Raw genomic sequence first — 47,278 nt, forward strand, 5'->3', positions numbered from 1 at the left:
GGCCTTCGGTCGGGCGGAGGCTACGGGATTCGAACGCGCGAGGGGTTGCCCCGAACACGCTTTCCAATTCTCCTCGGTGCCGTCCGCCGGGGTTCCCCCCCCGCCCCGACCTGCGGCGGAGGGGGCGGCCGGGCGGCAGCTGAACCTGATTGAACGGGGATGAATGAGACCAGAGCTGAGACCACGCCGCCTGCCGCCTGGGGCCGGATCGATCCGCTCCGCTCTCGGTCAGCTGTCCGTGTCCTTGGGATGTCGGGGTGAGGCGTAGACGAGGTGGACGGTCCGGCCCGGCTCGTCGACGAGATAGCGCACGCGCCCGCCGGCGGTCACCTCGTACTCCCACTGCGGTAGTTCGTCGCCGCCGAGAACACGCGTTGAAAGACGGCCTCGGAGCCGGTGCTGCCGATCGGGGTCGCTCATGGACAGGGGGTTGGCGCGGAGGGCTTCGAAGCAGCGACGGGTGTTCCCCGGCGCTTCCGTGCAGAGGTCGCCCCATCCTTTGGCGGCCTCGCTGGTAGCGAACCGCAGCCGCCACTCGTCGCCGACCGGTGGCGGCGGGACGTCGTCTCCGCGCTTGGGGCTCATGGAGCGAGTACTTCGCCGTGGTCCTCGCCCGAGAGCGGTCCGGTGAGCTGGGTGCTCAGTTCGGGGTCCGCCAGGATCCTGGCGGTGGCACGCCACTCGGCGATCACACGGTGCAGGTTGGCGTGGACGTCCAGCTCCACCACGTCGCGAGTGGCGTCCACGAGGTCGACGACGAACTCGCGGACCTCCTCGGCCGACAGGTGCCGGGTCCAGGGGAAGACCTCGGGGAGGGCGAGGAGTACTGCGCGCGCACCCTCGTCGCTGGTGATCAGGGCCGCGAACAGGCGTGCGGTGACATCTGCGGTCTCCTCGCGCTGACGGTCGTGGCGTTCGGTGGTGAGGTACAGGTCCTCGCCGTCGCGGCGGGTGACGTGGACGCGCTGCGCCTGCTCGACGGTGTCCGCGACGCGCTTCGAGTTCTTCGACAGGTCGGAGAACGACACGGTGAGAGTGGACATACGGCCACGCTACTTCGGAATACGTTCCGAAGTCAATGTGCAGATGCACCTAACTAGGTGCAGACTTCCGCGCCGTAGTTCGAGAGCATGGCGGGAGCGCCTGGAGGGGCCTGACGTGTGGAGATCCGCAGCAGTAGTGGGTGGTGCAGTGCTCGGGTTCATGGCGTTCGCCGCCGCGCTGCTCCGATCGACGAGGACGGTCCTGCGGCTGGCGGCCGACGTGGTGCGCTCATGGCGCGATCTCCGGCATGCCCTCCTCTGAACGGTGCCGGACGGAGGTGAATGCAACCAGGACTGCAACCAGAGGTGCTCTGCTCGCTCGGGCTGGTGGTCACTGGCGGCCAGATCGCTCCCCACCAACTGGCCGCCAGCGGGGGGCGCCAGAACAGGGCCTCTTGTGCCGACCGGTCCGCGGCGGCGGCCCGCAGGTCCTCGTCACATGTTGTCGTGGAGGAAAGCGGGGATGTCATCGCGGGTCGGGTAGTTCGGCAAGGGCGCCGGCTTGTCCTGGAGGAACGCGGTGATGGTGGCGACGGCCCGTCGGTCGTTGTCGTCGAGGCCGTTCCACATGTGGTGTCCGACTCCGGGCATGTACTGCGTGCGCTGGATGGCAGGGTCGGCGGCGAGGATGGCGGTCTCCCATTGGCGCACCTGGGAGGAGCACTCGGCGATCATCAGCATCGCGGGCGTCTGGGAGCGCCCCAACTGCGGCGCGATGGAGGGTGAGTCCTTGATCGTCTGCTCGACGCGGAGGCTGGCGGCGGGGCTGAAGGAGAAGTTCTGCGTGGTGTTCTCGACCGGGATGCGGTGTGCGTCCCGCGCGCAGTAGGCGGATGCGGTGTCGCTGCCGAGATCGGCGGCAGTGAACGCGTTGTCACCCTCGGCCTGTCCCACCAGCCCGTTGTCGGGGCTGAGGAGATCGAGCCGCATGAGGCCGAACGCGACGGCGTAGCGTGGGACGTGCGTCGAGCGCGGTCCGGTCATGGCCGGTGCGATGCCGCGGGCGGACGGTCGACCCGTGTGCCCGGTGATACGCGCTGTGGGTCCGTCCATCGGGCCAGGCTCGGCGATGACCGCCCGGTGGACGTGTGCGGCGACGCCCGGGTCGGCCAGGGCCCGGGTGAGCACGACCGCGCCCGAGGAGAATCCCAGGACGTCGACGCTGCCCTTGCCCAGTCGGTCGACGAAGGCGTCGAGGTCACGGACCGACCTGGAGATCGAGTACTGGTCCATGGGAAGCAGGTCGCTCCGTCCGCCGCCTGCCTGCTCGTAGGTGTAGACGTCGTAGCCCTGCTGTGCCAGGAGTTGCAGGAACCGGTGGTCGAGTACAGAGATGCCGCGCACCGGCCCGCCGTTGAGGTACACGAGCGGAACCGGATGCCGGGTGCCGGCGTTCGCGGGCGGGTAGTGGTACACCGCGACCCGGCTGCCCGTGGCCAGGCTCCAGTGCTGCGCGGCCGCGAACGGCAGGTCCGGTGGATACCGTCGTGCCGTGGACACGGTCGGGATGCAGACCGACGCCGTCAACGCCGCCGCGACGACCACCGGCAGTAAGAGAACGAGCCGCGCCCGCCGGGTTCGACGTCGACCCCACCACAGTGCGGCGGCGGTCGCGACCCCGAGGGTTGCCGCCCACGCTGCGAGCCCCGAGCCCGCCCCGTCCGTGAGGACGATCAGCGCCAGGAAGACGACGACCAGTCCGGCGACGGCCGCCGCAGCCGTCAGCAGGCGCCCTGCGAAGCGGATGAGACGTAAGACGGACGGTCGCATGGCAGTCTCCCGAGAGTTTCAAAACACTGTTTCAAAACGATGTTATCAGGGCGGGTAGGGTGGTTCCGTGGGTAGGCCGAGAACGAATGACGTCGCCGTCAAAGAGCGGCTTGTGGCATGTGCGACCGAGATGTTCGCCACCCGTCCACGGGAGTCGGTGACGGTCCGCGCCTTGGCCGCTGCCGCCGGGACATCGACAGCGGCGGTGTACACGCTGTTCGACGGCAAGGACGCACTGGTCGGCGAGGTGCGCGACAGGGCGGTCGCCGGCCTGTTCCAGGACCTTTCGGCGGTTCCGACCTCCGATGACCCCCTTGCCGACCTCTACGCGCTGGCCGCCGCGTACCGGCGATGGGGAAGCGAACACCGCCACCTCTACACCGTGCTGTTCGGCGGCGCGCAGTCCTTCGACCCGTCGGGAGCGGTCGGCACCCGCGACCCGGTCCAGCCGCTCCTCGCGGCGATCGACCGCGCCGTAGCGGACTCCGTCCTCGCGGGCGAGGCGACGTTGATCGCCCTCTCGCTGTGGGTGACCTTGCACGGGCTCGTGACTCTTGAACTGGCCGGAGCCCTCGAAGCCGCCACGGCCGAGACCGCGTTCCGGTCGACGGTTCACGCCACGCTGCGCGGCTGGGCGCCCCCGGCGGCGTTTCGTAGCCTTCGGCACACTGACCCGACGTGACGGCGGTCGCGACCAAGGACCACCTTCTGTCGTCCTTGCCCGCCCGCCGCCTGCCCCCGATCGACCACGCGCGCCGAGCAGGCTGCAGCCGTGGTTCCGTGGCCGATGGTGGGGGGCCCGCATGGCCCAGAAGTGCGACTGGGACCAAACCTGCGACCAGGAGACGACGAAGGCCCGGACCGCTGAGCGGTCCGGGCCTTCTGCCGGCGGAGGATACGAGATTCGAACTCGTGAGGGGTTGCCCCCAACACGCTTTCCAACTGTTTGTCCGGGAGCGTTCGTCACAGCCCTGACCAGCGGCACAGCGGTCGATGCCGACCCGTGGACCGGGCTGAATGCAACCCAAGCCGCGACCCTCCGGCGGGTCAGCTGGCAAGCTTCCATCGTTTGATCATGACTGGCCTGGTGTAGGGAGCGGGCCAGATCGGGGTTGCCAGCGGGCCGAGCACTACTCCCGTGGTGCAGCCGCCCCTTCCTGTGATGGGACTCCGAGGCCCGGATCGCCCGTTCGGGTGATCAGTGAACCGAAGCGAGTCTTGGAATCGTTACCCGGGAAGGGTTGCGAATATTGCGACTACTTCGGATACTTCGATTACCAGGGGAAGGGGACCCACATGGCAACAGCAACAGAGGGCCGCAAGATCGCACCGGGCACGGTCGACGCCGAAAGCGCTCAGCGGGCCCTGCGTAGGATCCGCGACCACCTCGCCCACAACACCGACGCCACGACTGACATCACCATCCTCGGCGAACACGGCGACGACGACCCGCTCGTCCTGCCGCGCGCCACCGTCGAGATGTTCGCAGCAATGCTTGCCGCGCTTGCCAACGGCCAAGGCGTCCAGCTCATGCCTGTCAACGCCATGTTGACCACGCAGCAAGCAGCGAACATGCTGAACGTCTCCCGGCCCTACCTCATCGGACTCCTCGAGAAGCGCGAGATCCCGTTCGAGCTCGTTGGCCGACACCGACGGGTCAAGTTCAACGACGTCCTGGAGTACAAGCGCAGGGACGATCGCGAACGCAGGAACGCAGCCGACTCCCTCACCAGCCTCGACGAGGAGCTGGGGCTGCTCTGAGATGGCCTTCATCGTCCTATACGACTCGAACGTGCTCTACCCGAACACCGTCCGGGATCTGCTCATCCGACTGGCCCAGCATGGCATCGTCCAGGCCAAGTGGAGCGAGCAGATCCTGGACGAGGTGCAAGAAGCGCTGCGGCGCAACAACGTCGGCGACGGCGAAAAGCGCACAGAGCTCCGGCGCCGCATGAACGCAGCCGTACGAGACTGCCTGGTCACCGGCTATGAGTCGCTGATCGAGGGCCTCAAGCTGCCCGACCCGGACGATCGGCATGTCCTTGCTGCCGCCATCAGGGCTGGTGCACAGGTCCTCGTGACAGACAACCGCAAGCACTTCCCGCCGGATTACCTCGCCGATTGGGGCATAGAGCGGAAGACAGCTGACGACTTTGTCATGGACTTGATCGACTTGGACGACCGCGTCGTCTACGGCTGCGTGATGGAGATAGCGAACAGCCGGACGCGGACACCAGTCACGTTCGACGACATCCTGGACCAGTTGGAGAGGTCTCAGCTCATCGGGGCTGTGAGCCTGCTTCGCGCCGGCCCTAACCCGAGCGCCTGACTCAACGCACGAAGGCCCCGCCATCACTTTGCGGGGCGCCTGCTTGTTTCGCTCGGGCTTGATCAGCGGCGGCCGCCGAAGCTATCGCGCCAGAGGACCGCGCGGAAGGTCCTGGCGCGGCCCGTCGAGACAACAGGCGAGATTACGAACGCCGAAGGCCCGGAGCGCAGTTGCGGTCCGGGCCTTCGATCAGGCGGAGGATACGAGATTCGAACTCGTGAGGGGTTGCCCCCAACACGCTTTCCAATTCTTCGCACCTCGGTCCGCCGCGATTCACTCCTGTCCTGACCTGCAGTGGAGCGAACCGTTGGATGGTGTCTGGACCCGGTCGAACGGAGGTGAATGAGACCAGAACTGAGACCAGATCCCGCTCTCCGGCGTTCGTCCTGGGTCAGCTCAGGCTCTTCCGGCGGATGCGCAGGAAGTAGGTGGTGTTGTGCCCCGCTTGGGTGCCGCTGCTCCAGCCGCTGGAGGTGGCGATGTCCCAGCCCCACTGGGTCCGCATCTGGTTGGCGAAGGTCCGCAGGTCTTCGATGGCGCAGCCGCAGCCCAGTTCGAGCTCGATCTCGACGTAGCTGGCGTTGGGCTTCGTCTCGTCGGGTGAGAGCTTCCAGCGGACCAGGTGTTCGTGTTCGGCCAGTCCGGTGCGGCCCTGGTCGTGGATGATGCCGTGGGCCCGGGCGTACTCGTCCAGGTCGTCTATGACGAACAGGTGGCTGCTCCACTCGCCCGGCCAGACTGCGTACAGGGAGGACTTGCCGCTCCGCGCTCGTTCGTAGGTTCCGGAGTCGATGCCGTGGGAGACGGTGCCGTCTTCCGAAATCTCGATGTAGCAGGTGGTTCGGCTTGTGCAGGGGAAGTCCCTGCCTGCAGCAGCAGCGCTTCTTGGCTGCATCGTTGCCTTTCCTGCCGCGCCCGGTCGAAGTGATGGACTCGGCGCAGTATTCGTTGGTCTCACGGGTGCATCGGCCGTTACTTCAGGCCGCCGAGAGGAGGGTTTGCTGATCGTTCCACCGTGCCATGGGGTAGGGAAGCGCAGTTAGACCTTCATCACCACGATGTGGTTCGGCAGCAGCCTCTCCAGATCCTCCGGGTCGGAGGTGAAGACCGTCACCTGGCCCCGCTGCCGCAGCGCCACCACCGCGAGCACGGCGTCGATCGCGTACTTGTGCCCGTGCAGGCCGGCGTCCGCCAGCAGTCGACGCGCCTGGCGCGCCTCGTCCTTGCCGAGTTCGGCGACGTTCACCCGCGACAGCACCCAGTCCCAGCGCTGCTCCGTGGTGCGTGCGTCGTACGCCTCGACCAGGGTCATCGGCGAGGTGACGATCTCCGCCTCGCCGCGGGCGGCGAGATCGAGCCGGGCGATCATCATCCGATCGCCGCGGACCGCGAGCGACAGGGCCTCGCTGTCCAGCACGAAGACGCGCAGCCGCCGCACCTCCTCGGCGCGCTGCTTCACGCGGCCGCCTCGCTGCCCTTGCCGCGGGCCGCTCGGCGTCGGTCGTGCTCCGCGTCGAGGTCGTCCAGTTCTGCGTAGGCGGCAGCCCGTTCATCGCTGCCGACCGGCCCGTGCTCCTCCTCCAGCCAGACGACCAGTTCCTGCAGCCGGTCGCGGTCGCGCTTGGCCCGGAGGGCGTCGGCGACGTAGGCGGAAAGGCCGCGGTCGGCACTGTCCGCGCGGATCTCGTCCAGCAGTTCCTCGGGGAGGGTGACGGTGACCTTCTTGGATGCCATACAAGCCACCATACTCGCCGTACCCCAGGGTGGCCCGGCTTCTCGGGAAACGCCGAAGACCCGGACAGCAGGTGCGGTCCGGGCCTTCGATCAGGCGGAGGATACGAGATTCGAACTCGTGAGGGGTTGCCCCCAACACGCTTTCCAAGCGTGCGCCCTAGGCCTCTAGGCGAATCCTCCGTGGGAGAGCTTAGTACATGTCGGGGGGTGGTTGCGACCACGCTCTCGCAGGTGGGTGGCGGGGTGTGGCCTGGGGATCGGAGTCGGGGGTGGGTGGGGGGAGTGGGGCCCGGGATCCGCTACTCTTGGGGCAGCCCCTCGTGTGGCGCTATCTCGCTGAACCCCCCCAGGGCCGGAAGGCAGCAAGGGTAGGTGGGCTCTGGCGGGTGCACGAGGGGTCCTTGCGTTTCCGGGGGAGTGCGGGTGGGCGGCCGCGTTTGTCGGTTGGGCCCGATATCTTCGGGGGTGTGTCCCTAGCCCTGTACCGCCGCTACCGCCCCGAGACCTTCGCGGAGGTCATCGGGCAGGAGCACGTGACCTCCCCGCTCCAGCAGGCCCTGCGCAACAACAGGGTCAACCACGCGTACCTGTTCAGCGGGCCGCGCGGGTGCGGGAAGACGACGAGCGCCCGCATCCTGGCCCGCTGCCTGAACTGCGAGCAGGGGCCGACCCCCGATCCGTGCGGGGAGTGCCAGTCCTGCCGGGACTTGGCGACCGGCGGCCCCGGTTCGATCGACGTGATCGAGATCGACGCCGCCTCGCACGGTGGTGTGGACGACGCGCGCGAGTTGCGCGAGCGGGCGTTCTTCGCGCCGGTGCACAGCCGGTACAAGATCTTCATCCTGGACGAGGCGCACATGGTGACCTCGGCCGGCTTCAACGCGCTGCTGAAGGTGGTGGAGGAGCCGCCGGAGCACCTGAAGTTCATCTTCGCGACCACCGAGCCGGAGAAGGTGATCGGGACGATCCGCTCCCGCACGCACCACTACCCGTTCCGGCTGGTGCCGCCCGGCACGCTGCGCGACTACCTGGCGCAGGTCTGCGGCCGGGAGGGCATCCAGGTCGAGGACGCGGTGTTCCCGCTGGTGGTGCGGGCCGGTGCCGGGTCGGTGCGTGACTCGATGTCGGTGATGGACCAGCTGCTGGCGGGTGCCGGCGAGGCCGGCGTGACGTACCAGATGGCGACGGCGCTGCTGGGGTACACCGACGCGGCGCTGCTGGACGAGGTGGTGGACGCCTTCGCCGCGCAGGACGGCGCGACGGTGTTCCAGGTGGTCGACCGGGTGGTCGAGGGTGGGCACGACCCGCGCCGGTTCGTGACGGACCTGCTGGAGCGGCTGCGCGACCTGGTGATCCTGGCGACGGTGCCGGACGCGGGGGAGAAGAGCCTGATCGACGCCCCGGCCGACCGGATCGCGGTGATGCAGGCGCAGGCCGACCGCTTCGGCCCGGCCGAGCTGAGCCGCGCCGCGGACTTGGTGAACACCGGCCTGACCGAGATGCGCGGGAACGCCGCGCCCCGGCTCCAGCTGGAGCTGATCTGCGCCCGGGTGATGCTGCCGGGCGCGTACGGGGACGAGCTCTCGGTGCAGGCCCGGCTGGACAAGCTGGAGCGGCGGGCGGCGACGGGCGGGTTCGCCGCGCCGGTGGCGTTCCAGCCGGTGGCACCGCAGTCGGCACCGGCCGCCCCGTCGGCGGCCCCCGCGCCGCACGACCCCGCGCCCGTACAGCCCGCGCCCGTACAGCCCGCAGCCGTGCAGCCCGCCCCCGTGCAGCAGGCTCCCGCGCCCGCTCCGGCCGGTCCCGCCCCGGGCGCCTGGCCGATCCCGCGCAGCTTCCCGCCCGGCGGCCAGCAGCCCCCGGCCGCGGCCCCCGTCGCGGAAGCCCAGCCCCAGGCCCCGGTGCCCGCCCCGGTTCCCGTCCAGCCGGCTCCCGTGCAGTCGGCCCCCGCCCAGCCGTCCGCGGGTGCGCAGCCCTCGGCGGCGGCGCAGCAGGGCGCGGCGCAGATCCGGCAGATGTGGCCGCAGATCCTCGAAGCGGTGAAGAACCGCCGCCGATTCACCTGGATCCTGTTGAGCCAGAACGGCCAGGTGGCCGGGTTCGACGGCAGCACGCTGCAGGTGTCGTTCGTGAACGCGGGCGCCCGGGACAGCTTCGTCGGCAGCCACAGCGACGAGGTGCTGCGGCAGGCGCTCGCGGACGCGCTGGGCGTGGACTGGCGGGTGGAGTGCATCGTCGACCCCTCGGGCACGACGAGTTCGCCGTCCGCGCTGTCCTCGGCGCCGCCCGCCCCGGCGGCCGGTGGCTGGGGTGCCCCGCAGGCGCCCCGGCCCGTGCAGCAGGCGCCCGTGCAGCAGATCTCCCCGCCCGTCCCGCAGGCGGTCGCGCCGGCCCCGATGCAGGCGCCCGCCCCGGCGGCCCCGCCCGTGCAGCAGCAGCCGCAGGCGGCGCAACCGGCGCAGTCCGCGCCGCCCCCGCAGGCCCGGCCGAACCCGCGGTCGGCGCAGTCCCAGCCGGTGGTGGCACCGGAGGACGACATCCCGGAGGAGGACGACCCGGACTTGGTCGAGGACGTGTTCTCCGCCCAGGAGCTGATCGTCCGCGAGCTGGGGGCGACGGTGCTGGAGGAGATCCACCACCGCCCGGGCGGCTGACCGTCCCCGGCCCAGGCCCCTGTCCCACCCCCGGCCCGGCCCGGGGTCCGGGCCCGGGACTGACGTGGGGTTCACGGACGGCCGCGTAGGCTCGGGGGGCGAGGCGCGGGTGCGGGCGGTTCCGGCCGGGCACACCCGGTGTCGTGACGGTCGTGCGGTCGTGCAGTCGTGTGGAGTGTCGACGGATCGAGGAGAGTCCCGTGTTCCCTGGTGGCCAGCCGAACATGCAGCAGCTGTTGAAGCAGGCGCAGAAGATGCAGGAGGACCTTGCCCGTGCCCAGCAGGAGCTGGCCGAGGCGAAGGTTTCCGGTTCCGCGGGCGGCGGTCTGGTGGAGGCGACGGTGACGGGCGCGGGCGAGCTGCTCGCGCTGACCATCGCCCCGGCGGCGGTCGACCCGGAGGACACCGAGACCCTGGCCGACCTGGTGGTGGCCGCGGTGCGCGACGCCGCCGCGGCGGCGCAGAAGCTGCAGGCCGAGCGGATGGGCCCGCTGACCCAGGGCCTGGGCGGCGGCAGCGGCATCCCGGGCCTGCCGTTCTGAGCTGACCTGACCTGACCTGACCTGACCTGACCGGAAGGGTCCGGCAGCGGCGCGTCCGGGTACGTCCGGTGCGGGTGTCGTGCACGCCCGGTGCGGGGGTCGGAACCCCCGGTGACGGGTTGTGTGATTTATGGGCCAGTAGGGCGTCGGGCGGTGTGTCCGGCGCCCGATTCGTTGGATGATGGCACCGGAGCGGACTCCGGTACGGCACCGGGGCGGACTCCGGTCGAAGGAAGGCGTGGCAGGTGTACGAAGGCGTGGTGCAGGACCTGATCGACGAGCTGGGCAGGCTGCCCGGGGTCGGTCCGAAGAGCGCCCAGCGGATCGCCTTCCACATCCTGCAGGCCGATCCGGTCGACGTGCGCCGGCTGGCGCACGCCCTGCAGCAGGTGAAGGAGAAGGTCCGGTTCTGCGTGGTCTGCGGCAACGTCGCGGAGGCCGAGCAGTGCCGGGTCTGCCTGGACCCGCGCCGCGACCTCGCGGTGATCTGCGTGGTGGAGGAGCCCAAGGACGTGGTGGCGATCGAGCGGACGCGCGAGTTCCGCGGCCGCTACCACGTGCTGGGCGGGGCGATCAGCCCGATCGAGGGGGTCGGTCCGGACGACCTGCGGATCCGCGAGCTGATGACCCGGCTCGCGGACGGCACGGTCACCGAGCTGATCCTGGCCACCGACCCCAACCTGGAGGGGGAGGCGACCGCGACCTACCTGGCCCGGCTGTGCAAGCCGATGGGCCTCAAGGTCACCCGGCTGGCGAGCGGACTGCCCGTCGGCGGGGACTTGGAGTACGCCGACGAGGTCACCCTCGGCCGGGCGTTCGAAGGGAGACGACTGCTCGATGTCTGACCGAACCGACACCACCACCGAACTGCCGGGCCCGCTGGGGCGGACCGGTGCCCCGGACGACTTCGCGGTGCAGATCGCCGACTCGGTGGAGAGCTTCGTGCTCGCCGTCACCGAGGTGGCCAAGGGCGACGAGCCGGGCAGCGCGATCTCGCTGCTGCTGCTGGAGGTCTCCCAGCTGCTGCTGGCGGGCGGCCGGCTGGGCGCGATCGAGGATGTGCTGCCGGAGGACCGCTTCGAGCCGGACGCCGGGCCGGAGCCGGACGGGGTGGAGCTGCGCGAGCGGCTCGCCGAGCTGCTGGCGCCGATCGACGTCTACCACGAGGTGTTCGACCCGTACGGGCCGCCGGAGAAGCCGAGCGCGTTCCGGATCTCGGACGACCTGGCGGGCGTGGTCAGCGAGCTGAACCACGGGCTGACGCACTACCGCGAGGGCCGGGTCTCCGAGGCGCTGTGGTGGTGGCAGTTCTCGTACCTGTCCAACTGGGGTTCGACCTGTACGGCGGTGCTGCGCGCGCTGCAGTCGCTGATCGCGCACGTCCGGCTGGACTCGCCGCTGGGCGCGGTCCCGGACGGGGCGGACACCGACGACGACGGGCTGACGGACGAGCAGTTGGAGCAGCAGGCGGGCGACCTGATGGCGGCCGAACTCGGCCTGTAGGCCCTGCCCTCCCCTGTCCCGGGCCCGCTCCGGTCCCGCCCCCGGCCCTCAGCCGCGACGGCGGCCCGGGGCGACCCGGCGGCGGCCCGGAAGTGATCGGAAGCGGTCGCACATGGCCGCACGTGGCTGGAAACCGACCACGACCGGCCGAAACCGTTCGGGTGTGACGCAACAGTCACCGGCCCCCCGGAAGCGAAGATTCCGGGAGCCGGGCCGCGCTCGGGCGGCGATTCTTCGGAGCGGGCGCCCGGGGCCCGCAGACCTGCCGGTCGGCGGTGACCAGAGTTCGATATTCGCATCTCAGCATGTGAAAGGGGGCGGTCGGAGAACCCCTGCTCGTTAGACTGGCCGCGACCTACCACCCCAAGTCGAGGAGCCCCCGTGGGCCTTGTCGTGCAGAAGTACGGCGGCTCATCCGTCGCGGATGCCGAAGGCATCAAGCGCGTCGCCCGCCGCATCGTGGACACCAGGAAGGCCGGCCACGAGGTCGTCGTCGTGGTCTCCGCGATGGGTGACACCACGGACGAACTCATCGAGCTCGCGGAACAGGTGACCCCTATTCCGTCCGGCCGCGAGTTCGACATGCTGCTGACCGCCGGAGAGCGCATCTCGATGGCGCTGCTGGCCATGGCGATCCGGACGCTGGGCTTCGACGCCCAGTCGTTCACCGGCAGCCAGGCCGGTGTGATCACCGACTCGACCCACAACAAGGCGCGCATCATCGATGTGACGCCGGGCCGGATCCGCGCCGCCCTGGACGAGGGCAACATCGCGATCGTGGCCGGTTTCCAGGGCGTGTCCCAGGTCTCCAAGGACATCACCACGCTGGGCCGCGGCGGCTCGGACACCACCGCGGTGGCCCTGGCGGCCGCGCTGGGCGCCGAGGTCTGCGAGATCTACACCGACGTGGACGGCGTGTTCACCGCCGACCCGCGGGTGGTCAAGAAGGCCCGCAAGATCGACTGGATCGCCTTCGAGGACATGCTGGAGCTGGCCTCGTCCGGCTCGAAGGTGCTGCTCGACCGCTGTGTGGAGTACGCGCGGCGCTACAACATCCCGATTCACGTACGATCGTCGTTCTCCGGGCTGCCGGGGACGATCGTCAGCGGCACCAACCCGAACAAGAAGCCCGAAGGGGGCGAGATGGAGCAGGCCATCATCTCCGGAGTCGCCCACGACACGTCGGAGGCCAAGGTCACCGTCGTCGGCGTGCCCGACAAGCCGGGCGAGGCGGCCCGGATCTTCCGCGCGATCGCGGACGCCGAGGTCAACATCGACATGGTCGTGCAGAACGTGTCGGCCGCGGCCACCGGCCTGACCGACATCTCCTTCACCCTCCCCACCAACGAGGGCCAGAAGGCACTGGACGCGCTGAACCGGGTCAAGGAGGGCATCGGCTTCGAGTCGCTGCGCTTCGACGACGCGATCGGCAAGATCTCGCTGGTCGGCGCCGGCATGCGTTCCAACCCGGGCGTCACCGCGACCTTCTTCGAGGCGCTCTCCGAGGCGGGCGTGAACATCGAGCTGATCTCCACCTCGGAGATCCGCATCTCGGTGGTCACCCGTGCGGAGGACGTGCCGGAGGCGGTCCGCGCCGTGCACACCGCGTTCGGGCTGGACAGCGACACCGACGAGGCGGTCGTCTACGGCGGCACCGGCCGCTGAACGGTCTCCGGGTCCGCCCCCGGTACCCACACCGCAACGGTTGTGTGCGGGAGGGGTGAAGCGGACCCGGCCCGTCCGCCGGGTCTGCCAGAATCCCCCTTCGGAGCCAGTGCGCTCGGGAGGGGGATTCCCTCTTCCCGCGCAACAACGCCCCCGGCCGGGGCAACCAGGACAGGGGATCGTGTGTCCAACCATCGTGACGAACGTGACGGGGGCGGCGGTGGCGGTCGTCCTGCCCGGGGCGGCTCGGCGGGCCGGTAGTCGGATGGGCTTTGCTGCGGCGGCAGCGGACGCGACCGGGGCCAGCGTCGACCAGCTCACCGACGCCTACCGGGCCCACTACCGTTCCCTGCTGCGGCTCGCCGCGCTGCTGCTGGACGACCTGTCCTCCTGCGAGGACGTCGTGCAGGAAGCGTTCATCCGGGTGCACGCCGCCCGCCGCCGGGTCCGCGACCCCGAGAAGACCCTCGCCTACCTGCGGCAGACCGTGGTCAACCTGTCCCGTTCCACGCTGCGCCGCCGCCTGCTGGGCCTCCGCCTGCTGCCCAAGCCCATGCCTGACATGGCCAGTGCAGAAGAGGGGGCTTACGATGCGCTGGAGCGCGACGAACTCAAGGCCGCGCTACGGGGGTTGCAACGCCGTCAGCGGGAGGTGCTGGTGCTGCGCTACTACGCGGACCTGACAGAGGCACAGGTCGCGGAGGTGCTCGGCATTTCCATCGGCTCGGTGAAGGCGTACGGGTCGCGCGGGATCGCCGCCCTGCGGGTGCGGATGGAGCAGGGCAATGGCTGAGGGCCGACCTTCCCGACCCGGTGGGGGAGCGGCCGACGGAGAGCCGTCCGACCCGCAGCCGGGCGTACCGGCCGACCCACAGCCGGGTGTACCCGCGGGCGCATCCGCCGACGTACTCGCGGGCGCACCGGCCGACGGACCGGCGGGCGTGCTGACCGAGGAACTGCTGCGCGCCCGGCTGCACCGCGCCGTCGCCGCCCTCGAACCCGGGCCCGGCGCGCTGCCCAGGCTGCGCGCCGCCGTGCCGCGCCGCCGCGCCGTCCGCCGGCGGGCGCTGGGCGGGGCCGTGGTGCTGGCCGCCGCGATCGCCGTGCTGCCGGTGGTGAACGCCACCGGGCCGTTCGACCTGTCCGGGGACCCGACCGGCGGCCAGGCCGCGCCCGGTGCGGGCAGCAGCCCGTCGAAGGCCACCGGGAACCACCCCTGGCACCCGCACAGCTCCGCCGCGGTGCCGCCGGCCGGTACCGCGAGCCCCGGCCCGGAGGCGTCCGCCAGCCCCTCCGCGTCCGGCAGTCCGGGCGGCTCGCCCGCCGCCGCCCCGGTGTGCACCCGCACCGACCTCGGCCGGGCCGCCGCCGAGCAGGCCGCCGCCGACCCGGCCGACGGCAAGGTCTACGGCTGGTTCCGGCTGACCAACACCGGCGCGCACGCCTGCCGCCTCGCCGGCACCGGCACGTTCGCGCTGGGCACCGGGGCGGTCGGCGTCCAACTGCTCGCGCACGGCGTCGGCGACCCGGCCGCCTCGCTGCCCGACCCGGCGGGGCTGCCCGCCGAGGTGCTGCTCGGTCCGGGCGGCTCGTACCTGGTGCGGTTCGCCTGGGTGCCCGCGCGCTGCCCGGCCGCCTCCGAATCGCCCAGCGACCCGAGCGGGCCGCAGCAGCCCAGCGCGGGGACCAGCGGGGGCGCGCTGCCCGCCGCCACCCCTGCCGCCGCTGCCGCCGCGGGGCCGACCCAGGCCGTCGCGGTCGCCGACGCGTCCCCGGGCACGGACCCGAGCCCCGGCGCGACCACCGGCGGCCAGCCCGCCGCCACCTTCACGCTCGGCTACGCGCCCGACCCGGGCGCGACCGGGCTCCCGGCCGGCACCACGCTGCCGACCGGCTGCGGCGGCACCGTCTACTGGACCGGCCCGGAACCCGCCCCGGCCCCGCCCGCCCCACCGACCCCGGCCGCCACCCCCTGACGCCGTCGCCCCCCGACCCGCGTCCCACCCTCTGAAGCCGTCGTCCCCTGACCCGAGCCCACCCGGCCCCGTTCACGCCTGCCGGGTCGGCAGCACCACCAGCTGGCGCAGGTTCACGTGCCGGGGGCGGCTGACCGCGTAGGCGACCAGGTCGGCGACGTCGGTGGCGGCCAGCGGGCCGATCGCGTCGAACATGGCGCCGAGCTGGCCGTCCGGGCCGAGCGCCGGGTTGTCGATGTGGGTGCCGAGCTCGGTGTCGGTCAGGCCGGGCTCGATGTTGGTGACCCGGACGTCGCGCGGGCCGTACTCGCTGCGCAGCGCGGCCGAGAGCTGGGTCAGTGCGGCCTTGGTGGCGCCGTACACCGCGTAGTTGGGGAAGACCACGTCCGCGCCGATGGAGGAGATGTCGACCAGGTCGGCGGTGGCGCCGGCCGCCGCGGCGGCGACCAGGTCGGGGCCGAAGGCGCGGATCGTCCGCAGCGCGCCGGTCAGGTTGGTGTCGATCATGCGGGTCCACTCGTCGATCCGGCCGTCGTCGACCGGGTTGGGCAGCATCACGCCGGCCGCGTTGACCAGCAGGTCGACCCGGCCGAAGGCGTCGTGGACGAGTCGCTGCGCGGCGTCGACGGACGCCTGGTCGGTGACGTCGGCGGGCACCGCGAGGGCGTTCGGGCCGAGTTCGGCGGCCAGTTCGGCGAGCCGGCCGGCCCGGCGGGCCAGCAGCGCGACCCGGGCGCCGTCCGCGACCAGCTGCCGGGCGACGGCCTCGCCCATGCCGCTGGCGGCGCCGGTGACGACGGCGGTCCGGGTGTTCAGGGTGGGGTAGCCCATGGGAATCGCTCTCCTCGTTCGCCGCGGGTCCCGCGTCCTGCGGCCCGCTTCCTGCTGACGGGTACGACTCTGCCGGTCGGCGCCGGTGCTACCCAGTGCCGGGGTTTTCCTGGGTCCGGGAGAACCACCTTCGCGGCGGGCGCCGTATCGTCGACGGCATGAGCGAACTGGGGGAGTTCCTGCGGCAGCGCCGAGCCCGGATCCAGCCGTCCGACGTGGGCCTGCCCGAGCTGGGGCGCCGCCGCCGGGTGCCGGGGCTGCGCCGGGAGGAGGTCGCGCGGCTGGCCGGGGTGAGCGTCGACTACTACGTGCGGCTCGAACAGGGCCGGGGCACCGGCGTCTCCGCGGAGGTGCTGGACGCGGTGGCCCGGGTGCTGCGGCTGGACGCCACCGAGCGCGGCCACCTGCACACCCTGGCCCGCCCGCCGCGCGACACCTACCGGCGCACGCCGCGGCGGATCAGGCCGGGGCTGCGGCTGGTGCTGGACTCGATGGCCGCGCCGGTCTTCGTGCTCGGCCGCTGCATGGACGTGCTGGCCTGGAACGCCGCGGCCGACGCGGTGGTCGGCTTCTCCGAACTGCCGCCCCGGGAGCGGAACATGGCCCGGCACGCCTTCCTCGCCGAGCGCGGCGGCCGGCTGTACCCGGAGTTCGAGCGGGTCGCCGCCGAGACGGTCACCTACCTGCGGCTGGACGCGGCCCGGTACCCCGACGATCCCGAACTGGCCGCGCTGGTGGCCGAGTTGACGGCCGGGAGCCCGCTGTTCGCCGAGCTGTGGGCCCGGCACGGCGTCCGGGAGAAGACGTCCGGGCGCAAGCTGCTGCTGCATCCGCGGGTCGGGGAGCTGGACTTCGGCTACGAGACGCTCGTCCCGCCCGGCGAGCCCGGACTGCTGCTGGTGGTGTACACCGCCGAGCCGGGCTCGGCGACCGCCGAGCGGCTGGCGGCGCTCACCGCGGGCACCGCGGCCGCCGCGCCCGCCGCGTCCACTGCGGCTGCCGCGCCCACCGCCGTTCCGGCCTGAGGGCGGCGGCCCGCCGGGCCGTTCAGATCCCCAGGAAGTGCGCGCGGGCCCGGGCCCGTTCCAGCAGCGCGTGCACCTCGGCCTGGCGGCGGCCCGGACGGTCGTTCCACACGTCGGGGGAGGGTACCGGGCGGCCGGTGGCGTGCAGCACCTCCATCACCTGGGCGCGGGCCCGGCGCACCGTGTACGCGGTGCCGTAGCCGTGCGCCAGCACGGCGGCCTGCGCGCCCAGCAGGCAGACCCGGCCGCGGGCGTCCCACAGCGCGCCCTGCGTCCAGCCGGCCTCGGCGAGGTAGCGGGAGGTCAGCCGCAGGTGGCCGGCGACGCTGACCTCCGCCGGGCGGGCCGGGCGGCGGGCCAGCAGGTCCAGCAGCGAGCGCCGGGGCAGCGGGTGGCCGTGGTTCCAGGGCTGCCGGACGCTGCCGTACGGGTTCGCCGGCGGGTCGGCCGGTCCGGGCGGCAGGTGCGGCAGGTGCGGCAGGTGTGGCCGGGGCGCGGGAGCGGGCAGCCCGGCCAGGTACTGCTCGATCTCCTCGACCAGGCCGAGGGCCTGGGCGAGTTCGTGCGCGTCGAGCCGGTCGAACGGGGGCGCGGGAACGGCCACGGCAGAACTCCTCTGGTCGTTATGTCCGTATTTGTTACGGTACCGTTGATAGCCCGTCAGCGGCCGCACCGCACCAGCTCCGTGTCCGCACCGATCCCGCAGCGGCCCCGCAGCGGCCCCGCGGCGGCCCCGCGCCGATCCCGCGGCGGCCCCGCGCTCCCGTCCGGCCCGTTCCGATCACCCCCCGCCATCGGGTTGGATGAGCGCATGAACGAGCAGACGAACGCCGTCCCGGCGTGGGAGCAGCGGTTCCGGGCGGCACGGGTCTCCCTGCCGGACTGGGCGGACGAGGCACCCGACCGGGCGCTGTACGTGTCCAACGCGACCGGCACCTACGAGGTGTACGCGTGGGACCGCTCCACCGACCGGCACCGCCGGGTCACCGACCGCCCCAACGGCACCACGGACGCCGAACTGTCCCCCGACGGGCAGTGGATCTGGTGGTTCGACGACACCGACGGCGACGAGTTCGGGGTCTGGCGCCGCCAGCCCTTCGACGGCGGCCCGGACGAGGAGGCCGTCCCGGGCGTGCCCGCCGCCTACTCGGCGGGCCTGGCGCTCGGCCGCGACGGCACCGTGGTGGTCGGCACCTCCACCGACGACGAGGGCACCACCCTGTACCTGCGCCGCCCGGGCGCCGCCGGGCCCGAGGTGGTCTACCGGCACGCCGAGTACGGCGGCGTCGGCGACCTCTCGTACGACGCCGCCCTGCTGGCCGTCGACCACACCGAGCACGGCGACGCCATGCACTCGGCGATCCGGGTGCTGCGCCTGGCCGACGGCGCCACCGTCGCCGAGCTCGACGAGGTCACCGGCCGCGACGAGCCGCGCGGCGTCGCCTGCCTGGGCTTCGCGCCCGCCGACGGCGACACCCGGCTGCTGGTCGCCCACCAGCGCAGCGGCCGCTGGGAGCCGATGCTGTGGGACGTCGCGGCCGGCACCGAGACCGAACTCGTCCTGCGCGACGAACAGGGCCGCCCGTTCCCCGGCGACCTGTCCGCCCAGTGGCGCCCGGACGCCCGCTCGCTGCTGATCGAGCACGAGTACGAGGCTCGCTCCGAGCTGTTCTCCTACGACCTGGACGCCGGCGAGCTGACCAGGCTGGACACCCCGCGCGGCACCGTCGCCGGAGCCACCGCCCGCCCCGACGGCACGGTGGAGTTCCTGTGGTCCTCGGCCGCCGAGCCGTCCGCGGTGCGCTCCACCTCCGGCGCGGTGGTGCTGCGCGCCCCCGGCCCGGTGCCGCCCGGTTCGGTGCCGGTCGAGGACGTCTGGGTGGACGGCCCCGGCGGCCGGGTGCACGCCCTGGTGCAGCGCCCGGCGGGCGACGGCCCGCACCCCACGGTGTTCGAGGTGCACGGCGGCCCGACCCACCACGACAGCGACTCCTTCGCGGCCGGGCCCGCCGCCTGGCTCGACCACGGCTTCGCCGTCGTCCGGGTCAACTACCGCGGCTCCACCGGCTACGGGCGGGCCTGGACCGACGCCCTGACCGAACGGGTCGGCCTGATCGAGCTGGAGGACATCGGCGCCGTCCGCGACTGGGCGGTGGCCTCCGGCCTGGCCGACCCGGACCGGCTGGTGCTCTCCGGCGGCTCCTGGGGCGGCTACCTCACCCTGCTCGGCCTCGGCACCCAGCCCGACCACTGGACGCTCGGCCTGGCCGCCGTCCCGGTCGGCGACTACCTGGCCGCGTACGAGGACGAGATGGAGGCGCTCAAGTCGCTGGACCGCACGCTGTTCGGCGGCACCCCCGAGGAGGTCCCGGAGCGCTGGCGGGCCTCCTCGCCGCTGACGTACGTCGAGCAGGTCAAGGCGCCGGTGTACGTCAGCGCGGGCGTCAACGACCCGCGCTGCCCGATCCGGCAGGTCGACAACTACGTCCGGCGGCTGGAGGAGCTCGGCAAGGTCCACGAGGTCTACCGCTACGATGCCGGGCACGGTTCGCTGGTCGTCGACGAGCGGATCAAGCAGCTCCGACTGGAGATCGACTTCGTCCGGCGCCACCTGGCGCCCGGCACCGTCCGCTGAGCTGCGCGGGACCGGCCGAAGAGGGGGAGAACCGATGGGTGGACGCGCCGTGCTGGCCGCCGTCGCGGTCGGCGCCGTACTGCTGACCGCGGCCGGCTGCTCGACGAACAGCGGGAGCCACGACTGCTACCGGGCCGCGGGCGCCGTCGCGGCCGACACCGGCATCGTGCTGGCCGACACCGGCACTGACACCGGCACCGTGTCGGCCGACACCGGCATCGTGCTGGCCGGGAGCGGCGGGAGCGGCGGGACGGTCGTGCAGGCCAAGAGCGGCGGGCGGAGCTCCAAGGGCGGCTCCAGCGGCAGCCGGAGCTCCAAGGGCGGCTCCAGCGGCTCCAGCGGCTCGCACGGCTCCAGCGGCAGCGGTTCGAGCGGTTCGCACGGCTCCAGCGGTACGAGCGGCTCCAGCGGGAGCAACCGCACGGTGGTGCACCACTACCACCACCGCACCTCGGGCTCCACCCGCAGCGACGACTACGTCGACGACTGCGGGAACCCCTCGCCCGCCCCGGGCGCGGTCGGCGCGGGGTGCGCCACCCCGAACGCGCTGCCCGCGGCCACGCCGGCCACCGGCACGCCCACGGCCGGGCCGACCGGAGCCGGGGCGGCCGCCGCGGCGCCGCCGGTGCCCTGCGGCGGCGCGAGCCCGAGCGGCCGGCCGACGGGCCTGCCGTCGCCGTCCGCGCCGAAGGCCGTGAAGCCGTCCGCCTCGAAGGCCCGCTGACCGGCGCGGGTCAGTCCAGGGCCGGGTCCAGTCCGAGGGCCCGGTCCTGGACGGCCTCCGCCTCCCGGCGCACCAGCCGGAACCACATGAACACCACGAACCCGGCGAAGACGAACCACTCCAGGGTGTAGCCGAGGTTCTGGAACGCCCGCAGGCTCAGCCCGTCGCCGCCCTCCGGCTGCACCGTGGGCACCGCGGTCAGCCCGGCCGGGGCGCCGTCCGCCGCGACCCAGCCGTCGTACACCGGGTACGGCAGCACGTTGACCAGGGTGGCCGGGCTGATCGTGCCCAGCTGCCCGGCGGGCAGGCCGCCCGCCACCGCGCCGCCGCTGCCGCTGTTCTCCGGGGCCTGCAGCCGGCCCGTCACGCTGACCTGCCCGGTCGGCGCCCCGGGCGCCGTGCCGGGTTCGCCCGCCGCCCAGCCGCGCACCACGGCCACCGCGGGGCCGCCGTCGGTGAGCAGCGGGGTCAGCACGTAGTAGCCCCGGTGCCCGTCCACCGTCCGGCCCGGGACGAGCAGTTGGTGCGCGCCGTCGTACGAGCCGGTGACCCGCACCGTCCGGCCGACGGTGTCGGTGCCGACCTTCGCCGCGCCGTCCGGCAGCACCGCCGCCAGCGGCTGCGCCTCGGCCGCCGCGGACTCGGCCGCCGCCCTGCCGTTCTCCTGGTGGGTCGACACCCGGGACTCGAAGCGGTCCAGCTGCCAGGTGCCCAGCATCAGGCAGACCACGACCGCCGCCACCGCGACGACCGTGCCGACGAGCCACCGCGGGCTGAGCAGGAACCGGTACACCCCACCACGGTAACCATTCCTGACATTCGGGATGAGCGCGGGGCCGTTCCCGGGCCGTCCCCGATCCGGGATATCGTCCCTGATGTGGGAAACGACGAAACTCCGGGCGAGCAGGACCGCCGGCTCGCCGCCCGCCTCGCCGCACTGCGCGCCGAACGCGGCTGGCCGCTGGACGAACTCGCCCGCCGCAGCGGCATCAGCCGCTCCACGCTCTCCCGGCTGGAGCGCGCCGAGCTCAGCCCGACGGCCGTCCAGCTCGGCCGACTCTGCACCGCGTACGGCCGCACCGCCTCCCGGCTGCTGGCCGAGGTCGAGGCCGGGCCGCCCGGCCTGCTGCGCGCCGCCGAGCAGCCGCGCTGGCACGACCCGGAGACCGGGTTCGCCCGCCGCTCGGTCTCGCCGCCGCACCCGGGGCTGCGCGCCGAACTGGTCGAGGGCACCCTCCCGCCCGGCGCCCGGATCGGCTACCGGGCCCCGTCCGTCCCCGGCCTGGAGCAGCACCTGTGGGTGCTGGAGGGCGAGCTGGAGCTGGAGCTGGACGGCGCCGCGCACCGCCTCGCCGCGGGCGACTGCCTCCGCTACCGCCTGCACGGCGCCTCCGGGTTCCACTGCCCGGGTCCCGGCCCCGTCCGCTACCTGATCGCGCTGGTGCTGCCGTGAACCCTGCCGTCCGCCCGCTCACCCCCGAAACCCTGGACGCCCGCCTGGACGCGCTCGCCGGCCTGCTGCTGGACGCGGTGGCCGGCGGCGCCTCGGTCGGCTTCCTGGCCGGCACGGACCACCGCGAGGCCGCCGCCTGGTGGGCCTCGCTGGGCCCGTCCGTCGCGGCCGGCACCCGGCTGCTGTGGATCGCCGAGGACGCCGCCGGGCGGGCCCTGGGCACCGTCTCGCTGGTCCGCGAGGAGAAGCCGAACGGCCGCCACCGCGCCGAGGTCGCCAAGCTGCTGGTGCACCGCGACGCCCGCGGCGCGGGCCTCGGCCGCCGCCTGCTGCGGCACGCCGAGGACGCCGCCCGCGCCCGCGGCGTCACCCTGCTGCTGCTCGACACCCAGGCCGGCAGCGCCGCCGAGCACCTCTACCGCTCGGCCGGCTGGACGCCGTTCGGCACCGTCCCCGGCCACGCCGCCACCCCGGACGGCGTGCTCGCCGACACCACCTACTACTACAAGCGGCTCGACGGCTGATGGCAGGAAAGGTGGGGTGCGCGTCCTTGCTGCCACCGGGCCGGTCCGCCAGGCTGGGGGCATGCCGACCCGCAGCGTGCTGATCGTCCTGTTCGACGGGGTGCAGGGCCTCGACGTGACCGGCCCGCTGGAGGTGTTCCACGGCGCCGGCCACCCCGTCACCACCGCCTCGCCGGGCGGCCGGCCGGTGCGCAGCAGCAGCGGGCTGACCCTGCTGCCCGACACCGACCTCGACCTGGCCGCCCCCGCGCACACCCTGCTCGTCCCGGGCGGGGCCGGTGCCCGCGGCGAGGTCGCGCCCGAACTGGCCTCCCGGATCGCCGAGTTGGCGGCCGGGGCCGAGCGGGTGGTCTCGGTCTGCACCGGCACCTTCCTGCTCGCCGCGGCGGGCCTGCTGGCGGGCCGCCGGGTCACCACCCACTGGCGGCACTGCGCGACGCTGGCCGCCCGCTACCCGGAGCTGACCGTCGACCCGGAGCCGATCTACGTCCGGGACGGCCGGTTCCTGTCCTCGGCGGGCGTCACCGCGGGCATCGACCTGGCGCTGCACCTGGTCGAGGAGGACCTGGGGCGGGAGGTCGCGCTGGCGGTCGCCCGCAACCTGGTGGTGTTCCTGCGCCGCCCGGGCGGCCAGGCCCAGTTCTCCGCCCAACTGTCGGCGCAGTTCGCCGAGCGGGACTCGGTGCGCGAGGTGCAGCGCTGGATCACCGAGCACCCGGAGGAGGACCTGTCGGTGGAGGCGCTGGCCCGCCGGGCCGCGCTGTCGCCGCGCCAGTTCGCCCGGGTCTTCACCTCGGACGTCGGCATGACCCCCGGCCGGTACGTGGCCGTGGCCCGGCTGGAGGCGGCCCGCCGCCGGCTGGAGGACAGCCGGGACGGCGTCGAGCGGATCGCCCGCTCCTGCGGCTACGGCTCGGCCGAGGCGATGCGCCGGGCCTTCGCCCGGACCCTGGCCACCACCCCGGCCGACTACCGCCGCCGCACCCGCTGACGCGGCGCACCTTTCAGGCCGTGCTCACCACTGCGACCAGGACAGGTTCCAGCCGCTCAGGCCGTTGGCGGGGTCCAGCGGCTGCTTCTTGATCGAGTTCCGGACGATCACCACGTCGCCGATCTTCGAGACGTTGTAGACCTTGCCGCCGGGGGTGTCGTCGCTGCCCTGCGGGGTGTCGGGCAGGCCGATGCAGCCGTGGCTGATGTTCGTGTGGCCGGCCGCCTCCCAGGCTTCCGGGTTGCCGTGCAGGTAGGTGCCGGAGTTGGTCAGCCGCATCGCGTGCGGGTCTATCGTCTTGTAGCCCGGCCCCTTGAGGCCGACCTGGCCCTCGGAGGACATCGGCTCCATCCGGCTCTTGGCCGAGATGACCATGGTGCCGTTCCAGGACGGGTTGTCGTCGGTGCCCGCGACGATCGGGATGGTCTGGTCGGGCTTGCCGTCCTCGTGGACCACCATCTGGTGGGTGGCGGCGTCGACCTCGCTGATCCGGGAGCGGGCGATGGTGAAGCGCTCGTCGCGCTCGGTCGCGCCGTACACGCCGGGCGCCAGTTCCACGCTCTTGGTGCGCAGGTGGACCTGGACGGTGGTGCCGGGCTTCCAGTACTCGGCGGGGCGCAGGTCGAGCCGGGTGTCGTTCTCGAACCAGTGGCCCCTGACCTCGCTGCCGTCCGACGCCTCGACCACGATGGCCCGTTCGACGGCCTCCTTGTTCTTGACCTTCAGGCCGCCGAAGTCCACCGAGATGATCATGCCGACGCCGAAGTCCTCGCCGGTCTTCACGTTGTCCTCGACCTTGACGGTCCGCTGCGGGACGAGCGTGCTGAAGGTGCTGGTGGCGGTGGTGCCCACGCCGTCGGCGTCGGCGGCCCTGGCGTTCACCCGGTAGGTCGTGCCGACCGCGAGGCCGCCGGGGGCCGGCGTCCAGGTCAGGTTGTCGGCGGCGATGGCGCCCTCGACCGGCTTGCCGTCCTGGTCGGTGACGGTGACCTCGGACAGCTTGCCGGACGCCACCGAGACCTTGACCGCGCCCGGGGCCACGTCCTTCGCGCCGTCGCCCGGCTCGATCGACAGCACCGCGGCGGACGCCTTGGCCGGCGCCGGGGCGCTCGCCGTCCCCCCGCCCGCCGCGACCCCGCCGGCCGCACCCCCGGTGCCGCCGCCCGTGCCGCCGCCCCCGCCCCCGCACGCGGTCAGCAGCAGTGCCCCGCCCAGAATCGCGCCCATCATCGTTGTCCGTCGCACGACGCCCCCTCCATCCGGTCTTTCCGGAAGAGGTACACGCCCCCGGGGATGCCCGGGTTTCGGCCGGGCCCCCGGAGAAGTGTCACGGTTTCGCACGGCCGTGCGACGGCGGTCGGCCGGGCACGCCCGGGTTGGTCGGCCGGGGCGCGTCCGGGCCGGTCGGCCGGGGGCGGCCCGGTCAGCCGGCCGGGTGCGCCAGCTCGTCCAAGGTCCGCTCCAGCCAGGCGAGTTCGGCCCGGCTGGTGGCGCGGGCCACCGCCAGCAGGCCCTGCCGGAACGGGTCGTCCAGCTCCTCGGCGGCCAGCGGGCGCCCGTCGTCGCCGTGGAAGAAGCTGCTGGGCTGCCGCAGGAACTCCAGCCGCCGCCGCAGCACGGCGGCCTGTCCGGCCGGATCGTCGAGGTGGCGCAGGAACGCGAGCACGGTGAACCAGTGGTTCTCGTCGGTGATCTCGGTGCCGTCGGCCTCCCGCAGCCGGCGCAGCAGTTCGGCCCGGCCGTCGGCGGTGAGGGTGAGCACGTGCCGGGGTGCGGCCCGGCTGCCGGGCTCGGTCTGCCGGACCAGCCACCCGGCCTTCTCCAGCCGCTTGATCGCGGGGTAGAGGGTGCCGTCCGCGATGGGGCGGACGTGCCCGGTCAGGTGGGCCACCCGCCGCTTCAGCTCGTAGCCGTGCAGCGGTTGTCCGAAGAGGAAGCCGAGGATCGCCAGTTCCAGCACCGGACCATCATCCCGCACGCTTGTCATACCTAGACGTCGATGTATAGTCCTTCCGATGCATCGACCGCAGTTCCGACCCCGGGAGGACCAACCGTGCGCACCGTCGAAGTGACCCCCGGCGGCGCCCTGATGCGCTGGATCGAGATCCCCGGCGACCGGGCCCGCCCCCGGGTCTACCTGCACGGGCTCGGCGCGGCCGCCGCCCCCTACTACGCGGCCGCCGTCGCCCGCCCCGAACTGGCGGGCACCCGCTCGCTGCTGGTCGACCTGCTGGGCTTCGGCACCAGCGACCGCCCCACCGACTTCGACTACACCCTGGAGCAGCACGCCGACGCGGTCGCCGCCCTGCTCGCGGCGGCCGGTGTCCGGGGCGCCGACGTGATCGGCCACAGCATGGGCGGCGCGGTCGCCGTCCTGCTCGCCGCCCGGCACCCGCACCTGGCGGCCCGGCTGGTGCTGGTCGACCCGAGCCTCGACCCGGGCACCCCCCGGCGCGGCCGGGCCGGCGGCAGCGGCATCGCCTCCTACACCGAGGACGAGTACCTGGCCGGCGGCTGGCGGGAGATCCGCGACCTGGTCGGCCCGCACTGGTGGTCCACCATGCGCCTGGCCGGCCCCGAGGCGCTCCACCGCAGCGCCGTCCACCTGGTCCGCGGCACCACCCCGACCGTCCGGGCCGGGCTCGCCGCGCTGACCGTCCCCCGGCTGCTGCTCCACCCGGAGACCGGCGCCCCGTACCTCGGCGGGCGGGAACTGCGGGACGCCGGGGTGGCCGTGGTGCCCGTTCCCGACAGCGGGCACAACATCATGCTGGACAACCCGGACGCCTTCGCCGCCGAACTCGCCCGCTTCCTGACCGCCTGAGCGCCTGAGCGCCTGAGCGTCTGGCCGCCAGGCCGCCTGACCGCTCGGCGGCCTGACCGCCCGGCCGCCCGGCTGCCTACGCCTCCCCGTCCGGGCGCTGGAACTCCGGCTGGTCCAGCAGCCGCAGCCAGCTGCCGTCCGGCTGCTGCCGCACCACCTGGGCGCGGGCCCCGGCGCCGTCCTTCGGCGGGGTGGCGGTCAGCGCGATGCCGTCGGCGGCCAGCGTCGGCAGCGGCGGCTCGGGCGTGAACTGCGGCCGGTGGGCCAGCACCTGCGCCCACAGCTCCTGGATCGCGGCCCGGCCGACCGTCAACTGCCCCGGCGGGTACGCCAGTACCGCGTTCTCCTCGTACAGCGCCGCGACCCCGGCGGCGTCGCCCGCGTTGGAGCGCTCCACGAAGAGCCGGGTCAGGTCCTCCGGCCGCATCGCCTTCTCGTACTCACCCATCGCCGTTCCTCCTCGTCGTCCTGTGCCGTGCCTCCAGCCTCCTCCCGGGCCGACCAGAAGTCCAACAGCTGGTTGTGATCCGCACTAGAATCGTGAGTCATGGAACTGAGGCAGCTGGAGTACTTCGTCGCGGTCGCCGAGGAGCGCAACTTCACCCGCGCCGCCGAGCGGGTGCACATCAGCCAGTCCGGGGTGAGTGCCCAGATCCGGCAGCTGGAAAGGGAGTTGGGCGCCGAACTGTTCGACCGCACGGCCCGCGCCGTGACGCTCACCGTCGCGGGCAAGGCCGCCCTGGAGCACGCCCGGCAGGCGCTGTCCGCCGCCCGCGCGGTCGGCCAGGCGGTCGGCGAGGTCACCGACCTGGTGCGCGGCAGCCTGCGCCTGGGTATGGTCGCGGGCTGCACCCTGACCCCGCTGTTCGACGGCCTGGCCGCCTTTCACCGCGCCCACCCCGGCGTCGAACTCGCCCTGCTGGAGGGCGACTCCGAGCACCTCACCGAGGACGTCCGCACCGGCGCCCTCGACCTCGCCCTGATCGGCCGCCCCGCCCCCGCCCCCGAAGGGCTGGACGCGCACGTGCTGGTCAGCGAGCCCGTGGTGGCCGCCGTCCCGCCCGGCCACCCGCTGCTGGACGTCCCGGAGCCGGCCCTCGCCGACCTGCTCGCCCACCCGCTGGTCTGCATGCCGCGCGGCACCGGCCTGCGCGCCGTCCTGGACCGCGACTGCGCCGCCCGCGGCCTCACCCCGCGCATCGCCCTGGAGGCCGGCGCCGCCGCCGCGATCGCCGACCTGGCCGCCCGCGGCCTCGGCGCGGCCGTGCTCAGCCGCTCGATGGCCGCCGCCTTCCCGGCGCTCGTCCCCGTCCCCGTCGCCGGCCTGACCACCCCGGCCCTGCTCGCCCTGGTCAACCGCCCCGCCCCGCCCCCGGCCCTGCGCGCCCTGCTCACCGCCCTGCGCCGCGCCTTCCACCTCCCGGCGCTCCCGGCGCTCCCGGCATGACGAGGGGGCCGCCGGAGAACCGGCGGCCCCCTCCCCTCCTCAGCTCACGAAGGCCAGTTCGTGCGGCGTCCCGTTGAACCGCAGCCCGCCGTCCTCGGTGACCGTCACGATGTCCTCGATCCGGACGCCGAACCGCCCCGGCAGGTAGATTCCCGGCTCGATCGAGAAGCACATCCCGGGCACCAGCGGCTGGGTCTCGCCCTCGACCATGTACGGCGGCTCGTGGGTGGTGAGCCCGATGCCGTGGCCGACCCGGTGGATGAAGTACTCGCCGTACCCGCCGTCGGTGATCACCTTCCGGGCGACCCGGTCGATCTCCTGGCAGGCCACCCCGGGCGCGACGGCGTCGAACGCGGCCTGCTGGGCCCGCCGCACCAGGTCGTGCACGGCGAGCACCTCCTCCGGCGGCTCGGTGCCGACGAACACGGTGCGGGTGGTGTCGGAGCCGTAGCCGTCCTTCAGCCCGCCGAAGTCCAGCACCACGGTGTCGCCGCGCCGGATCAGCCGGTCCCCGGCCTCGTGGTGCGGGTTCGCCCCGTTCGGCCCGGAGCCGACCACGGTGAAGTCGACCTGGCTGTGCCCGTGCTCGGTCAGCAGTGCGACCAGGTCGGCGGCCACCTGGTTCTCGGTCCGCCCGGCGAAGGGCATCCCCAGGATCTCCCCGTACGCCAGGTCCGCCGCCGCCCCGGCCGCGGCCAGCCGCTCCAGCTCGTCGTGGTCCTTCACCGCCCGCAGCATCGGCAGCACCGCGGTCAGCGCCGCGTACGAGCTGCCCGGCAGCGTCCGCTGCAGCCCGAGCAGGTGCATCGCCCAGGCGTTGTCGGAGATCCCGTACCGGCCGCCGCCGTCCAGGTTCGGCGCCAGCGCCGCGTACGGGTCGCTGCCGTCCGTCCAGTCGGCCATCCGGACGGCCTCCGCGCCCGGCGCCTGCTCGGCGTCCGGGCGCTCCAACTTCGGCACCAGCAGCACGGGTTCGGCACCGGCCGCGATCACCAGGGCGGTCAGCCGCTCGGTCGTCGCGGTCGGCCGGTAGCCCGTCAGGTAGGTCAGGTCGGGGCCGGGGGTGACGACCAGTCCGGCCAGCCCGGCGTCCGCGGCGGCGGTCGCGGCGCGGGCCATCCGGGCCTGGAAGTCGGCGGTGGTGAACGGCGCGGGCATGGGCTCCCTCTCGAATCGGCGGTGGTCGGCTCGGTGGTGGTCGGCTCGGCGGTGGACGGTTCAGCGGTGGTCGGTTCAGCGGTGGACGGCGGCCGCGTAGTGGCGCAGGAACAGCGCCTCCACGGTGGCCATGTGCTCGATCTCGGACGGGTCCACGCTCTCGTTCGGCGCGTGGATCAGGCAGCGCGGCTCCTCCACGCCCATCAGGATGATCTCCGACTCCGGGTACTGCGCGGCCAGCACGTTGCACAGCGGGATCGACCCGCCCTGCCCGAGGAAGGACAGCGGCTTCCCGTAGACCTCCCGGGCGGCCGCGTCCAGCGCCGCGTACGCCCGGCCGTCGGTGGCGGCCTTGAACGGCGAGCCCTTCGACTCCGGCTCCACGGTGACCCGCGCGCCCCACGGGGCGGCCGCCACCAGGTGCGCGGTCAGCGCGTCCTGCGCCGTCCCGGGGTCCATGCCGGGCGGGACGCGCAGGCTGACCCGGGCCCGGGCGGTGCCGGGCACCGCCGCCGCCGAACCGACCACCGGCGCGCAGTCGATGCCCAGCACCGTCACCGCCGGGCGCGCCCACAGCCGGTCCGCGACCGTCCCGGAGCCGGTCAGGGCGACGCCCTCCAGCACCCCCGCGTCCGCCCGGAACTGCTGCTCGTCGTAGCCGACGCCGTCCCAGCTGCCGCCGTTGTCCAGGCCCTCGATCCTCGTCCCGCCCTCGGCGTCGCGCAGCGAGTCCAGGATCCGGATCAGCGCGGCCAGCGCGTCCGGCGCGGGGCCGCCGAACATCCCGGAGTGCATGTCCGACTCCAGCGTCCGCACCGTCACCACGACGTTCGCCAGGCCGCGCAGCGAGGTGGTCGCGGTCGGCACCCCGACCGCCGCGTTGCCGGTGTCGCAGACCAGCAGCACGTCCGCGTGCAGGTCCTCGGGGTGCTGCGGGACGTACTCCTCCAGGCCGCCGGTGCCCTGCTCCTCCGAGCCCTCGGCGACCAGCTTGATCCCCACCGGCAGGTCGTCGCCGAGCGCCCGCAGCGCGGTGAGGTGCATGACGATGTTGCCCTTGCAGTCCGCGGTGCCGCGCCCGTACCAGCGCCCGTCCCGCTCGGTCAGCTCGAACGGGGGCGTCGTCCAGGCGGCGTCGTCCAGCGGCGGCTGCACGTCGTAGTGGCAGTACAGCAGCACGGTCGGCGCGCCCGGCGGCGGCGGGCGGTGCCCCAGCACGGCGTGGCTGCCGTCCGGGGTCTCCGCCAGCCGGACGTCCTGCAGCCCGGCCTCGGTGAACGCGGCGGCCACCCACTCGGCGGCCTGGCGGCACTTCTCCGGCGGCTGCTGCCGCGGGTCGGCGACCGAGGGGACGGCGACCAGCTCGGCCAAGTCCCGCTTCGCCTGCGGCATCAACGCCGCGATGCGGGCGGCCAGTTCGGTGTCACTGCTCATCGGCTCCCCTTCAGTTCCTGACCGTGTCGTCGGTCTTGATGTCCTCGATCTTCTCCCGGTAGTCGTCCAGCTGGTCCGGGCAGTAGACGCTCAGGACCAGCGCCTCCGCCTGCACCACCCGGTCGGGGACGATGACCGGCCGCTGCCCGGGACCGGCCGCCCCGTTCGACATCTGCACCCGCTGCAGGCCGGTCTTCAGCGCACTCGCCGGGTCCTCGCACACCGCGCCGCCGTCCGTCCCCAGCGTCCGGGCGACCTGCTCCCGGTCCGGCGCCGGGTAGCCGTCCGCCTGCAGCTTCGAGATCAGCTCATCGGCCTTCCGGAACGACTCGTTGGTGGCGTGCTGCTGGGTGAACGTCAGCAGGCCGACCACCGCCATCGCGACCAGCAGCACGATCGCGCCGACGTAGATCCACCGGTGCTGCGAAGCCATCCGCGTACTCACGCGCCCACCCCGCTCCGCCCGGCAGGGGCGTGCGCCCGTGCGCGGCACCCGGCGGTTCGCTCGCTCCGCTCGCTCATGCCGCCTCCTCCTCGATGGCCGCGGCCGCCGCCGGATCACGCCACTCGGGCCTGCTGGCCTTCAGGAAACCGAACGGGATGACCACGCCCAGCAGCAGCAGGCCGCCGCCGACGATCCCGATGTACGCCCACACGCTGCCGTTGCCGAACTGCGAGGACGGCACGAACCCGATCACCATCGCCGCCGCCGACGCCAGCAGGCCCACCACGCACAGCACCCCCAGCGCCGGGGCGCGGTAGCCGCGCGGGTGGTCCGGCCGGAGCTTGCGCAGCCGCATCGCCGCCAGGAACATCAGCAGGTAGACGATCAGGTACACCTGCGTGGTGATCACCGAGAAGATCCAGTACACGCTGGAGACGTTCGGGATGAACGCGTACATCAGCGCGATGACCGTGGTCACCACGCCCTGCGCGACCAGGATGTTCTGCTGGATGCCGTGCTTGTTGAGCTTCTGCAGCGACGGCGGCAGGTAGCCCTCCTGCCGGGAGATCATCAGCAGGCCCTTGGACGGGCCGGCCAGCCAGGTCAGCATGCCGCCCAGCGAGGCCGCGACCAGGCCCACCGCGATCAGCGGCGTCAGCCAGCCGATGTGGAAGTACTGGAAGAACGCGTCGAACGCCTGCATCACGCCCGCCGTCAGCGACAGCTGGTCGGCCGGCACCACCCAGCTGATCGCCAGCGCCGGCAGGATGAAGATCAGCAGCACCATCCCGACCGCCAGGAACATCGAGCGCGGGAACTCCTTGCCCGGGTTCCTCAGCGAGGAGACGTGCACCGCGTTCATCTCCATGCCCGAGTAGCTCAGGAAGTTGTTGACGATCAGCACCAGGCTCGCCAGCCCCGTCCAGGCCGGCAGCAGGTGGTCCGCCGACATCGGCGCCGCCGAGGGGTTGCCCTGGCCCAGGAACACGAAGCCCAGCACCACCAGCAGCGCGCCCGGGACCAGCGTCCCGATGATCAGCCCCCAGGACGCCAGGCCCGCCACCGCGTTCGTCCCGCGCGAGGACACCCACACGCCCGTCCAGTACAGCACCATGATCACGATCGCCGTGTACAGGCCGTTGCTGGCCAGGCTCGGATCCACCACGTACGCGATCGTGCTCGCCACGTACGCCAGCAGGCTCGGGTAGTAGAAGATCGTCATCGCGAACTGGCACCACACCGCCAGGAACCCCAACGGCTTCGACAGCCCCTGGGCCACCCAGTTGTACACACCCCCCTCCCAGCCCGACGCCAGCTCCGCCGAGACCAGCGCCGTCGGCAGCAGGAACACGATCGCCGGCACCACGTACAGGAACACGCACGCCAGCCCGTACACCGCCATCGTCGGCGAGGACCGCAGACTCGCCACCGAACTGGTCGTCATCAGCGCCAGCGTCAGCCAGGTCATCCTGGGCGCCGCCACCGCCTTCACCCGCTTCGCCGCAACCGCCGCCGCCGACCCGTCCGGGCTCGGCACATCCGCCGCGCTCATCCACCGCCTCCTCGCAGCGGCACCCCGCCCACCGGAGCCCGCCCCTCTACCCTCCGGCCCCCACCCCCACCCCGCATCCGATAACCCGTCACCACCCCCACCCCCTCACCGGAACAGCCCAACGCCCCACCCTGACGCCACCTCGGCCCCGCCCCCGCACCGTCCACACCCTGTGGACGACCCGCCCGGCCCCGCACCCCCGCCTGGCCCTCTCCCGGACTTCTCCCAGGAGCCGCGACGAAAAACAGCCGGGGCCGGTGACCCTTGCGAGTCACCGGCCCCGGCTGGTGTTACGAAGTCGGGGTAGCGGGATTTGAACCCACGGCCTCTTCGTCCCGAAGCAACCCGGGCACTTGCTTGGCCCGTGTTCGTCCTGCGGCTGACCTGCCAACACAGTCCCCGGACGTCCGTAGTTGTGCGTCGGAGTGCGGGGCGGTTGTAGCGCAGTTAGACACTCATGCGTCGAGGTCTCTCCCTAGCGCTCTTGGGATTGTTGAGCCGACACTCACAAGGTATCGGGCGAGAGAGTGCCACGTAGATTCGCCACGGCGTCCACGATCGCGGTTGCTTGGTCTCGCGCCTCCTGGACCTGCCGAGAGAGTGCCTGAACCTCGATAGCGTCGGTCGAGGTGTTCAGTCGTCGAAGAGCATCCTCGGCCGCCGCCGAGGCGCTGCCGTCTTTCATCGCCCTGATTACTGCCGCTGCTGGCGAACCAGCCTTGAAGAGCACAAGGTGCTGCCCTTGCGAATGGGGCAGATCAGGAGGGATGTGAGCTAGCCCGACGTTAGCAAGATCGGACTCAATCCGAGTGCAGATGAGTCGCTTGAGGGTGGTCTCTCCTGCGATGCGTTTGATCGTCGTCATTCGGACCCGTAGCACCCCGTCGCGCTTCTCGACCTCGTCGTTAAGATCGTCCCAGCTCGTGAGATCTGGCAGCTCTTCTGACTCAATTTCGCCGATGGACATGGCGTCTCCGGAACGGACCTGAAGCTAACTTCCCAATTCAAAGATCCGCCCCAAGAACTTAATATGCAAGTTCTGATCAGTCGGAGCTGCGACCTGCGACACACCTGCCAACCACTTCCCTGGTCTGCCGGGGTATGGTCGTCGTCGAGTGGCGTCGGCCGCCCCCGCACGGCCCGAGGACGACCCGGTGAAGCCGAGCTGCAAGCCCTGTCTCGATCATTCAAACTCGCGGTACTTGCGCTGGACAGCCTGAGCACTGACCCCCATCGCCTCACCGATCTTTCGCCAGGTCACTGCACCACCCCTGGCAATCGACACCTCATGCTCGGTGTAGGCGTCAGCTACTTCCTTGAGATCCGCCAGGAACCGGAGCCGTCGAAGCGACGTCTCGTCCCCCTGCATCTCAGGAAGGTTCTCCAGCAGCAGGTTTACTAGTTGATCAAGGTGGGGTGAGTACCCGCCCGCTGTCCGTCGTGGCCGATGCGTCATCAACATATGTTGACACAAAATCAACTACAGCATGCTTGGTTGGGGCGACTGACGGGGCATCATGGCAGGTCAGAGGGCCGAGAATGAGTGATTCGTCAATGATGGGATCTGATCCCTATCCTCGAATCAAGCCGGAAGGCTGGTCAAAAAAAGCGACGGCCCCCGCTCCACCGGAGGCCGTCGTTCACCGTTCTCCCTTGACAGAAGCGAGAGGTGCTACCTGTGAACCTACTTGTCCAACGCGATAAGTCCAAGCGGGCCCCGAAGGCCGCCCGAGTCGCATCCGCCCTTGCCGGGCTGGTCACCATGGGGGTCGTTGTAGCGGCCCCTGGCGTCGCGGTGCCTATCGGCGCGGGCGCTGGCGTAGCTGCAGCCGTCGCTGCGATCTACGCCCTCCGAGTGCGGTAATCAGGCGTGCTCCGCGTGGTCTTATTGGCCGCGCGGAGTACGTACCGCGCGGGCGGTGTAGCGGTTTTGGCCGGTGTCCTGTCTGGTCTGGGTCCGAGCATGATCGGGGGGCCGTAAGCTGTTGCGACTCGGTCAGGGCTCTTTGGGCCTGACCGCAATTTGGCCGAGTGGCCCCCCGTTCTTGCTCGGTGCGGGGCCCGGTCCTGGCAGGTGGGTAAAACCGTGGAGCCGCCCGCCCCAGCCACGACGGCGCGTTGGGCCGCAACCACCTACGACCGTCCGTCCGCCGTGCGCGGCCGGCCGCCGCCTCGCCCGGGCGAAGACAAGGGCGGGGGCGAGCGGTTGGGCCGCGCCCCGGGCGCGAAGCGCCCTTGAACCCGTAGAGAAGAGTTTTACGCACCCCCTCCTCCACCCCCTGATCACTTCCCCTGCCCCCTGTTGACCTGGCCCGACCGTCCGTATGCTCGGCTGGTTCGGCTGACGTCGCGTCACATCGGGGGATCATGGATACGGTTACACAGCTCGTCACCATCGCGGCCGTGCTGCTGGGTGGGCTGAGCACCTACGCGACGAATCAGCTCGTGGAGCGCAGCAAGCGCCGGGACAGCCTCCGGGTCCGCTGGGACGAGAAGAAGCTCGACGCCTACGTCGAGTACGTGGGCAGCGTCCGGTCCTGCATCTACGCCTCCGTCCTGGCCTACGAGGTCACGCACTCCATCCGCGACATGCCGAGGACGGAGCACGAACTGCTGATGGACCTCACCGAGGCGGAGGGCCGTCGCGCGCTCGCCTTCGAGCGGCTGATGATGCTCGCCGGGGACCAGGTGATCGAGTCCGCTCACGCCGTGAACGCCGCCGCGCTGGCGATCGACTGGCGAGCCCGCCGGCTGGTGGACGGCTCCCTGGAGGAGTGGCGGGCTCTTCACACGGAGATCTTCCGGGCGATCAACGTCTTCCACGAAGTTGCCCGTGCCGACCTCGGGGTGTCCGGCGGGTTCGTCGGTGACCAGCACACCGCCCGCGGCCTCATCCTCCCGGAACAGAGGGAGAGTTCGGCCGAGCAGTAGACCAGTCGGCAGACAGCGAACGGCCCCGGCGGCAAGGTCTCCCTCGCTACCGGGGCCGTGCTGATCGGCGCCAGGCATCAGGCGCCGTCGAACCGCCACGTGTTCAGTGCGGACAGGGCTTCGGCCCGTGCCTCGATCACCGCCATCCGGGACTCCCACTCGGTCTCCAGGACGTGCGCGGCCTGGCTGGTGCTCTGTCCCGGCCACTTCCGGTAGAGAAGCCCAGTGTCGGCGACGAACCACCCGCGGCTGACGGCGTCCAGGGCCATCAGCAACCCGGTGTCCTCGGAAGCGGGGAGCGCCATCCAGCCGCCCAGCGCCAAGACCAGATCGCGCCGGGCGCACAGCGTGGCCGGGTGGACCTGGGCCCGGTAGTTGTGGGCCTTCCAGTGCTGGAGCACTTCGCCGCGCTCGATCGGGCCCTCGGGCGGGTCCTGGTCGAAGCCGACCGTGCGGCCGTCGGGGAGGAGGTCGAGCACCCGGGAGGTCGTCCACGCCACGTCCGGCCGGCTGGCGAGCACCGCGAGGTCTCGGGCCAGGGCTCCGGGCGTCAACATGTCGTCCGCATCCAGTACCTTGACGAACTCGCCCGTCGCGCGGGCCAGGCTGATCGTGCGGGCCATGCCGGCGCGGCCGTGGCGCCCCTGGCCGAAGCTGATGCGCGGGTCGTCCGGGACGTGCGGCGCCACCTCGTCGGTCTCGCCGTCCTCCTGGATCACCCACTGCCAGTCCCACCCGGCGGGCAGGTCCTGCTCCAGCAGGGACTTGTAGGCGTCGGTCAGGAACTTCGCCGCCGGACCGTGCACGGCCGTGATGACGCTGACGGTGTTGGCCATGCTCACCACCTCTCCAGCTTGGTCGTGTAGACCATCTCGGTGCGGTCGCCGGGCAGGGTCACGTCGGAGACCTCCACCACGCGGTCCGTGGTGTCGTACGAAGTCTTCCGGAGCAGGACCACTGCGACACCGACCGGCAGGCCGAGTTCCTCGGCTTCCTCGGGCGTCGGGGGCCGGGCGCGGAAGGTCTCCACGATGCGGTCCAGTTCGATCCCGAGCGTGTGGAGCTGGTTCTGCGTCCCGCCGGGCCACGGCTCGCAGTCCTCGCGCAGCAGGTCCGGGTTCGGCGAGACGAGGTCGAGCGGCAGGTAGGAGCGGACGAGGTTGAAGGGGTGCCGTTCCTGGCTGTACGCCGTCCGGTACTCGCGCCTGAGCAGGTCGGTTCCCTCCGGAACGCCGAACTCGGCGGCCAGGTCGGCCGACGCCGGCACCGTGTCGTACTTCGCCTTGAAGGTCAGGTCGTCCACCGTCAGGCCGGTGTCGTGCTCGGTCGCGCCGGTGCTCTTGCGGACGTCCTCCGGCTGGCGGGCCCGGTCCTTCTCCCACTGGTGCCGCTCGTTGGTGCGGGTGACCTTCTTCGGCTGTCGGCGGACGAACGTCCCGCGGCCGTGCTGCTTCTCGACCAGCCCTTCGGCCTGGAGCACTCCCACACCCTGGCGAACCGTCGGCACGCTCACGTCGTAGTGCTTCGCGAGCTGCGATTCGGCCGGCAGCTTCTCGCCGGGGGCCAGCTCGCCGCTGGCGATCTGCTGCCGCAGATCGGTGGAAATCCGCTCGTACTGGTTGGCCATGGGGCCGTCACCGTCCTGTCGTGGTCTCCCGAACATCTTAAGTCCTCAAGAGGAGTTGACGACTAGCTGATGCGCCGTCATAGTTCATATCAACTCCTCATGAGGACTTAAGGACTTGAGGAGCTGATGACCTTCGGCCCTTCCGTGGGGCCGATCGGTGCCCGGGGACGTATGCCCCGGCTCAGCGAAGGAGTACCGAAGATGCGTCTCATCCCCGTGGACACGACCGGCGCGCTGGTGATGGTCGCCCAGGAGCCCCGGCCGAAGCTGAAGGACCGGCGGACCGGCGAGATGGCGATGGACACCGAGACGGGCGCCCCGCTGATGACGCTCGACGTCACGTTCGTCGCCAACGGCCAGGCCGAGATCCTGTCGCTGACCGTGCCGCAGCCGGGCCTCCCGGAGGGCCTGGCCCCCGGGACGCTGGTGGCGCTCACCAAGCTGATCGCCCGCCCCTGGGAGAACGAGTTCAACGGCCAGAAGCGCACCGGCATCGCCTTCCGCGCCGAGGCCGTCACCGCCACGATGCCCGCGCTCGTCGGCGCGAAGGGCTGATGACCGGTGTCCGCGCTGACCGCCGCGCTCCTCGAACTCGGCATCCCGGCCGCCGCCGGCACCGGGGCCGCGCTCTACGCGAAGGTGAAGCACCCGCGGGCGTACTGGTCCACGGTCGGACTCCCGCTGACCATCGCCCGGATCCACCGCGACTACGACGCCGTGATGGAGTCCTGCGGGCTGACGGTCGAACCGTCGTTCTGGCGGGCCATGGCGGCTCAGGCGACCAACCGGGAGAGCAAGCCCGCCGTCCCGAAGATCAAGGGCATCCGGGGCTCGGCCACCGGCCTGCGGATCCGCCTCCGGCTCGCCCGTGGGCAGGAGACCGAGGATGTGGCCAACGCCGCCCAGCGGCTCCGGCACGCCTGGGGCGTCCACGCGGTGTACGTCACCGAGGTCAAGCCCGGGATCGTGGACCTGCGGATCGTCGGCTACGACGTGCTCCGGGAAGTCCGGATGCCGCGCCGGACCGGCATCAAGGGCGATGGCCTGCTGCGCGTCCCGGTCGCCCAGCGTTCGGACGGCACCGCGCACGTCCGGGACTTCCGGGAGGTTGCGCACGGCCTGGTCCTCGGCGCGAGCCAGTCCGGCAAGTCCATGCTGACCCGGAACCTGATCCACGGCCTGGCCACCCAGCCGGTCGCCCTGGTCGGCATCGACTGCAAGGGCGGCATCGAACAGCGCCCGTTCGCCCCTCGGCTCTCGGCGCTGGCCACCAGCCAGGAGGAAGCGCTCGGCCTGCTGCTGGCGCTGCTGATCGAGATGGACGACCGGTACGACCTGATCCGGGCCTACCAGGGCATGCCCGGCTCGGTGCCGGCGGAGGAGATGACCGCCGACGTGTGGGGCCTGCCGGAGAAGGTCCGTCCGGTGCCGATCGTGGTGCTGGTGGACGAGATCGCCGAACTGTTCCTCGTGGCGTCGAAAGCCGACGAACCGCGCCGGAACCAGATCGTCACCTCGCTGATCCGGCTCGCCCAACTCGCCCGCGCCGCAGGCATCTTCCTGGAGATCAACGGCCAGCGCTTCGGATCCGACCTGGGCAAGGGGGCGACCATGCTGCGCTCCCAGCTCACCGGCCGAACCGTCCATCGCGTCAACGACGTGGAGACCGCGCGCATGGGCCTCGGTGACATTTCCGAGGCGGCCATGGTCGCGGCCACCCGGATCAGCCCGACCATGCCCGGCATGGCCATCGCGGGCGACACCTCCGGCCGGTGGTACGAGATCCGCACCCCGTACCGCTCGCTCGGCGAAGTCGCCGACCGCTGCGCCAAGTTCGCGTACCTGACGCCCGACCTGTACCGCCTGGCGGCGTTCCGCCCGCAGGACGCGGCGACCTTCGGAAGCTCGGCTGACGTCCCGCCGATGCCGTCCGCCCCGCCGCTCTACGCCTCGGCCCCGATCGCCGAGTAGCACCCCACGCAAGTACGACCGGCGTGTCCGCATCGCGCCAAGTCCCTACCCCGCCATGCCTGTATCCGGAAGGACCGTGCCCCATGGCCCTCAGAAAGGCCGTCCCCGCAAAGTCCGCCCAGAACAACAGCCTGCCGTCTTGCCCGCGCTGCCAGGGCACCGGCTGGGTTACCGAGTCGGTCTACGTCGGGCGGAAGCGCCGCGAGGTCGGCGAGATAGACGTGATCTGCTCCCGCTGCATGTCCACCGGGATCGACCCCACCCCGAACCGCTACTAGACCACTAGCGCCGGGTGGTGAGCTAACTCCCAGCCTCGCCCGGCCATCTCCTGGAAGGAGGGCCACCAATGCGACTTCCCAAGCTGGACGCCGTACTGCTCCAGGCCGCGATCGCCGCCGCGCTGTCCTTCGCCCACCTGCACGACCTGGCCGAAGCCGCCGGACAGACCGGCTGGAAGGCGTGGGCCTACCCGGTCTCGGTGGACCTGCTGCTGGTCGCCGCCTGGCGTCGGCTCCGCTCCCGAGCCTCCGTCCGGCTCGCGTGGGCCTGGTTCGTGATTGCCCTCGCCGCCTCGCTTGGGGCCAACATCGGCACCGCCGGGCTGCTGGACCTCGGCCACACCCCGACCTGGCTGCGGATCATCGTCGCCGGTTGGCCCGCCGCCGCGTTCCTCGGTGGAACCCTGCTGGTCCACTCCGCGGCCCACACCACGGTCAGCGAGCCCGCGGAGTTCGAGACCGAGGAAGACCTCCCGCCGATGTACATCGTGGAGCCGGAACCTAAGCCCGAGCCCGAACCGGTCGCCGTCGAGGAACCCGAACCGGTGCCCGCGCTGGCGGCTCCGCCCACGCCTGCGGCCCCGCCGACCGCTCCGCCGGTCAGCGCCCCGGCTCCGGCCACGGCCACGCCCGTCCCATCGTTCCTGCTCGACCACGCCCGCAAGCTCGCCGACGACCACCGCGTCCGGACCGGCAGCCCGATCGACGCCGGCACCCTGCGCACCCGACTCGGCATCGCGGACCCCCTCGCTTCGGCGCTCGCCGCCGAACTGACCTGAGAGAAGCCAGAGATGACGCTCACGCTCCCGTTCGTTGCCGTCCTCGCCGTGGTCGGCTGGCTGATCGTCCGGCACACGCGCCTCCGCTGGTGGGCCGTCACCGCGCTGCTGCTGCTCGGCTTCTACCTCGCCAGCACCCCGGCCGCGCCGCTGATCGACGACACCACCCGCTCCGGCGTCGAGGTCGTCAACCGCACCGGCAGCAAGTGAGGGCCGGACGATGACACCCACGCTGCTGCTCCCGGACTCGCTGTCGCTCACCCCCGAAGGCTCGGCCCTGGTCGCGGAGATCGAGGCGTACCTGGCCACGCTGCCCGTCCAGGCCCGCGCGGTCGTGCCGTTGCTCTGCGACTACGGCAGCACCGTCCAGCGGTGGAACGCGGGCTTCCCGCAGCCGCGACTGTCCGTGCTGGACCGGCTCGCGCACCGTCCGGCCCGACCGGTCGCCGTCACGGTCGCGGACCACCTGCGGCTGACCTCCCGCTACCTCGCCGAAGTCGGCTGGACTCAGGGCCGGTTGTGGGACTCCGCCGGCCGCGTCTGCCTCCTCGGCGCCCAGGCCGCCGTCCTGCTCAACGGCTACGGCACCCCGTACACCGTCAGCCGCGCCCGCAACCAGGTGATGGAGGTCCTGCACGCCACCGGACGGCCCGTCGCCTCGCCGGACGCCTTCAACGACGCCCCCGACACCCGGCAGGCCGACGTTCACCACCTGCTCGACCGGGCCTCCGCCCGCGCCCTCTCCCTCGGCATCTGAACCGGTTCCCGGGGCGGTAGCAAGCCGCCAAGCCATCCCCCCGCCCCGGAGACCTCGACCCGCTCCGGAAGGACCGCCATGGACCTCGCCCCGCTCCTCGCCGCCGGCGTGCCGCTGCTCGGCTGGACCACCCACAGCACCGTCCTGGCCCGTCGACTGGCCACCGCCCGCCGCGACCCGCTCACCGGGCTCCTGACCCGCGACGGCTTCACCACCCGCGCCGAACGCCTCATCCGCCGCCACCCCGAGCGCACCACCGTCCTGCTGATCGACCTGGACGACTTCAAGGCCGTCAACGACACCCACGGCCACGCCGCCGGAGACGCCGTCCTCGCCGCGACCGCCCGCCGACTGGCCACCTGGTGCGGCACCGACGGCATCGCCGCCCGCCTCGGCGGAGACGAGTTCGCCGCCGTCGTCCTGGACGCCGAACACCGCGTCCCCGACCTGAACGACCAGCTCCACCACCCGGTCCCGTACGGCACCGAGCTGCTGAGCGTGAGCGCGTCCGTCGGCACCTCGCACCCGGCCACGCTGCTGCTCACCGAGGCCCTGTCGGCGGCCGACCGCCAGATGTACGCCTCCAAGCCCGGCGCCCGCACCGCGCGCCGCCGCTGAAAACGAACCGGTGCCCGGCGCGGCAGCAAGCCGCCAAGCATCCCGCCGCGCCGAGGACCTCAACCCTCCCCGAACCGAAGTCCGCGAAGGAGAGCACCATCATGCCCCAGCACACCCGCCCGGCACGCCTGATCTGCCACAACTGCGACGGCTTCGGCCGCGCCATCACCACCGGCCACCGCCACGATGGCACCCGAACCACCACCCCGGTCAACTGCCCCACCTGCCACGGCCGGGGCACCGTCGCCCGCGCCTTCCTGCCGGTGCTCTGACATGGCCCTCCTCGACTGGCGCGACTCCCGCCACTGGGACAACAAGCCCGCCCCCTGCGGCGTCTGCACCAAGCCCACCAACCTCCGCTCCGACCGCGGCAAGCCCGTCCACAAGGTCTGCGCCGAGGAGTGGACCGAGCAGCACGCCAAGCCCACACCCGACCAGTCCTGACCGCTCTGCCCCGGAGGCATCAACTGCTGCCTCCGGGGCCTCACTTCGAAAGGAGTAGTTGTGTCCCTGACCGCTGAACCTCCCATCGCTGACCTGTCCGTGCTGGCGTCGCTAGGCACCATGCCCGCGTTGGTCCGACAGCTCTCCGGGCTCGCCGGGTGCACCTCGCCGATCCGGCTCGCTGGCTGGCGAACCGAGGTCAACGGAGGGACCGGGGAGGTGCTGCACCACCTGGACTCTTCGTGCCTGCCCGCCGGCCACCTGCTGGTGAGGTGCGGCAACCGGCGGATCACCCGCTGTGCCCCGTGCGCCGAGACGTACCGGCGGGACACCTACCACCTGATCACCGCCGGGCTGGTCGGCGGCAAGGGCATTCCGGAGGCCGTCGCCGCACACCCCCGGGTCTTCGCCACCTTCACCGCCCCGTCGTTCGGCCCGGTGCACAACCGGCCCGCCTCCGGCCGTTGCAGGTGCGGCACCGTGCACGCCCCCGACGATGCCCTACTCGGTTCGCCGCTCGCTCCCGAGACGTACGACTACGAAGCCGCCGTGTTGTGGAACGCCCACGCCGGCAAGCTCTGGGCCCGGTTCTCGATCTACCTCCGCCGGGAGGTTGCCAAGCGCGCGGGCCTGTCGCAGCGCGAGTTCCAGGAGCACGCCCGGGTGTCCTTCGGGAAGGTCGCCGAGTACCAGAAGCGCGGGGCGATCCACTTTCACGCGGTGATCCGCCTCGACGGCCCGGAAGGTGGCCACGAACCCCCGCCCGCGTGGGCCTCGGCCGAACTGCTCACCGACGCGATCCGGGCTGCTGCCGCCCGCACCGAGATCGCAGGGCCGATCGTCAATGGCCGTGCTCACCAGTTTAGTTGGGGGCGCCAACTCGACGTCCGCACCATCCGCAGCGCGGACTTCACCGGCCCGGTGCTGATCACGGAACGGGCGGTCGCGGCCTACATCGCCAAGTACGCCACCAAGGGCGCGGAGACCGCCACGGGCGCGCTCGACCGGCCTCTCCGGCTGCTCGCCGAAGTCGCCGGCCTGGAGATCCCCGAACACGCCCGCCGGCTGATCCGCACCTGCTGGACGCTCGGCGCCCGCCCGGAGCTAGAAGACCTCCGCCTCCGCGCCTGGGCTCACATGCTCGGCTTCCGCGGCCACTTCTCCACCAAGACCCGCCGCTACTCCACCACCCTCGGCGCCCTCCGTGACGCCCGCACCGCCTGGCGCCGCGCGCAGACCCTCCAACAGCTCCACGGGCCCAACGTCCCCGCCGAGGAGGAGACCACCCTCGTACTCGCGCACTGGGAGTTCGCCGGCCGGGGCCTCACCCGCGGCGAGTCCTGGTTGGCCGCCGCCGTGCAACCCGCACTCGGAACGGAAGGAGAGCCGACGAATGGCCGATGACGACCTGCTGACCGTGCCGGAGGTGATGGCCCGGCTCAAGCTCGGCCGCTCTGCGGTCTACGACCTGATCCGCTCCAAGCGGCTGCACTCGATCACGATCGGCAGGGCGCGCCGGATTCCCTACGGCGCCTACCGGGCCTTCGTCGCGTCGCGCTCCGAGGTGATCGGCTGATGGCGACCCGACGCAGCCGCGGAGACGGCGGCCTCCACTGGGACGAGAAGCGCCAACGCTGGATCGCCAGCGCGAGCCTCGGGTTCGACCCGGCCGGGAAGCGCATCGTCAAGCGGGGGAGCGGCCGGACCAAGACCGAGGCGAAGGCCAAGCTCAAGGAGATCCTGCGAGACCACGAGGACGGCCTTGCCATCGCGCCGACCAACTACACCGTGGGCAACGCGGTGAACGACTGGCTGACCTACGGCCTGGCAGGCCGCGACGCCGGGACCGTCGAGACCTGCACCACCCTCTGCCGCACCCACGTGATCCCGGCGCTGGGTGCCCGCAAGCTCCGCGACCTGGGCGCCGAAGACGTGGACCGCTGGCTGGCGGCCAAGAGCAAGGAGCTGAGCACCCGCACCCTCCAGGCGCTGCACTCCTGCCTCAACCGGGCGGTGAAGCGGGCGATGGCCCGGGACAAGGTGAAGCGCAACGTGGTGGAGCTCTGCACGGTGCCCACCGGCCGCCCTGGACGGCCCTCCAAGGCGCTGACGCTGGCTCAGGCGGAGGCGGTCCTCAAAGCGGCCGAGAAGACCGGCATGTACGCCTACATCGTGGTCTCGCTGCTGACCGGCGCCCGGACCGAGGAGCTGCGGGCGCTCACCTGGGACCACGCCTTCCTCAGAGGCACCCCGGCCGGCGTCCCGCCGCACATCGCGGTGTGGCGCTCCGTCCGGGCCGGAGGCGACACCAAGACCCGGAAGTCCCGGCGCACCCTCGCGCTGCCCGCCCGCTGCGTCGAAGCCCTGCTGGACCACTGGGTGAACCAGGGCTGGGACCGGCTCGCCGCCGGCGACGACTGGCAGGAGAACGGCCTCGTCTTCCACTCCGCCGTGGGCACCGAGCTGGACCCGTCGCACGTCCGCCGCGCCTTCCGGACGGCCATCGCCAAGGCGGAGGGGATCAACGCCGCCGACTGGACGCCCCGGGAGCTGCGGCACAGCTTCGTGTCGATCCTGTCCGACCAGGGTGTCCCGCTGGAGGAGATCTCCCGGCTGGTCGGCCACTCCAGTACCAGCGTCACGGAGGAGGTCTACCGGAAGCAGATCCGCCCGGTGATCCAGACCGGCGCGACCGTCATGGACGACGTCTTCGGACCCGCAGCAGAGGGGTAGTCACTCAGTTAGACCCGCACAACGAGGAAGGGCCCTGCCGGATCTCTCCGGCAGGGCCCTTGCCTGCTACTACGAAGTCGGGGTAGCGGGATTTGAACCCACGGCCTCTTCGTCCCGAACGAAGCGCGCTACCAAGCTGCGCTATACCCCGGTCCTGCTTTGTTGCCTTCCGTGTCCGGCGCAACGAGTAGAACTCTACAGGAGGTGGGGCCAGAGACGAAATCCGGTTTAGGGGCTGGTCAGCGTGGGGCGGGGGTGAGGGTGAGGAGGGTGGCTTCGGGGGGGCAGGCGAAGCGGACGGGGGTGTAGCGGTTGGTGCCGCAGCCGGCGGAGACGTGGAGGTAGGAGCGGTGGTGGGGGGTGGTGTGGGTGGAGAGGCCCTTGACGCGGTTGGTGTCGAGGTCGCAGTTGGTGACGAGGGCGCCGTAGAAGGGGATGCAGAGCTGGCCGCCGTGGGTGTGGCCGGCCAGGATCAGGGGGTAGCCGTCGGCGGTGAAGGCGTCGAGGGTGCGGAGGTAGGGGGCGTGGACGACGGCGAGGGAGAGGTCGGCGTCGGGGGAGGGGCCGCCGGCGACGGCGGAGTAGTCGTCGTGGCGGATGTGCGGGTCGTCGAGGCCGGCGAACTCGAGGTCGAGGCCGGCGACGGTGAGGCGGCCGCGGGCGTTGTTGAGGTTGAGCCAGTCGGCCTGGTCGAAGCCGTCGCGGAGCTTCTGCCAGGGGTTGTGGACGGCGCCGGTGACGCCGCGGCGGCCGGTGCCGTCGGGGTTGTTGAGGCCGTGGACGCCGCTGCGCAGGGCCTTGAGGTAGCGGGTGGGGCTCTTGCGGGCCGGGCCGTAGTAGTCGTTGGAGCCGAAGACGTAGACGCCGGGGAAGTCCATCAGCGGGCCGAGGGCGTCCAGGGTGGCGGGGACGCCGAGCGGGTCGGAGAGGTTGTCCCCGGTGTTGACGACCAGGTCGGGGCGGAGCCCGGCGAGGCTCTTCAGCCAGCGCTGCTTCTTGTCCTGGCCGTTGACCATGTGGATGTCGGAGACCTGGAGGATCCGGACCGGCCGGGCGCCGGCGGGCAGGATCGGGACCTCGACGCGGCGCAGGCGGAACGAGCGGACCTCGTACCCGGCGGCGTAGACGAGACAGGCGGCGCCGGTGGCGGCGATGCCGAGCGGGACGGAGTACAGCGGTCGCATCGGTCCATGGTCGCAGACGGTCCGGCCGGCCCGGCGGGCGCCCGGGGGACGGGGAGGGTGATGGGCCGTCAGGACCGGGCGGCGGGTGAACGGGGCGGCGGCGGGGCGGGGCAGGGGCCAGAACCGGCGGCACGACGACGGTCAAGCGATGCCCGGATACGTGGACGCGCTTCGGAATGCGTCGACCGGGAGCGTCAGGTCCGGTCGGACCCATGGCCCTGTCGTATGGGCCTGTCCGTGCGGGCCGACCTTGGCCGCACCGTCCTCCAGCAGACGATCCCGGTCGACGCCAGGTTCCTGTCGCCGACGTGCGGACGAGGCGACGGGGTGTTCGTAGACTGCGGCGATGGTGTCCAACGATGTTCAGCCCGTGCTGCGGATTCGAGCGCCGGAAGCCGGAACCGAGTGCGAAACTCTGACAGGACTGCTTGATTTCCTCCGCGCCACGGTCATCAACAAGGTCGCCGGCCTCAGCGACGAGCAAGCATTCGCTCAGCCCGTTCCGCCGTCCACCCTGACGCCCGCCGGTGTTGTCAAACACCTCGCCGGCACCGAACGGTTCTGGTTCAGCATCGACTTCGCCGACCAGGACCTCGCCTGGCCGTGGACCGACGAGGACCCGCACGGGAACTTCCGCCTCACCACGGAGGACACTCTCGCGCAGATCGTGGCGGACTACACCGAGGAGTGCGAGCGTTCCCGGCAGGTCGTCGCCGACGCCGTGCTGGACGACGTCGCTCGCGGGCCCGGTATGACGTTCTCGCTGCGGTACGCCCTGGCGCACATGATCGAGGAGACCGCGCGTCACTGCGGTCACCTCGACCTCCTCCGCGAAAGCATCGACGGAGTCATCGGCGAGTAGAGCCGGCCGAACCCATCGGCGATCGGGACCCCGACGCGGCGCAGGCGGAACGAGCGGACCTCGTACCCGGCGGCGTGGACGAGACAGGCGGCGCCGGTGGCGGCGGTGCCGCGCGGGACGGAGCACAGCGGTCGCACCGGTCCGTGGCCGCAGAAGGGCGGGGGACTCGAACACGGACCCGGGGACGGGAAGGACGGGAAGGGCGGGGAGGGCGGGGAGGACGGACGGAGCTGGCGGAGCGCCGGTCGGGGCCGCGGCGGGGTCGGGCGTAAAGGAGCGGCGGCGGGGCGGGGCAGGTGCCAGAATCGGCGGCATGAAGACGCTCAAGGAGCAGCTGCAGGAGGACCTCACGGCTGCGATCAAGGCCCGGGACGAGCTGCGCTCGTCCACCCTCCGGCTGACGCTGTCGGCGGTCACCAGCGCGGAGGTGGCGGGCGACGCGAAGCGCGCGCTGTCCGACGACGAGGTGCTGCAGGTGATCGGCCGGGAGGCGAAGAAGCGCCGGGAGGCGGCGGCCGCCTTCGAGGGTGCGGGCCGGGCCGAGCAGGCGGCCCGGGAGCGGGCCGAGGGCGAGGTGCTGGCGGAGTTCCTGCCGAAGCAGCTGACGGACGCCGAGCTGGCGTCGATCGTCGCCGCCGCGGTCGCCGAGTCCGGGGCGAGCGGCCCGCAGGGCATGGGGGCCGTGATGAAGCTGGTGCGTCCGCAGGTGGAGGGCAAGGCGGAGGGCGGCCGGGTCGCCGCCGCGGTGAAGGCCGCCCTGGCGGGCTGACGGCCGACGGCCGACGGCCAACGGCCGGCGGCCAGAGATCGGCGGCCGGCGGCCGGTAGCGACGAC

The 47,278-nt window shown here is 72.3% G+C and carries 54 protein-coding genes, 2 tRNA genes, 1 other RNA gene and 1 pseudogene; 34 read left to right on the forward strand and 24 right to left on the reverse strand.

Translation table 11 applies throughout. The features are described 5' to 3' along the window. Nucleotides 1-228 precede the first annotated feature (228 nt). The 3 genes from ACFUEL_RS02150 to ACFUEL_RS02160 all read right to left on the reverse strand — a co-directional run bounded on the left by ACFUEL_RS02150 (nucleotide 229) and on the right by ACFUEL_RS02160 (nucleotide 2,813). Nucleotides 229-585, reverse strand: coding sequence for a hypothetical protein (locus ACFUEL_RS02150; RefSeq protein ID WP_380233990.1), 357 nt, complete (start codon nucleotides 583-585; stop codon nucleotides 229-231). Beyond that, on the reverse strand, nucleotides 582-1,043 hold the full coding sequence (locus tag ACFUEL_RS02155) for a prevent-host-death family protein (protein WP_380233991.1): 462 nt from the start codon (nucleotides 1,041-1,043) through the stop codon (nucleotides 582-584). Before ACFUEL_RS02155 ends, ACFUEL_RS02150 begins: the two co-directional genes overlap by 4 nt. 435 nt (nucleotides 1,044-1,478) lie before the next feature. Continuing rightward, nucleotides 1,479-2,813, reverse strand: a complete 1,335-nt coding sequence (locus tag ACFUEL_RS02160; protein ID WP_380233992.1) for an alpha/beta fold hydrolase — start codon at nucleotides 2,811-2,813, stop codon at nucleotides 1,479-1,481. Nucleotides 2,814-2,880: 67 nt separating this feature from the next. Between ACFUEL_RS02160 and ACFUEL_RS02165 the strand changes: the two genes are divergently transcribed. From ACFUEL_RS02165 to ACFUEL_RS02175, 3 genes are all read left to right on the forward strand, one after another. Beyond that, nucleotides 2,881-3,495: a TetR/AcrR family transcriptional regulator gene (locus ACFUEL_RS02165; protein ID WP_380233993.1), complete on the forward strand. Its 615-nt coding sequence runs from the start codon at nucleotides 2,881-2,883 to the stop codon at nucleotides 3,493-3,495. Nucleotides 3,496-4,109: 614 nt separating this feature from the next. Continuing rightward, nucleotides 4,110-4,574, forward strand: a complete 465-nt coding sequence (locus tag ACFUEL_RS02170) for an excisionase family DNA-binding protein (RefSeq protein WP_380233994.1) — start codon at nucleotides 4,110-4,112, stop codon at nucleotides 4,572-4,574. A 1-nt stretch (nucleotide 4,575) separates the two neighbouring features. Continuing rightward, nucleotides 4,576-5,142 (forward strand): putative toxin-antitoxin system toxin component, PIN family, encoded by a 567-nt coding sequence (locus tag ACFUEL_RS02175; RefSeq protein WP_380233995.1) that lies wholly within the window; start codon nucleotides 4,576-4,578, stop codon nucleotides 5,140-5,142. 391 nt (nucleotides 5,143-5,533) lie between these two features. Here ACFUEL_RS02175 and ACFUEL_RS02180 read toward each other — a convergent pair whose 3' ends face one another. From ACFUEL_RS02180 to ACFUEL_RS02195, 4 genes are all read right to left on the reverse strand, one after another. Further along, on the reverse strand, nucleotides 5,534-6,037 hold the full coding sequence (locus tag ACFUEL_RS02180; protein ID WP_380233996.1) for a hypothetical protein: 504 nt from the start codon (nucleotides 6,035-6,037) through the stop codon (nucleotides 5,534-5,536). Between the two features lie 144 nt (nucleotides 6,038-6,181). Next, on the reverse strand, nucleotides 6,182-6,601 hold the full coding sequence (locus ACFUEL_RS02185) for a PIN domain-containing protein (protein WP_380233997.1): 420 nt from the start codon (nucleotides 6,599-6,601) through the stop codon (nucleotides 6,182-6,184). Beyond that, nucleotides 6,598-6,876, reverse strand: a complete 279-nt coding sequence (locus tag ACFUEL_RS02190; RefSeq protein WP_344549582.1) for a CopG family transcriptional regulator — start codon at nucleotides 6,874-6,876, stop codon at nucleotides 6,598-6,600. Before ACFUEL_RS02190 ends, ACFUEL_RS02185 begins: the two co-directional genes overlap by 4 nt. 95 nt (nucleotides 6,877-6,971) lie before the next feature. Next, nucleotides 6,972-7,056, reverse strand: a tRNA-Ser gene (locus tag ACFUEL_RS02195). 132 nt (nucleotides 7,057-7,188) lie between these two features. On the opposite strand from ACFUEL_RS02195, the gene ffs reads away from it, so the two are divergent. The 8 genes from ffs to ACFUEL_RS02235 all read left to right on the forward strand — a co-directional run bounded on the left by ffs (nucleotide 7,189) and on the right by ACFUEL_RS02235 (nucleotide 15,216). Next, nucleotides 7,189-7,279, forward strand: an RNA gene (ffs, locus tag ACFUEL_RS02200) — signal recognition particle sRNA small type. 64 nt (nucleotides 7,280-7,343) lie between these two features. Beyond that, nucleotides 7,344-9,530: a DNA polymerase III subunit gamma and tau gene (locus ACFUEL_RS02205; protein ID WP_380233998.1), complete on the forward strand. Its 2,187-nt coding sequence runs from the start codon at nucleotides 7,344-7,346 to the stop codon at nucleotides 9,528-9,530. Between the two features lie 224 nt (nucleotides 9,531-9,754). After that, nucleotides 9,755-10,072, forward strand: coding sequence for a YbaB/EbfC family nucleoid-associated protein (locus tag ACFUEL_RS02210; protein WP_380234044.1), 318 nt, complete (start codon nucleotides 9,755-9,757; stop codon nucleotides 10,070-10,072). 245 nt (nucleotides 10,073-10,317) lie between these two features. Then, entirely contained in the window at nucleotides 10,318-10,917 is a 600-nt protein-coding gene (gene recR, locus ACFUEL_RS02215) for a recombination mediator RecR (protein ID WP_380233999.1), read from the forward strand. After that, nucleotides 10,910-11,575: a DUF5063 domain-containing protein gene (locus ACFUEL_RS02220; protein ID WP_380234000.1), complete on the forward strand. Its 666-nt coding sequence runs from the start codon at nucleotides 10,910-10,912 to the stop codon at nucleotides 11,573-11,575. Before recR ends, ACFUEL_RS02220 begins: the two co-directional genes overlap by 8 nt. Nucleotides 11,576-11,956: 381 nt before the next feature. Continuing rightward, entirely contained in the window at nucleotides 11,957-13,240 is a 1,284-nt protein-coding gene (locus ACFUEL_RS02225) for an aspartate kinase (RefSeq protein ID WP_380234001.1), read from the forward strand. 265 nt (nucleotides 13,241-13,505) lie between these two features. Beyond that, the gene (locus tag ACFUEL_RS02230) at nucleotides 13,506-14,033 is read left to right on the forward strand and encodes a SigE family RNA polymerase sigma factor (protein ID WP_380234046.1); all 528 of its coding nucleotides are present in this window, start codon (nucleotides 13,506-13,508) and stop codon (nucleotides 14,031-14,033) included. Nucleotides 14,034-14,181: 148 nt separating this feature from the next. Continuing rightward, nucleotides 14,182-15,216 carry a hypothetical protein gene (locus tag ACFUEL_RS02235; RefSeq protein WP_380234002.1) on the forward strand — a complete coding sequence of 345 codons (1,035 nt, stop codon included), beginning with the start codon at nucleotides 14,182-14,184 and terminating at the stop codon, nucleotides 15,214-15,216. Between the two features lie 72 nt (nucleotides 15,217-15,288). Here the strand turns inward: ACFUEL_RS02235 and ACFUEL_RS02240 are convergent, their stop codons facing one another. Then, nucleotides 15,289-16,047: an SDR family oxidoreductase gene (locus ACFUEL_RS02240; RefSeq protein WP_380234003.1), complete on the reverse strand. Its 759-nt coding sequence runs from the start codon at nucleotides 16,045-16,047 to the stop codon at nucleotides 15,289-15,291. Nucleotides 16,048-16,205: 158 nt separating this feature from the next. On the opposite strand from ACFUEL_RS02240, the gene ACFUEL_RS02245 reads away from it, so the two are divergent. Beyond that, nucleotides 16,206-17,072, forward strand: coding sequence for a helix-turn-helix transcriptional regulator (locus ACFUEL_RS02245; RefSeq protein ID WP_380234004.1), 867 nt, complete (start codon nucleotides 16,206-16,208; stop codon nucleotides 17,070-17,072). A 22-nt stretch (nucleotides 17,073-17,094) separates the two neighbouring features. On the opposite strand, the gene ACFUEL_RS02250 is transcribed toward ACFUEL_RS02245, so the two are convergent. Continuing rightward, on the reverse strand, nucleotides 17,095-17,676 hold the full coding sequence (locus tag ACFUEL_RS02250) for a hypothetical protein (protein ID WP_380234006.1): 582 nt from the start codon (nucleotides 17,674-17,676) through the stop codon (nucleotides 17,095-17,097). Nucleotides 17,677-17,883: 207 nt separating this feature from the next. On the opposite strand from ACFUEL_RS02250, the gene ACFUEL_RS02255 reads away from it, so the two are divergent. Then, entirely contained in the window at nucleotides 17,884-19,707 is a 1,824-nt protein-coding gene (locus ACFUEL_RS02255) for a prolyl oligopeptidase family serine peptidase (protein ID WP_380234007.1), read from the forward strand. Between the two features lie 34 nt (nucleotides 19,708-19,741). Then, complete coding sequence (locus tag ACFUEL_RS02260; protein WP_380234008.1) at nucleotides 19,742-20,431, forward strand: hypothetical protein; 690 nt, start codon at nucleotides 19,742-19,744, stop codon at nucleotides 20,429-20,431. Between the two features lie 10 nt (nucleotides 20,432-20,441). On the opposite strand, the gene ACFUEL_RS02265 is transcribed toward ACFUEL_RS02260, so the two are convergent. After that, nucleotides 20,442-21,224 carry an SURF1 family protein gene (locus tag ACFUEL_RS02265; protein WP_380234009.1) on the reverse strand — a complete coding sequence of 261 codons (783 nt, stop codon included), beginning with the start codon at nucleotides 21,222-21,224 and terminating at the stop codon, nucleotides 20,442-20,444. An 84-nt stretch (nucleotides 21,225-21,308) separates the two neighbouring features. On the opposite strand from ACFUEL_RS02265, the gene ACFUEL_RS02270 reads away from it, so the two are divergent. The 3 genes from ACFUEL_RS02270 to ACFUEL_RS02280 all read left to right on the forward strand — a co-directional run bounded on the left by ACFUEL_RS02270 (nucleotide 21,309) and on the right by ACFUEL_RS02280 (nucleotide 23,399). Further along, entirely contained in the window at nucleotides 21,309-21,884 is a 576-nt protein-coding gene (locus tag ACFUEL_RS02270) for a helix-turn-helix domain-containing protein (RefSeq protein ID WP_380234010.1), read from the forward strand. Further along, nucleotides 21,881-22,408, forward strand: coding sequence for a GNAT family N-acetyltransferase (locus ACFUEL_RS02275; protein ID WP_380234011.1), 528 nt, complete (start codon nucleotides 21,881-21,883; stop codon nucleotides 22,406-22,408). Before ACFUEL_RS02270 ends, ACFUEL_RS02275 begins: the two co-directional genes overlap by 4 nt. 61 nt (nucleotides 22,409-22,469) lie before the next feature. Continuing rightward, nucleotides 22,470-23,399, forward strand: a complete 930-nt coding sequence (locus tag ACFUEL_RS02280; protein ID WP_380234012.1) for a GlxA family transcriptional regulator — start codon at nucleotides 22,470-22,472, stop codon at nucleotides 23,397-23,399. A gap of 24 nt (nucleotides 23,400-23,423) precedes the next feature. Here the strand turns inward: ACFUEL_RS02280 and ACFUEL_RS02285 are convergent, their stop codons facing one another. Both ACFUEL_RS02285 and ACFUEL_RS02290 read right to left on the reverse strand, forming a co-directional pair. Beyond that, complete coding sequence (locus ACFUEL_RS02285; protein ID WP_380234013.1) at nucleotides 23,424-24,644, reverse strand: Ig-like domain-containing protein; 1,221 nt, start codon at nucleotides 24,642-24,644, stop codon at nucleotides 23,424-23,426. A gap of 178 nt (nucleotides 24,645-24,822) precedes the next feature. Then, nucleotides 24,823-25,359 (reverse strand): PadR family transcriptional regulator, encoded by a 537-nt coding sequence (locus ACFUEL_RS02290; protein WP_380234047.1) that lies wholly within the window; start codon nucleotides 25,357-25,359, stop codon nucleotides 24,823-24,825. Nucleotides 25,360-25,452: 93 nt separating this feature from the next. Here ACFUEL_RS02290 and ACFUEL_RS02295 point away from each other — a divergent pair, with 93 nt between their 5' ends. Continuing rightward, the gene (locus ACFUEL_RS02295; protein ID WP_380234014.1) at nucleotides 25,453-26,223 is read left to right on the forward strand and encodes an alpha/beta fold hydrolase; all 771 of its coding nucleotides are present in this window, start codon (nucleotides 25,453-25,455) and stop codon (nucleotides 26,221-26,223) included. Nucleotides 26,224-26,299: 76 nt separating this feature from the next. On the opposite strand, the gene ACFUEL_RS02300 is transcribed toward ACFUEL_RS02295, so the two are convergent. Continuing rightward, nucleotides 26,300-26,671, reverse strand: a complete 372-nt coding sequence (locus ACFUEL_RS02300; RefSeq protein ID WP_380234015.1) for a YybH family protein — start codon at nucleotides 26,669-26,671, stop codon at nucleotides 26,300-26,302. Nucleotides 26,672-26,770: 99 nt separating this feature from the next. On the opposite strand from ACFUEL_RS02300, the gene ACFUEL_RS02305 reads away from it, so the two are divergent. Further along, nucleotides 26,771-27,670, forward strand: coding sequence for a LysR family transcriptional regulator (locus ACFUEL_RS02305; RefSeq protein ID WP_380234016.1), 900 nt, complete (start codon nucleotides 26,771-26,773; stop codon nucleotides 27,668-27,670). A gap of 39 nt (nucleotides 27,671-27,709) precedes the next feature. Here the strand turns inward: ACFUEL_RS02305 and ACFUEL_RS02310 are convergent, their stop codons facing one another. The 6 genes from ACFUEL_RS02310 to ACFUEL_RS02335 all read right to left on the reverse strand — a co-directional run bounded on the left by ACFUEL_RS02310 (nucleotide 27,710) and on the right by ACFUEL_RS02335 (nucleotide 33,628). Then, complete coding sequence (locus ACFUEL_RS02310; protein ID WP_380234018.1) at nucleotides 27,710-28,828, reverse strand: aminopeptidase P family protein; 1,119 nt, start codon at nucleotides 28,826-28,828, stop codon at nucleotides 27,710-27,712. Between the two features lie 75 nt (nucleotides 28,829-28,903). After that, nucleotides 28,904-30,262 carry a dipeptidase gene (locus ACFUEL_RS02315; RefSeq protein ID WP_380234019.1) on the reverse strand — a complete coding sequence of 453 codons (1,359 nt, stop codon included), beginning with the start codon at nucleotides 30,260-30,262 and terminating at the stop codon, nucleotides 28,904-28,906. Between the two features lie 10 nt (nucleotides 30,263-30,272). After that, complete coding sequence (locus ACFUEL_RS02320) at nucleotides 30,273-30,695, reverse strand: hypothetical protein (RefSeq protein WP_380234020.1); 423 nt, start codon at nucleotides 30,693-30,695, stop codon at nucleotides 30,273-30,275. 85 nt (nucleotides 30,696-30,780) lie between these two features. Beyond that, nucleotides 30,781-32,259: an APC family permease gene (locus tag ACFUEL_RS02325; protein WP_380234021.1), complete on the reverse strand. Its 1,479-nt coding sequence runs from the start codon at nucleotides 32,257-32,259 to the stop codon at nucleotides 30,781-30,783. A gap of 505 nt (nucleotides 32,260-32,764) precedes the next feature. Next, nucleotides 32,765-33,226 (reverse strand): hypothetical protein, encoded by a 462-nt coding sequence (locus ACFUEL_RS02330; RefSeq protein ID WP_380234022.1) that lies wholly within the window; start codon nucleotides 33,224-33,226, stop codon nucleotides 32,765-32,767. A gap of 216 nt (nucleotides 33,227-33,442) precedes the next feature. After that, complete coding sequence (locus ACFUEL_RS02335; protein WP_380234024.1) at nucleotides 33,443-33,628, reverse strand: hypothetical protein; 186 nt, start codon at nucleotides 33,626-33,628, stop codon at nucleotides 33,443-33,445. A 998-nt stretch (nucleotides 33,629-34,626) separates the two neighbouring features. Here ACFUEL_RS02335 and ACFUEL_RS02340 point away from each other — a divergent pair. Next, a complete protein-coding gene (locus ACFUEL_RS02340) occupies nucleotides 34,627-35,190 on the forward strand; it encodes a hypothetical protein (RefSeq protein ID WP_380234025.1) in 564 nt (187 codons plus the stop codon). Nucleotides 35,191-35,267: 77 nt separating this feature from the next. On the opposite strand, the gene ACFUEL_RS02345 is transcribed toward ACFUEL_RS02340, so the two are convergent. Both ACFUEL_RS02345 and ACFUEL_RS02350 read right to left on the reverse strand, forming a co-directional pair. After that, the gene (locus ACFUEL_RS02345; protein ID WP_380234026.1) at nucleotides 35,268-36,026 is read right to left on the reverse strand and encodes a glycosyltransferase family 2 protein; all 759 of its coding nucleotides are present in this window, start codon (nucleotides 36,024-36,026) and stop codon (nucleotides 35,268-35,270) included. A gap of 2 nt (nucleotides 36,027-36,028) precedes the next feature. Then, nucleotides 36,029-36,817: a GntR family transcriptional regulator gene (locus ACFUEL_RS02350; RefSeq protein ID WP_380234027.1), complete on the reverse strand. Its 789-nt coding sequence runs from the start codon at nucleotides 36,815-36,817 to the stop codon at nucleotides 36,029-36,031. 201 nt (nucleotides 36,818-37,018) lie between these two features. Between ACFUEL_RS02350 and ACFUEL_RS02355 the strand changes: the two genes are divergently transcribed. The 12 genes from ACFUEL_RS02355 to ACFUEL_RS02410 all read left to right on the forward strand — a co-directional run bounded on the left by ACFUEL_RS02355 (nucleotide 37,019) and on the right by ACFUEL_RS02410 (nucleotide 44,397). Next, on the forward strand, nucleotides 37,019-37,372 hold the full coding sequence (locus ACFUEL_RS02355; RefSeq protein WP_380234028.1) for a hypothetical protein: 354 nt from the start codon (nucleotides 37,019-37,021) through the stop codon (nucleotides 37,370-37,372). Between the two features lie 6 nt (nucleotides 37,373-37,378). Continuing rightward, entirely contained in the window at nucleotides 37,379-38,788 is a 1,410-nt protein-coding gene (locus ACFUEL_RS02360) for an FtsK/SpoIIIE domain-containing protein (RefSeq protein WP_380234029.1), read from the forward strand. An 83-nt stretch (nucleotides 38,789-38,871) separates the two neighbouring features. Beyond that, a complete protein-coding gene (locus ACFUEL_RS02365; protein WP_380234030.1) occupies nucleotides 38,872-39,066 on the forward strand; it encodes a hypothetical protein in 195 nt (64 codons plus the stop codon). A gap of 68 nt (nucleotides 39,067-39,134) precedes the next feature. After that, nucleotides 39,135-39,845 carry a DUF2637 domain-containing protein gene (locus ACFUEL_RS02370; protein ID WP_380234031.1) on the forward strand — a complete coding sequence of 237 codons (711 nt, stop codon included), beginning with the start codon at nucleotides 39,135-39,137 and terminating at the stop codon, nucleotides 39,843-39,845. A gap of 12 nt (nucleotides 39,846-39,857) precedes the next feature. Beyond that, nucleotides 39,858-40,055: a hypothetical protein gene (locus ACFUEL_RS02375; protein ID WP_380234032.1), complete on the forward strand. Its 198-nt coding sequence runs from the start codon at nucleotides 39,858-39,860 to the stop codon at nucleotides 40,053-40,055. 10 nt (nucleotides 40,056-40,065) lie between these two features. Then, nucleotides 40,066-40,602 carry a hypothetical protein gene (locus tag ACFUEL_RS02380; RefSeq protein WP_380234033.1) on the forward strand — a complete coding sequence of 179 codons (537 nt, stop codon included), beginning with the start codon at nucleotides 40,066-40,068 and terminating at the stop codon, nucleotides 40,600-40,602. A gap of 78 nt (nucleotides 40,603-40,680) precedes the next feature. Beyond that, nucleotides 40,681-41,220 (forward strand): GGDEF domain-containing protein, encoded by a 540-nt coding sequence (locus ACFUEL_RS02385; protein WP_380234034.1) that lies wholly within the window; start codon nucleotides 40,681-40,683, stop codon nucleotides 41,218-41,220. Between the two features lie 101 nt (nucleotides 41,221-41,321). After that, a complete protein-coding gene (locus ACFUEL_RS02390; RefSeq protein WP_380234035.1) occupies nucleotides 41,322-41,492 on the forward strand; it encodes a hypothetical protein in 171 nt (56 codons plus the stop codon). A 1-nt stretch (nucleotide 41,493) separates the two neighbouring features. Continuing rightward, nucleotides 41,494-41,664 (forward strand): hypothetical protein, encoded by a 171-nt coding sequence (locus ACFUEL_RS02395; protein WP_380234036.1) that lies wholly within the window; start codon nucleotides 41,494-41,496, stop codon nucleotides 41,662-41,664. Nucleotides 41,665-41,784: 120 nt separating this feature from the next. Next, the gene (locus tag ACFUEL_RS02400) at nucleotides 41,785-43,068 is read left to right on the forward strand and encodes a replication initiator (protein WP_380234037.1); all 1,284 of its coding nucleotides are present in this window, start codon (nucleotides 41,785-41,787) and stop codon (nucleotides 43,066-43,068) included. Further along, complete coding sequence (locus tag ACFUEL_RS02405; RefSeq protein ID WP_380234038.1) at nucleotides 43,058-43,240, forward strand: helix-turn-helix domain-containing protein; 183 nt, start codon at nucleotides 43,058-43,060, stop codon at nucleotides 43,238-43,240. The genes ACFUEL_RS02400 and ACFUEL_RS02405 overlap by 11 nt, the downstream gene beginning before the upstream one ends. Next, nucleotides 43,240-44,397: a tyrosine-type recombinase/integrase gene (locus ACFUEL_RS02410; protein WP_380234039.1), complete on the forward strand. Its 1,158-nt coding sequence runs from the start codon at nucleotides 43,240-43,242 to the stop codon at nucleotides 44,395-44,397. Before ACFUEL_RS02405 ends, ACFUEL_RS02410 begins: the two co-directional genes overlap by 1 nt. A gap of 77 nt (nucleotides 44,398-44,474) precedes the next feature. Here ACFUEL_RS02410 and ACFUEL_RS02415 read toward each other — a convergent pair. After that, nucleotides 44,475-44,548: transfer RNA gene (locus tag ACFUEL_RS02415), tRNA-Pro, on the reverse strand. Nucleotides 44,549-44,636: 88 nt separating this feature from the next. Next, a complete protein-coding gene (locus tag ACFUEL_RS02420) occupies nucleotides 44,637-45,581 on the reverse strand; it encodes a metallophosphoesterase (protein WP_380234040.1) in 945 nt (314 codons plus the stop codon). A gap of 346 nt (nucleotides 45,582-45,927) precedes the next feature. Between ACFUEL_RS02420 and ACFUEL_RS02425 the strand changes: the two genes are divergently transcribed. Beyond that, complete coding sequence (locus ACFUEL_RS02425) at nucleotides 45,928-46,443, forward strand: DinB family protein (RefSeq protein WP_380234041.1); 516 nt, start codon at nucleotides 45,928-45,930, stop codon at nucleotides 46,441-46,443. Nucleotides 46,444-46,463: 20 nt separating this feature from the next. On the opposite strand, the pseudogene ACFUEL_RS02430 reads toward ACFUEL_RS02425, so the two are convergent. Then, nucleotides 46,464-46,580: pseudogene (locus tag ACFUEL_RS02430) on the reverse strand (metallophosphoesterase); the annotation flags it as partial. Between the two features lie 176 nt (nucleotides 46,581-46,756). On the opposite strand from ACFUEL_RS02430, the gene ACFUEL_RS02435 reads away from it, so the two are divergent. Then, nucleotides 46,757-47,212 (forward strand): GatB/YqeY domain-containing protein, encoded by a 456-nt coding sequence (locus tag ACFUEL_RS02435; RefSeq protein ID WP_380234042.1) that lies wholly within the window; start codon nucleotides 46,757-46,759, stop codon nucleotides 47,210-47,212. The last annotated feature ends 66 nt before the right edge of the window (nucleotides 47,213-47,278 follow it).

It is taken from the genome of Kitasatospora sp. NPDC057198 (assembly GCF_042670125.1).
Classification (GTDB): domain Bacteria; phylum Actinomycetota; class Actinomycetes; order Streptomycetales; family Streptomycetaceae; genus Kitasatospora.

Bases quoted from the DNA above. Each gene is read 5' to 3' on its own strand.
- ACFUEL_RS02325 (WP_380234021.1), bottom strand. From the start codon at position 32,259: ATGAGCGCGGCGGATGTGCCGAGCCCGGACGGGTCGGCGGCGGCGGTT.
- ACFUEL_RS02160 (WP_380233992.1), bottom strand. From the start codon at position 2,813: ATGCGACCGTCCGTCTTACGTCTCATCCGCTTCGCAGGGCGCCTGCTG.
- ACFUEL_RS02220 (WP_380234000.1), top strand. From the start codon at position 10,910: ATGTCTGACCGAACCGACACCACCACCGAACTGCCGGGCCCGCTGGGG.
- ACFUEL_RS02210 (WP_380234044.1), top strand. From the start codon at position 9,755: ATGCAGCAGCTGTTGAAGCAGGCGCAGAAGATGCAGGAGGACCTTGCC.
- ACFUEL_RS02280 (WP_380234012.1), top strand. From the start codon at position 22,470: ATGCCGACCCGCAGCGTGCTGATCGTCCTGTTCGACGGGGTGCAGGGC.
- ACFUEL_RS02170 (WP_380233994.1), top strand. From the start codon at position 4,110: ATGGCAACAGCAACAGAGGGCCGCAAGATCGCACCGGGCACGGTCGAC.
- ACFUEL_RS02385 (WP_380234034.1), top strand. From the start codon at position 40,681: ATGGACCTCGCCCCGCTCCTCGCCGCCGGCGTGCCGCTGCTCGGCTGG.
- ACFUEL_RS02435 (WP_380234042.1), top strand. From the start codon at position 46,757: ATGAAGACGCTCAAGGAGCAGCTGCAGGAGGACCTCACGGCTGCGATC.
- ACFUEL_RS02230 (WP_380234046.1), top strand. From the start codon at position 13,506: ATGGGCTTTGCTGCGGCGGCAGCGGACGCGACCGGGGCCAGCGTCGAC.
- ACFUEL_RS02335 (WP_380234024.1), bottom strand. From the start codon at position 33,628: ATGCAGGGGGACGAGACGTCGCTTCGACGGCTCCGGTTCCTGGCGGAT.
- ACFUEL_RS02260 (WP_380234008.1), top strand. From the start codon at position 19,742: ATGGGTGGACGCGCCGTGCTGGCCGCCGTCGCGGTCGGCGCCGTACTG.
- ACFUEL_RS02370 (WP_380234031.1), top strand. From the start codon at position 39,135: ATGCGACTTCCCAAGCTGGACGCCGTACTGCTCCAGGCCGCGATCGCC.
- ACFUEL_RS02240 (WP_380234003.1), bottom strand. From the start codon at position 16,047: ATGGGCTACCCCACCCTGAACACCCGGACCGCCGTCGTCACCGGCGCC.
- ACFUEL_RS02155 (WP_380233991.1), bottom strand. From the start codon at position 1,043: ATGTCCACTCTCACCGTGTCGTTCTCCGACCTGTCGAAGAACTCGAAG.
- ACFUEL_RS02300 (WP_380234015.1), bottom strand. From the start codon at position 26,671: ATGGGTGAGTACGAGAAGGCGATGCGGCCGGAGGACCTGACCCGGCTC.
- ACFUEL_RS02245 (WP_380234004.1), top strand. From the start codon at position 16,206: ATGAGCGAACTGGGGGAGTTCCTGCGGCAGCGCCGAGCCCGGATCCAG.
- ACFUEL_RS02320 (WP_380234020.1), bottom strand. From the start codon at position 30,695: ATGGCTTCGCAGCACCGGTGGATCTACGTCGGCGCGATCGTGCTGCTG.
- ACFUEL_RS02175 (WP_380233995.1), top strand. From the start codon at position 4,576: ATGGCCTTCATCGTCCTATACGACTCGAACGTGCTCTACCCGAACACC.
- ACFUEL_RS02375 (WP_380234032.1), top strand. From the start codon at position 39,858: ATGACGCTCACGCTCCCGTTCGTTGCCGTCCTCGCCGTGGTCGGCTGG.
- ACFUEL_RS02305 (WP_380234016.1), top strand. From the start codon at position 26,771: ATGGAACTGAGGCAGCTGGAGTACTTCGTCGCGGTCGCCGAGGAGCGC.
- ACFUEL_RS02345 (WP_380234026.1), bottom strand. From the start codon at position 36,026: ATGGCCAACACCGTCAGCGTCATCACGGCCGTGCACGGTCCGGCGGCG.
- ACFUEL_RS02350 (WP_380234027.1), bottom strand. From the start codon at position 36,817: ATGGCCAACCAGTACGAGCGGATTTCCACCGATCTGCGGCAGCAGATC.
- ACFUEL_RS02255 (WP_380234007.1), top strand. From the start codon at position 17,884: ATGAACGAGCAGACGAACGCCGTCCCGGCGTGGGAGCAGCGGTTCCGG.
- ACFUEL_RS02180 (WP_380233996.1), bottom strand. From the start codon at position 6,037: ATGCAGCCAAGAAGCGCTGCTGCTGCAGGCAGGGACTTCCCCTGCACA.
- ACFUEL_RS02405 (WP_380234038.1), top strand. From the start codon at position 43,058: ATGGCCGATGACGACCTGCTGACCGTGCCGGAGGTGATGGCCCGGCTC.
- ACFUEL_RS02410 (WP_380234039.1), top strand. From the start codon at position 43,240: ATGGCGACCCGACGCAGCCGCGGAGACGGCGGCCTCCACTGGGACGAG.
- ACFUEL_RS02365 (WP_380234030.1), top strand. From the start codon at position 38,872: ATGGCCCTCAGAAAGGCCGTCCCCGCAAAGTCCGCCCAGAACAACAGC.
- ACFUEL_RS02315 (WP_380234019.1), bottom strand. From the start codon at position 30,262: ATGAGCAGTGACACCGAACTGGCCGCCCGCATCGCGGCGTTGATGCCG.
- ACFUEL_RS02395 (WP_380234036.1), top strand. From the start codon at position 41,494: ATGGCCCTCCTCGACTGGCGCGACTCCCGCCACTGGGACAACAAGCCC.
- ACFUEL_RS02310 (WP_380234018.1), bottom strand. From the start codon at position 28,828: ATGCCCGCGCCGTTCACCACCGCCGACTTCCAGGCCCGGATGGCCCGC.
- ACFUEL_RS02150 (WP_380233990.1), bottom strand. From the start codon at position 585: ATGAGCCCCAAGCGCGGAGACGACGTCCCGCCGCCACCGGTCGGCGAC.
- ACFUEL_RS02190 (WP_344549582.1), bottom strand. From the start codon at position 6,876: ATGGCATCCAAGAAGGTCACCGTCACCCTCCCCGAGGAACTGCTGGAC.
- ACFUEL_RS02355 (WP_380234028.1), top strand. From the start codon at position 37,019: ATGCGTCTCATCCCCGTGGACACGACCGGCGCGCTGGTGATGGTCGCC.
- ACFUEL_RS02400 (WP_380234037.1), top strand. From the start codon at position 41,785: ATGCCCGCGTTGGTCCGACAGCTCTCCGGGCTCGCCGGGTGCACCTCG.
- ACFUEL_RS02340 (WP_380234025.1), top strand. From the start codon at position 34,627: ATGGATACGGTTACACAGCTCGTCACCATCGCGGCCGTGCTGCTGGGT.
- ACFUEL_RS02390 (WP_380234035.1), top strand. From the start codon at position 41,322: ATGCCCCAGCACACCCGCCCGGCACGCCTGATCTGCCACAACTGCGAC.
- ACFUEL_RS02330 (WP_380234022.1), bottom strand. From the start codon at position 33,226: ATGTCCATCGGCGAAATTGAGTCAGAAGAGCTGCCAGATCTCACGAGC.
- ACFUEL_RS02420 (WP_380234040.1), bottom strand. From the start codon at position 45,581: ATGCGACCGCTGTACTCCGTCCCGCTCGGCATCGCCGCCACCGGCGCC.
- ACFUEL_RS02380 (WP_380234033.1), top strand. From the start codon at position 40,066: ATGACACCCACGCTGCTGCTCCCGGACTCGCTGTCGCTCACCCCCGAA.
- ACFUEL_RS02425 (WP_380234041.1), top strand. From the start codon at position 45,928: ATGGTGTCCAACGATGTTCAGCCCGTGCTGCGGATTCGAGCGCCGGAA.